The 55,856-nt window shown below is 72.1% G+C and carries 57 protein-coding genes and 1 tRNA gene (2 of these 58 only partly in view); 40 read left to right on the forward strand and 18 right to left on the reverse strand.

Going from position 1 to position 55,856, the window contains the following annotated elements; genetic code table 11:
• Positions 1–1,017, forward strand: partial view of an AfsR/SARP family transcriptional regulator gene (locus tag IE096_RS25865; protein WP_189455686.1) — the 3' portion only. The gene continues 1,905 nt to the left of window position 1, outside the view; only the last 1,017 of its 2,922 coding nucleotides appear in the window; its start codon lies beyond the left edge, outside the window; it ends in the stop codon at positions 1,015–1,017.
• Positions 1,018–1,187: 170 nt separating this feature from the next.
• Here the strand turns inward: IE096_RS25865 and IE096_RS25870 are convergent, their stop codons facing one another.
• Complete coding sequence (locus tag IE096_RS25870; protein ID WP_189455688.1) at positions 1,188–1,475, reverse strand: hypothetical protein; 288 nt, start codon at positions 1,473–1,475, stop codon at positions 1,188–1,190.
• Positions 1,459–1,761, reverse strand: a complete 303-nt coding sequence (locus IE096_RS25875) for a hypothetical protein (RefSeq protein WP_189455690.1) — start codon at positions 1,759–1,761, stop codon at positions 1,459–1,461. The genes IE096_RS25870 and IE096_RS25875 overlap by 17 nt, the downstream gene beginning before the upstream one ends.
• Before the next feature lie 203 nt (positions 1,762–1,964).
• Between IE096_RS25875 and IE096_RS25880 the strand changes: the two genes are divergently transcribed.
• On the forward strand, positions 1,965–2,447 hold the full coding sequence (locus IE096_RS25880) for a DUF5994 family protein (RefSeq protein ID WP_189455692.1): 483 nt from the start codon (positions 1,965–1,967) through the stop codon (positions 2,445–2,447).
• Between the two features lie 181 nt (positions 2,448–2,628).
• Here IE096_RS25880 and IE096_RS25885 read toward each other — a convergent pair whose 3' ends face one another.
• The 4 genes from IE096_RS25885 to IE096_RS25900 form a co-directional block, all read right to left on the reverse strand.
• Complete coding sequence (locus IE096_RS25885) at positions 2,629–3,048, reverse strand: arsenate reductase ArsC (RefSeq protein ID WP_189455694.1); 420 nt, start codon at positions 3,046–3,048, stop codon at positions 2,629–2,631.
• On the reverse strand, positions 3,041–4,144 hold the full coding sequence (gene arsB / locus IE096_RS25890; RefSeq protein ID WP_268248351.1) for an ACR3 family arsenite efflux transporter: 1,104 nt from the start codon (positions 4,142–4,144) through the stop codon (positions 3,041–3,043). The genes IE096_RS25885 and arsB overlap by 8 nt, the downstream gene beginning before the upstream one ends.
• Positions 4,141–4,536, reverse strand: a complete 396-nt coding sequence (locus IE096_RS25895) for an ArsR/SmtB family transcription factor (RefSeq protein ID WP_189455696.1) — start codon at positions 4,534–4,536, stop codon at positions 4,141–4,143. Before IE096_RS25895 ends, arsB begins: the two co-directional genes overlap by 4 nt.
• A 335-nt stretch (positions 4,537–4,871) precedes the next feature.
• Positions 4,872–4,942 (reverse strand) — tRNA-Gly (locus IE096_RS25900).
• A 256-nt stretch (positions 4,943–5,198) separates the two neighbouring features.
• Between IE096_RS25900 and IE096_RS31615 the strand changes: the two genes are divergently transcribed.
• The 3 genes from IE096_RS31615 (at position 5,199) to IE096_RS25910 (ending at position 6,579) form a co-directional block, all read left to right on the forward strand.
• Positions 5,199–5,363, forward strand: a complete 165-nt coding sequence (locus IE096_RS31615) for a hypothetical protein (RefSeq protein WP_229820615.1) — start codon at positions 5,199–5,201, stop codon at positions 5,361–5,363.
• 98 nt (positions 5,364–5,461) lie between these two features.
• Positions 5,462–6,037, forward strand: coding sequence for a dCTP deaminase (gene dcd / locus IE096_RS25905; RefSeq protein WP_189455697.1), 576 nt, complete (start codon positions 5,462–5,464; stop codon positions 6,035–6,037).
• A 44-nt stretch (positions 6,038–6,081) separates the two neighbouring features.
• The gene (locus tag IE096_RS25910) at positions 6,082–6,579 is read left to right on the forward strand and encodes a phosphoribosyltransferase (protein ID WP_087927366.1); all 498 of its coding nucleotides are present in this window, start codon (positions 6,082–6,084) and stop codon (positions 6,577–6,579) included.
• Between the two features lie 157 nt (positions 6,580–6,736).
• On the opposite strand, the gene IE096_RS25915 is transcribed toward IE096_RS25910, so the two are convergent.
• The 3 genes from IE096_RS25915 to IE096_RS25925 form a co-directional block, all read right to left on the reverse strand.
• The gene (locus tag IE096_RS25915) at positions 6,737–7,663 is read right to left on the reverse strand and encodes a Yip1 family protein (RefSeq protein ID WP_373298204.1); all 927 of its coding nucleotides are present in this window, start codon (positions 7,661–7,663) and stop codon (positions 6,737–6,739) included.
• 124 nt (positions 7,664–7,787) lie between these two features.
• Positions 7,788–8,300 carry a MarR family winged helix-turn-helix transcriptional regulator gene (locus tag IE096_RS25920; RefSeq protein WP_189455699.1) on the reverse strand — a complete coding sequence of 171 codons (513 nt, stop codon included), beginning with the start codon at positions 8,298–8,300 and terminating at the stop codon, positions 7,788–7,790.
• A 116-nt stretch (positions 8,301–8,416) separates the two neighbouring features.
• The gene (locus IE096_RS25925; RefSeq protein WP_189455701.1) at positions 8,417–10,690 is read right to left on the reverse strand and encodes a (Fe-S)-binding protein; all 2,274 of its coding nucleotides are present in this window, start codon (positions 10,688–10,690) and stop codon (positions 8,417–8,419) included.
• A 289-nt stretch (positions 10,691–10,979) separates the two neighbouring features.
• On the opposite strand from IE096_RS25925, the gene dnaK reads away from it, so the two are divergent.
• The 4 genes from dnaK to IE096_RS25945 are packed head-to-tail and all read left to right on the forward strand — an operon-like array spanning position 10,980 to position 15,160.
• Positions 10,980–12,836, forward strand: coding sequence for a molecular chaperone DnaK (gene dnaK, locus IE096_RS25930; RefSeq protein WP_189455703.1), 1,857 nt, complete (start codon positions 10,980–10,982; stop codon positions 12,834–12,836).
• Entirely contained in the window at positions 12,833–13,486 is a 654-nt protein-coding gene (gene grpE, locus IE096_RS25935) for a nucleotide exchange factor GrpE (protein ID WP_189455705.1), read from the forward strand. Before dnaK ends, grpE begins: the two co-directional genes overlap by 4 nt.
• Before the next feature lie 33 nt (positions 13,487–13,519).
• Entirely contained in the window at positions 13,520–14,698 is a 1,179-nt protein-coding gene (gene dnaJ / locus IE096_RS25940) for a molecular chaperone DnaJ (RefSeq protein WP_189455706.1), read from the forward strand.
• Between the two features lie 3 nt (positions 14,699–14,701).
• Positions 14,702–15,160 carry a heat shock protein transcriptional repressor HspR gene (locus IE096_RS25945; RefSeq protein ID WP_126914928.1) on the forward strand — a complete coding sequence of 153 codons (459 nt, stop codon included), beginning with the start codon at positions 14,702–14,704 and terminating at the stop codon, positions 15,158–15,160.
• A 56-nt stretch (positions 15,161–15,216) separates the two neighbouring features.
• On the opposite strand, the gene IE096_RS25950 is transcribed toward IE096_RS25945, so the two are convergent.
• Positions 15,217–15,648: an ATP-binding protein gene (locus IE096_RS25950; protein WP_189455708.1), complete on the reverse strand. Its 432-nt coding sequence runs from the start codon at positions 15,646–15,648 to the stop codon at positions 15,217–15,219.
• A gap of 238 nt (positions 15,649–15,886) precedes the next feature.
• Between IE096_RS25950 and IE096_RS25955 the strand changes: the two genes are divergently transcribed.
• Complete coding sequence (locus tag IE096_RS25955; RefSeq protein ID WP_189455710.1) at positions 15,887–16,738, forward strand: helix-turn-helix domain-containing protein; 852 nt, start codon at positions 15,887–15,889, stop codon at positions 16,736–16,738.
• A gap of 10 nt (positions 16,739–16,748) precedes the next feature.
• Positions 16,749–16,943, forward strand: coding sequence for a DUF397 domain-containing protein (locus IE096_RS25960; protein ID WP_189455712.1), 195 nt, complete (start codon positions 16,749–16,751; stop codon positions 16,941–16,943).
• Here the strand turns inward: IE096_RS25960 and IE096_RS25965 are convergent.
• Positions 16,940–17,461, reverse strand: a complete 522-nt coding sequence (locus tag IE096_RS25965; protein ID WP_189455714.1) for a putative immunity protein — start codon at positions 17,459–17,461, stop codon at positions 16,940–16,942. The two genes, IE096_RS25960 and IE096_RS25965, sit on opposite strands and share 4 nt — an antisense overlap.
• Positions 17,462–17,521: 60 nt before the next feature.
• Positions 17,522–17,926: a pyridoxamine 5'-phosphate oxidase family protein gene (locus tag IE096_RS25970; RefSeq protein WP_189455716.1), complete on the reverse strand. Its 405-nt coding sequence runs from the start codon at positions 17,924–17,926 to the stop codon at positions 17,522–17,524.
• A gap of 174 nt (positions 17,927–18,100) precedes the next feature.
• Between IE096_RS25970 and clpB the strand changes: the two genes are divergently transcribed.
• Together clpB and IE096_RS25980 are read left to right on the forward strand one after the other, a co-directional pair.
• Complete coding sequence (clpB, locus tag IE096_RS25975; RefSeq protein WP_189455718.1) at positions 18,101–20,761, forward strand: ATP-dependent chaperone ClpB; 2,661 nt, start codon at positions 18,101–18,103, stop codon at positions 20,759–20,761.
• A 78-nt stretch (positions 20,762–20,839) separates the two neighbouring features.
• On the forward strand, positions 20,840–21,373 hold the full coding sequence (locus IE096_RS25980; protein ID WP_189455720.1) for a YbjN domain-containing protein: 534 nt from the start codon (positions 20,840–20,842) through the stop codon (positions 21,371–21,373).
• A gap of 32 nt (positions 21,374–21,405) precedes the next feature.
• Here the strand turns inward: IE096_RS25980 and IE096_RS25985 are convergent, their stop codons facing one another.
• Positions 21,406–22,632: a hypothetical protein gene (locus IE096_RS25985; RefSeq protein WP_229820616.1), complete on the reverse strand. Its 1,227-nt coding sequence runs from the start codon at positions 22,630–22,632 to the stop codon at positions 21,406–21,408.
• 252 nt (positions 22,633–22,884) lie between these two features.
• Here IE096_RS25985 and IE096_RS25990 point away from each other — a divergent pair, with 252 nt between their 5' ends.
• The 3 genes from IE096_RS25990 to IE096_RS26000 all read left to right on the forward strand — a co-directional run bounded on the left by IE096_RS25990 (position 22,885) and on the right by IE096_RS26000 (position 26,652).
• Positions 22,885–24,117, forward strand: coding sequence for an aminotransferase class I/II-fold pyridoxal phosphate-dependent enzyme (locus tag IE096_RS25990; protein WP_189455722.1), 1,233 nt, complete (start codon positions 22,885–22,887; stop codon positions 24,115–24,117).
• A gap of 368 nt (positions 24,118–24,485) precedes the next feature.
• The gene (locus IE096_RS25995) at positions 24,486–25,004 is read left to right on the forward strand and encodes a DUF2617 family protein (protein ID WP_189455724.1); all 519 of its coding nucleotides are present in this window, start codon (positions 24,486–24,488) and stop codon (positions 25,002–25,004) included.
• Between the two features lie 85 nt (positions 25,005–25,089).
• On the forward strand, positions 25,090–26,652 hold the full coding sequence (locus IE096_RS26000; RefSeq protein ID WP_189455726.1) for a polyamine aminopropyltransferase: 1,563 nt from the start codon (positions 25,090–25,092) through the stop codon (positions 26,650–26,652).
• On the opposite strand, the gene IE096_RS26005 is transcribed toward IE096_RS26000, so the two are convergent.
• Complete coding sequence (locus IE096_RS26005) at positions 26,640–27,551, reverse strand: AraC family transcriptional regulator (protein WP_189455728.1); 912 nt, start codon at positions 27,549–27,551, stop codon at positions 26,640–26,642. The two genes, IE096_RS26000 and IE096_RS26005, sit on opposite strands and share 13 nt — an antisense overlap.
• 131 nt (positions 27,552–27,682) lie before the next feature.
• Between IE096_RS26005 and IE096_RS26010 the strand changes: the two genes are divergently transcribed.
• The 11 genes from IE096_RS26010 to IE096_RS26060 all read left to right on the forward strand — a co-directional run bounded on the left by IE096_RS26010 (position 27,683) and on the right by IE096_RS26060 (position 38,369).
• Complete coding sequence (locus IE096_RS26010; RefSeq protein ID WP_189455730.1) at positions 27,683–28,333, forward strand: NAD(P)-dependent oxidoreductase; 651 nt, start codon at positions 27,683–27,685, stop codon at positions 28,331–28,333.
• 89 nt (positions 28,334–28,422) lie between these two features.
• Entirely contained in the window at positions 28,423–29,199 is a 777-nt protein-coding gene (locus tag IE096_RS26015; protein ID WP_189455732.1) for an SRPBCC domain-containing protein, read from the forward strand.
• Positions 29,200–29,344: 145 nt separating this feature from the next.
• Positions 29,345–30,142, forward strand: coding sequence for an aldose epimerase family protein (locus IE096_RS26020; protein WP_189455734.1), 798 nt, complete (start codon positions 29,345–29,347; stop codon positions 30,140–30,142).
• 10 nt (positions 30,143–30,152) lie between these two features.
• Positions 30,153–30,701, forward strand: a complete 549-nt coding sequence (gene pyrE, locus IE096_RS26025; protein WP_189455736.1) for an orotate phosphoribosyltransferase — start codon at positions 30,153–30,155, stop codon at positions 30,699–30,701.
• Between the two features lie 196 nt (positions 30,702–30,897).
• Positions 30,898–31,920 (forward strand): class II fructose-bisphosphate aldolase, encoded by a 1,023-nt coding sequence (gene fbaA / locus IE096_RS26030; RefSeq protein WP_189455738.1) that lies wholly within the window; start codon positions 30,898–30,900, stop codon positions 31,918–31,920.
• Between the two features lie 132 nt (positions 31,921–32,052).
• On the forward strand, positions 32,053–33,606 hold the full coding sequence (locus IE096_RS26035) for an MFS transporter (RefSeq protein ID WP_189455740.1): 1,554 nt from the start codon (positions 32,053–32,055) through the stop codon (positions 33,604–33,606).
• A 78-nt stretch (positions 33,607–33,684) separates the two neighbouring features.
• Positions 33,685–34,098, forward strand: coding sequence for a DUF3151 domain-containing protein (locus IE096_RS26040; protein WP_189455742.1), 414 nt, complete (start codon positions 33,685–33,687; stop codon positions 34,096–34,098).
• A gap of 166 nt (positions 34,099–34,264) precedes the next feature.
• Positions 34,265–35,086, forward strand: a complete 822-nt coding sequence (locus IE096_RS26045) for a tryptophan 2,3-dioxygenase family protein (RefSeq protein ID WP_189455744.1) — start codon at positions 34,265–34,267, stop codon at positions 35,084–35,086.
• Positions 35,079–36,317, forward strand: a complete 1,239-nt coding sequence (gene kynU / locus IE096_RS26050) for a kynureninase (RefSeq protein WP_189455746.1) — start codon at positions 35,079–35,081, stop codon at positions 36,315–36,317. The genes IE096_RS26045 and kynU overlap by 8 nt, the downstream gene beginning before the upstream one ends.
• Before the next feature lie 73 nt (positions 36,318–36,390).
• Positions 36,391–37,704, forward strand: a complete 1,314-nt coding sequence (locus IE096_RS26055) for a sensor histidine kinase (RefSeq protein WP_373298205.1) — start codon at positions 36,391–36,393, stop codon at positions 37,702–37,704.
• The gene (locus IE096_RS26060) at positions 37,701–38,369 is read left to right on the forward strand and encodes a response regulator (RefSeq protein ID WP_189455748.1); all 669 of its coding nucleotides are present in this window, start codon (positions 37,701–37,703) and stop codon (positions 38,367–38,369) included. The genes IE096_RS26055 and IE096_RS26060 overlap by 4 nt, the downstream gene beginning before the upstream one ends.
• Before the next feature lie 13 nt (positions 38,370–38,382).
• Here IE096_RS26060 and IE096_RS26065 read toward each other — a convergent pair whose 3' ends face one another.
• Entirely contained in the window at positions 38,383–39,333 is a 951-nt protein-coding gene (locus tag IE096_RS26065) for a diacylglycerol kinase (protein WP_189455750.1), read from the reverse strand.
• Positions 39,334–39,510: 177 nt separating this feature from the next.
• Here IE096_RS26065 and IE096_RS26070 point away from each other — a divergent pair, with 177 nt between their 5' ends.
• The 7 genes from IE096_RS26070 (at position 39,511) to IE096_RS26100 (ending at position 43,442) form a co-directional block, all read left to right on the forward strand.
• Positions 39,511–40,797, forward strand: a complete 1,287-nt coding sequence (locus IE096_RS26070; protein ID WP_189455752.1) for an adenylosuccinate synthase — start codon at positions 39,511–39,513, stop codon at positions 40,795–40,797.
• Between the two features lie 102 nt (positions 40,798–40,899).
• Complete coding sequence (locus IE096_RS26075; RefSeq protein ID WP_189455754.1) at positions 40,900–41,760, forward strand: helix-turn-helix domain-containing protein; 861 nt, start codon at positions 40,900–40,902, stop codon at positions 41,758–41,760.
• The gene (locus tag IE096_RS26080; RefSeq protein ID WP_189455756.1) at positions 41,738–41,977 is read left to right on the forward strand and encodes a DUF397 domain-containing protein; all 240 of its coding nucleotides are present in this window, start codon (positions 41,738–41,740) and stop codon (positions 41,975–41,977) included. Before IE096_RS26075 ends, IE096_RS26080 begins: the two co-directional genes overlap by 23 nt.
• A gap of 186 nt (positions 41,978–42,163) precedes the next feature.
• Positions 42,164–42,589 (forward strand): hypothetical protein, encoded by a 426-nt coding sequence (locus tag IE096_RS31620; RefSeq protein ID WP_229820617.1) that lies wholly within the window; start codon positions 42,164–42,166, stop codon positions 42,587–42,589.
• Positions 42,586–42,900 (forward strand): hypothetical protein, encoded by a 315-nt coding sequence (locus tag IE096_RS26090; protein ID WP_189455758.1) that lies wholly within the window; start codon positions 42,586–42,588, stop codon positions 42,898–42,900. The genes IE096_RS31620 and IE096_RS26090 overlap by 4 nt, the downstream gene beginning before the upstream one ends.
• Positions 42,901–42,984: 84 nt before the next feature.
• The gene (locus IE096_RS26095) at positions 42,985–43,227 is read left to right on the forward strand and encodes a type II toxin-antitoxin system HicB family antitoxin (RefSeq protein ID WP_189455760.1); all 243 of its coding nucleotides are present in this window, start codon (positions 42,985–42,987) and stop codon (positions 43,225–43,227) included.
• Complete coding sequence (locus IE096_RS26100; protein ID WP_189455762.1) at positions 43,227–43,442, forward strand: type II toxin-antitoxin system HicA family toxin; 216 nt, start codon at positions 43,227–43,229, stop codon at positions 43,440–43,442. The genes IE096_RS26095 and IE096_RS26100 overlap by 1 nt, the downstream gene beginning before the upstream one ends.
• 103 nt (positions 43,443–43,545) lie before the next feature.
• Here the strand turns inward: IE096_RS26100 and IE096_RS26105 are convergent, their stop codons facing one another.
• Entirely contained in the window at positions 43,546–45,303 is a 1,758-nt protein-coding gene (locus IE096_RS26105; RefSeq protein ID WP_444544785.1) for a serine/threonine-protein kinase, read from the reverse strand.
• 135 nt (positions 45,304–45,438) lie between these two features.
• On the reverse strand, positions 45,439–45,642 hold the full coding sequence (locus tag IE096_RS26110; protein ID WP_189455764.1) for a cold-shock protein: 204 nt from the start codon (positions 45,640–45,642) through the stop codon (positions 45,439–45,441).
• Between the two features lie 322 nt (positions 45,643–45,964).
• Between IE096_RS26110 and IE096_RS26115 the strand changes: the two genes are divergently transcribed.
• From IE096_RS26115 to IE096_RS26130, 4 genes are all read left to right on the forward strand, one after another.
• Complete coding sequence (locus IE096_RS26115) at positions 45,965–47,320, forward strand: aspartate aminotransferase family protein (protein ID WP_189455766.1); 1,356 nt, start codon at positions 45,965–45,967, stop codon at positions 47,318–47,320.
• A gap of 193 nt (positions 47,321–47,513) precedes the next feature.
• Positions 47,514–48,182, forward strand: coding sequence for a GntR family transcriptional regulator (locus tag IE096_RS26120; RefSeq protein ID WP_189455768.1), 669 nt, complete (start codon positions 47,514–47,516; stop codon positions 48,180–48,182).
• 141 nt (positions 48,183–48,323) lie between these two features.
• The gene (locus IE096_RS26125; protein WP_189455850.1) at positions 48,324–50,795 is read left to right on the forward strand and encodes a dolichyl-phosphate beta-glucosyltransferase; all 2,472 of its coding nucleotides are present in this window, start codon (positions 48,324–48,326) and stop codon (positions 50,793–50,795) included.
• Between the two features lie 165 nt (positions 50,796–50,960).
• Entirely contained in the window at positions 50,961–51,611 is a 651-nt protein-coding gene (locus tag IE096_RS26130) for a putative DNA-mimic protein (RefSeq protein ID WP_189455770.1), read from the forward strand.
• Between the two features lie 79 nt (positions 51,612–51,690).
• Here IE096_RS26130 and IE096_RS26135 read toward each other — a convergent pair whose 3' ends face one another.
• Positions 51,691–52,416: an SLATT domain-containing protein gene (locus IE096_RS26135; protein WP_189455853.1), complete on the reverse strand. Its 726-nt coding sequence runs from the start codon at positions 52,414–52,416 to the stop codon at positions 51,691–51,693.
• A 318-nt stretch (positions 52,417–52,734) separates the two neighbouring features.
• On the opposite strand from IE096_RS26135, the gene purD reads away from it, so the two are divergent.
• The gene (purD, locus tag IE096_RS26140) at positions 52,735–53,982 is read left to right on the forward strand and encodes a phosphoribosylamine--glycine ligase (protein WP_189455772.1); all 1,248 of its coding nucleotides are present in this window, start codon (positions 52,735–52,737) and stop codon (positions 53,980–53,982) included.
• Between the two features lie 312 nt (positions 53,983–54,294).
• Positions 54,295–55,856: the 5' portion of a hypothetical protein gene (locus tag IE096_RS26145; protein ID WP_189455855.1), read on the forward strand. The gene runs 109 nt beyond the window's last position; the window shows 1,562 of its 1,671 coding nt (coding positions 1–1,562); its start codon is at positions 54,295–54,297; its stop codon lies beyond the right edge, outside the window.

Raw genomic sequence — 55,856 nt, forward strand, 5'->3', positions numbered from 1 at the left:
GGCGACCCCGGTATCGACCCCTGCGACGTCGCCGCCGTGCTCCAGCGGTACGCCGAGGGGACGCCCACCGCCGGACCGGAGCTCGGGGCCGCCGCCGAGCTGCTGCTCGACAGCACCCTCCGGCACGACTGCGGCCACGCCACCCGCCGGCTCGGCCGGGCCGCCCTCGCCCTCCTCGGCGCCGCCCTCGCCGACGGCGACCCGGCCGTCGAGGCGCGCGTCCGCCTCGCCCTCGGCCGGCTGCTCCTGGAGATGGGCACCGCCACCACCCCCGCCCTCGCCGAACTGATCGCCGCCCGCGACCTGTGCGTCCGCCACGCCCTGCCGCCCGTCGTCCACGCCCACGCGCACAGCGCGCTGGGCGCCTGCTTCGCCCGGGCCGGCCGGCACGAGGACGCCGCCGACGCCTTCCGGGCCGCCGCCACCCTCCACGACGCCCTCGGCTCGACCGCCGCCGTCGTCCCCGAACTCCTGGGCCTCGCCCGGTCCCTGGCCACCGGGGGCCGCGCCGACGCCGCCGGGAACGCCGCCGCCACGGCCCGCGCCCTGTGCCGCACCCTGAACGACAGCGGCCTGGAGGCCCTCGCCCTGAGCACCCTCGGCACCCTCGCCGAGGAGCGCGGCGACCTCGACGGGGCCGCCGGCCACTTCCGCGGCGCCCTCGCCCTGCTGCGTCCCGAGGAGCTCCGCCGCACCGGCCGCACCCTGATGAGCCTCACCCGCGTCCTGCGCGCCGCCGGCCGCGCCGCCGAGGCTGCGGACGCCGCCGCCCGTGCCGTGGACGCCTTCACGGCCGACGGCGACCAGTACGGCGCGGGCCTCGCCCTCGCCGAACTCGGCCACGCCACCGCCCGCCTCCCCGACCCCGACACCGCCCGGCTGCACTGGTCGGAGGCGCACGCGGTGCTCGCCCGCATCGGCGCCCCGGAGGCCCGCACCCTGCGCGAGCTCAGCGGCGACCTCGACCGCTCGGTGCGCACGGAGCCCTGGCCGTCGTGGACCCCGGTGCGGGGGTGAGCGGAAAACGACGAACCCCCAGGCCGACGGCCTGGGGGTTCGGTACAGAGCGGGCGACGGGAATCGAACTCGCGCCCCGAGCTGGGGAATCACGGGCGCTCGCAACGCTCTCATGCGTCTGACCTGCGGCGATGGAAGGTTTGTGCGGTCGCAGGACAGCGGCGCCCGCGTCAGTGGCGTTCCTCCTCTTCCCGCTCCTCCGCCTCCTCCTCTTCCATGAAGCAGATGCCGTCATGGGTGAGCGAGACGGTGGCGGGTGTGCTGTGCGAGGTCCAGTCGACAGCGATCAGGCCCGCGTCCGCCAGGTAGGCGCAGGCGGCCGAAAGGTCCTCGTCGGGCATGGGCAGCCGGTCCCGGAGCGCTGCCCCGCTGACCTCCGGACGATTGAGTTCGACGGCCGCGTACAGAGCTTCAAGGACCGCTCTGCGATAGGCCCTGCGTTCACCCAGTGTCGTCATGACGTCGCTCTCCGGGCCGCGGTGGACGCGCTTCGCCCGCCTCGGCGCGGTCGCCGGCCGGCGACCGGCTGGCCGCCAGCCAGGACCGCGCGGGCTCCGCCGGGTGTGCGGTGTCGACGGTGAGGTGAAGCCGGGTTCCTCCGTCCTGGCCGGCGGGGTAGCTGCGCTGCTCGGTTGAGGAGAAGCAGCGACGGAGCACCTCCGCGACACGACGGCAGACCTCCGGCGTCGCGCCGACGATACGGACCTCGGCGTGGGCCACGGAGGACGGCTGCTCGTTGTTCATGGCGTACCTCCCGCGGCGCAGTGCCGCTTTCGGCATGCCCCCTTTGCATCGTATGCCCGGGCACGTGTGCTCTGCGCGGCCGACTCGGTCTCCCCACAGGAGGCTCCGGACAGGATGCCCCACGCGCGTGGCCCGCGGCGTAGCGTGGAGAGCGGCGGACTCGGTATCCGCCGCTCCGTGGACCCGCGACGGGCGGAACGATCATGGCTGACTCCGGTACACCCCCTGCCTCCGGGCTGCCGCCGGGCACGCTCAACGAGGACGTCAAGCCGGGGACCGCGCTCCTCCGGTTGGAGACGACGCGATCCCGCGAGGGCATCCTCGACGGAGCGTGGTGGCCGCGGTCGCGTGACATCGCGACCGAGCTGCCCGCTCTGGTGAGCGCTCTCACCGAGCACCTCGGCCCGATCACCCGCGTCGGGCTGGATGCCACGGCCTGGGACGAGCTTCCGACCCGGCTGGTCGTCGACGACCGAGTGGTGCACCTCGACTCCTTCCCGGTCGGTGACGACACCGTGCTGATCACCCGGGGCGAACAGGACCACTTCTCGCTGCTGGTGGTGCCACCGCACGCGACCCCGCAGGCGGCGCGCGCCGCGATGTCCCAGGCCGTCCGGGCCGGCAACGTCACGCAGGCGGCACGGATTCTCATCAACACCGGAACCGGTCGGAAATCCTCGACCTGACGTCATGCCATGCGAACCCCCGAGTCGCCGGCCGGCCCTCGGAGAAGGCTGCGATGAGCTACCAGCACTCCGACGGCGAGCGGCAGCAGGAGGTCGCCGCGGGCATCGACGCCAGGGCCCGCGCCCGCCCCCCCCGCGCGTCCGCAGCCAGTGGCCGTTCGGAGCACGGTGGTGGGTACGGTCATGCGCCGGCGTCGAGGCCGAGTTCGGTGAGGAGCTCGCGGACGCGTCGCTCGATCTCGTCGCGGATGGGGCGCACGGCCTCGACGCCCTGCCCGGCGGGGTCGTCGAGCTTCCAGTCGAGGTAGAGCTTGCCGGGGAAGACGGGGCAGGCGTCGCCGCAGCCCATGGTGATGACGACGTCGGACGCCTGGACCGCGTCGGTGGTCAGCAGCTTCGGAGTCCGGGCGGAGATGTCGATGCCGACCTCGCGCATCGCCTCGACCACGGCCGGGTTGACCGTCTCGGCGGGCGCGGAGCCTGCGGAGCGGACTTCGACGTGCCCTCGGCCGAGGTGGGTGAGGAAGGCGGCGCCCATCTGGGAGCGTCCGGCGTTGTGGACGCACACGAAGAGCACCGAGGGCTTGGCGGAGTCAGACACGGGCGGAACCTTCCGGGGCGGTGGCCGGGTGGCCGGTGGGGGACGGCGGGAAGTAGCGGCGGGCGGCGAGTGCGACGTACACCAGGCCGATCAGGACGGGTACCTCGATCAGCGGGCCGACGACCCCGGCGAGGGCCTGGCCGGAGGAGGCGCCGAAGGTGGCGATGGCGACCGCGATGGCGAGCTCGAAGTTGTTGCCCGCAGCGGTGAACGCCAGGGTCGTGGCGCGCGGGTGGTCCAGGCCGGCCGCGCGGCCCAGTGCCATCGATCCGGCCCACATGACGGCGAAGTAGACCAGCAGGGGCAGCGCGATCCGGGCGACGTCGAGAGGCCGGGAAGTGATGGCGTCGCCCTGAAGGGCGAAGAGCACGACGATGGTGAACAGCAGCCCGTGGAGAGCGAACGGCCCGATGCGGGGGATCAGCTTCGTCTCGTACCAGGTGCGGCCCTTGGTCTTCTCGCCGAGGCGGCGGGTGAGGTAGCCGGCGGCGAGCGGGATGCCGAGGAAGACCAGCACACTGCGGCCGATCTCCCCCACCGAGATGTGCAGGCCGGTGGTCTGAAGACCGACCCAGCCGGGCAGGACGGAGAGGTAGAACCAGCCCAGGGCGGAGAACGCGAGGACCTGGAAGACCGAGTTGAGGGCGACGAGGACGGCGGCGGCTTCGCGGTCGCCGCCGGCGAGGTCGTTCCAGATGATGACCATGGCGATGCAGCGGGCCAGCCCGACGATGACCAGGCCGGTGCGGTACTCGGGCAGGTCCGGCAGGAACAGCCACGCCAGCGCGAACATCACCGCAGGGCCCAGCACCCAGTTCAACAGCAGCGATGGCACGAGAAGGCGGCGGTCGCGGGTGACGGCATCGAGACGGTCGTAGCGGACCTTGGCCAGAACCGGGTACATCATCACCAGCAGGCCGAGCGCGATCGGCAGCGAGACCCCGGTGACGGTCACCTTCGCCAGCGCATCGCCCAGGCCGGGCACGAGACGGCCCAGGCCGAGGCCGACGCCCATCGCCAGGAGGATCCAGACGGCGAGGTAGCGGTCGAGGAAGGACAGCCGGGCCGCCACCGGGGCGGTGGTCGTGCGGGTCACGATGGGGCCTCTGCCGGCTCGGGCAGGGGCCGGCCGGCGGGGCGGGTGAGGATGCCGGCGAGGCGGTCGGTCATCTCCGGCAGCAGCCGGTAGTACACCCACGTCCCGCGCCGTTCGGAGGCGATGAGCCCGGCCTCGCGCAGGAGCTTGAGGTGGTGGGAGATCGTCGGCTGGGACAGGTCGAACGCGGGGGTGAGGTCGCATACGCAGACCTCCCCACCGGCCCGGGAGGCGATCATCGACAGTAGCCGTAGCCGCGCCGGGTCGCCCAGGGCCTTGAAGACCTTCGCCAGCTCCACCGCCTGATCCTCGGCGAGCGGCGCGGTCAGCAGGCCGGGGCAGCAGCCGCCGGGGCCGTCCTGCCCGGGCGTCACGGATCCTTGATTCGACATGTTTCTATGTTGACGTCTATCGATTCAAGTCGCAAGCTTGTATCGAAGTCGATCGATACAGCACAGCGAGGCTGGCCAGGACGCTCGCCTGGACCGCCTCGGCGTCTCGGAGAGGCAGGGGATGCCTGCCGCACCGGTGATCAGCCCTCCGGCGACGAGCAGGCGTCGGCTGTCGCCGGCTGTCGGTGTGGTGCCTGACCTGGAAAGGGTGGTGCCGGTGCGGCGAAGGAGCCCTGCCGTGTCGTCAACTGGGCTTGGGAAAGGCGAATTGGCGTTCGGCGAGAAGTCTGGACAACGACGAACCCCCAGGCCGACGGCCTGGGGGTTCGGTACAGAGCGGGCGACGAGAATCGAACTCGCGCTCTGAGCTTGGGAAGCTCATGTTCTACCATTAAACTACGCCCGCGCGAAGGCCCCTCAGGGCCTCGCATCGTCGCACACTCTACCCCATCGAAGGTCTCCGGCGCACTCGCCCGGGGGCCTTCCTGTCGTGTGAGGGCGCTGTGGGGGCGATGGGGACACCGGCGTGGCGGGCGGGAGTTGGGGCGTACCGTGGGGGGATCGGCAAACGGCGAGGGGTGTCGGGGTGCCGCGTTCCGGCCGGTCCGAAACATCCCCTAATGTGGCTTTTGTCGTTCACGTACCTGGGGAAAGGGAGCTCTATGGAGCGCACCGTCGTCCGTTGTGCCGAGGGGCACGTGTTCAGCACCGCTTCGTTCCCGATGCAGAATCTCGGACCCGGCCGGCTGGGCCCCGGACGGCTGCTGCGCTGCCCCCGCTGCGCGCGGCTGCGGCACTCCGTCCCCGTGGCGCCCGAGAAGAACTGACGCCCGGCGCGGTCTTCGATCATCGGCCCCTGCCCCGGCCCGTCCGGGGCCGGGGCCGCGTTGTCAGGTTGTCCGGCTTCTTTGCGTATCCTCGACACGTGCTTCTCTCAGACAAGGACATCCGGGCCGAGATCGACGCCGGCCGTGTGCGGATCGACCCGTTCGACGAATCGATGGTGCAGCCGTCGAGCATCGATGTGCGGCTTGACCGCTACTTCCGGGTGTTCGAGAACCACCGGTACCCGCACATCGACCCCGCGGTCGAGCAGGCGGACCTCACGCGTGAGGTGGTACCGGAGGGCGACGAGGCGTTCATCCTGCATCCGGGCGAGTTCGTGCTGGCCTCGACGTACGAGGTGATCACGCTTCCCAACGACGTCGCCTCGCGGCTGGAGGGCAAGTCCAGCCTCGGCCGTCTCGGTCTGCTGACGCACTCGACGGCCGGCTTCATCGACCCGGGCTTCTCCGGGCACGTGACGCTGGAGCTGTCGAACATGGCCACGCTCCCGATCAAGCTGTGGCCGGGGATGAAGATCGGCCAGCTGTGCATGTTCCGGCTGACGTCACCCGTCGAGCATCCTTACGGGTCCGCGAAGCACGGTTCCCGCTACCAGGGACAGCGCGGGCCCACGCCCTCGCGGTCCTTCCAGAATTTCCACCGCACGCAGGTCTGACCGTCCACAGCCACGACGGTCCAGGGAACAAGGCGAAGAGCAACGTGAGCGAGATCCGCGAGAACCTGACCTACCCGATCTTCGGGCAGGCCATCCGTGAGCTGGCACAGACCATCGCGGACGACGGCTACGAGCCGGACATCATCCTGTCCATCGCCCGTGGCGGCGTCTTCGTCGCCGGCGGTCTGGCCTACGCCCTGGACTGCAAGAACATCCACCTGGTGAACGTCGAGTTCTACACCGGTGTGGGCACCACCCTCGAGATGCCCGTCATGCTCTCGCCCGTCCCGAACGCGATCGACTTCTCGAACAAGAAGGTCCTCATCGCGGACGACGTCGCCGACACCGGCAAGACGCTCAAGCTCGTCCACGACTTCTGCCTGGAGCACGTCGCCGAGGTGCGCAGCGCGGTCATCTACGAGAAGAGCCACTCGCTCGTGAAGTGCGAGTACGTCTGGAAGAAGACGGACGAGTGGATCAACTTCCCGTGGTCGGTCGAGCCGCCGGTGGTGCGCCGCGAGGGCCAGGTCCTCGACGCGTAAGGCGTAGCGGTACGTACGGCAAAGGGCCCGCCGAATCGGCGGGCCCTTTCACGTACGTACGTGCCCCGTCAGGGGCGCGGGGCTGTGTCGTCGTGCGGCTGCCGCCGCGTGGGCGCGACCAGCCACTGCCGGCCCGCAGACAAAACCCGGCGGAACGCTAAAGCGTGCCGAGCTTGATCAGCGACAGCAGCGCCACCAGCTGGATCGCCGACGCGCCCAGCGCCCGCGGCCACGGGAGGTCGTGCGACTTGCTCACCATGGACGTCAGCAGCGCGCCGCCCGCCAGCCAGGTGGCCCAGCCGAGCAGCTGGACGAGGGTGCTGTCGCCGCCGAGGAACATCGCGAAGAGCAGCCGGGGCGCGTCCGTGATCGACATGATCAGCATCGACAGGCCGACGGTCGGCTGCCATATGCCGTCGCCGCCCAGCTGCCGGGCGAGGGTGTGGGTGACCGCGCCGAGGATCAGCCCGGCGACGACCATGATCACGCCGGTGATCAGCACGGCGGGCAGCACGTCGGCGAACGAGGCGTGCAGCACGTCCGCGCGGGCCTTGTCGAAGCCGAAGACGGCGAGCAGGCCGTAGACGAACGTGACGATCAGGGCCGGCGCCCACACCTGGTGGTCCCGCATCTGCCAGAAGGTGGCCGTCGGGCGCAGCACGATGCCGGTCAGCAGGTCCTTCCAGTGCAGCCGGGGACCGGGCGGCGTCGGGGGCGGGCCGGCGGGCCCGTCGCCGTAGCCTCCGCCGTAACCGTCGCCCGCGCCGTAGGCGTCCGGCGCCTCGCCGACGCTGAACTGCTGGGTGCGGCCCGCGTCCTGCCCGTAGTACGGGTCCTGGGGGTAGCCCTGCGGGGCCTGCGGCTGCTGGTACGGCTGCTGCTGCGGCTGTCCGCTCCCGCCGAAGTACTCCGGCTCCTCGTAGCCGCCCTGCCCCTGCCACTGCCGCTGGTCCCCGTAGCCGCCGCCGGGCGCGCCGGAGTGTCCGGGCGCGCCCTGGCCACCGCCGTACGGAGCCTGCTGTCCTTGCCACGCGGGCCCGGGGCCCTGCGCGTCCCGTCCGCGTCCCATCCTGAATCCAGCCACGCCTTCGAACGTACCCGCTCCGGAGAGCGACCGGAGCCGCCCATGGGTGAACGGACCGGGCTTTGCGGCCGAGCTGTGACATCCCCTAGGGGAAAACCCAGGGGAGGCCCAGGGGGAACGTCCTCTACCGCTTGGGCAGCCAGCGGTCGGGCGAGAGCAGCTCGTCGGCGCCCACGTTGCTGATCATGCGGCGAAGGACGGTGAGGGCGGCGACGTACTCCTCGTCCGTGATGCCGGCGTGGATCTCCGCGCGCACCCGGCGCACGACCTCGAAGATGCGCTCCTTGGCCTCGCGGCCGGCGTCGGTCATCACGTAGCGGTCGTCGGTGCCCTCGGTCAGCCAGCCCCGGGCGACGAGGGCGTACAGGGCCTGGTCGATCTCCTCGGGCCGGTGGTCGAGGTTGACGGTGAGCGCCACGCGCAGCTCCTGCCGCGTCAGCCCGCCCTCGACGAGGGCGGTGCGGTTGAGCACCCACCACTGCGGCTGCGTCACGTCCTGCGTGGCCAGGGCGGCCCGGATGTGGGTGATGACGGCCTTGTGGGCGGCGTACGTCCAGTAGCCGACGGGCTGTCCCGCGAGGTTGCCGTCGTCGGACTTGGGGGTGGTGAGCTGGGTGTTCTGCGGCGTCGTCGTCATGTCTTCGACAGTAGGACCTCAAGCATGGTTGAGATCAAGTGTGTTCGCTGCCACTGACGAAGGCCGGGCCCCGCGATCGCTCGCGGGGCCCGGCCTCGTACACGGTGCGGAAGCGGTTACTTCACCGGCTCCGGGTCCGGCTCCGGCGCGTCGGCCGGCTCGCCGTCGCCCTCCGGGGCGGCCGGGGTCTTCACGGACTCCAGCAGCAGCTGGGAGACGTCGACGACCTGGATGGACTCCTTGGCCTTGCCGTCGTTCTTCTTGCCGTTGACCGAGTCGGTCAGCATGACGAGGCAGAAGGGGCAGGCCGTGGAGACGATGTCCGGGTTGAGGGACAGCGCCTCGTCCACGCGCTCGTTGTTGATGCGCTTGCCGATGCGCTCCTCCATCCACATGCGCGCGCCGCCGGCGCCGCAGCAGAAGCCGCGCTCCTTGTGACGGTGCATCTCCTCGTTGCGCAGGCCCGGCACCTTGGCGATGATCTCGCGCGGCGGGGTGTAGACCTTGTTGTGGCGGCCCAGGTAGCAGGGGTCGTGATAGGTGATCAGGCCCTCGACCGGGGTGACGGGGATCAGCTTGCCCTCGTCGATGAGGTGCTGCAGCAGCTGCGTGTGGTGGATGACCTCGTACTCGCCGCCCAGCTGCGGGTACTCGTTCGCGATGGTGTTGAAGCAGTGGGGGCAGGTCGCGACGATCTTCTTCTTCGCCTTCGGCTTCTTGGTGGACTCGTCCTCGGAGTCCTCACCGAACGCCATGTTCAGCATCTCGACGTTCTGCTGGCCGAGCTGCTGGAAGAGGAACTCGTTGCCCAGACGGCGGGCCGAGTCACCGGTGCAGTTCTCCTCGCCGCCCATGATGGCGAACTTCACGCCCGCCATGTGCAGCAGCTCCGCGAAGGCCTTGGTGGTCTTCTTGGCGCGGTCCTCCAGGGCGCCGGCGCAGCCGACCCAGTAGAGGTAGTCGACCTCGGTGAGGTCCTCGATGTCCTTGCCGACGACCGGGACCTCGAAGTCGACCTCCTTGGTCCACTGCAGCCGCTGCTTCTTGGCCAGGCCCCAGGGGTTGCCCTTCTTCTCCAGGTTCTTGAGCATCGTGCCCGCCTCGGACGGGAAGGAGCTCTCGATCATCACCTGGTAGCGGCGCATGTCGACGATGTGGTCGACGTGCTCGATGTCGACGGGGCACTGCTCGACGCACGCGCCGCACGTGGTGCAGGACCACAGCACGTCCGGGTCGATGACGCCGTTCTCCGCGAGGGTGCCGATCAGCGGGCGCTCGGCCTCGGCCAGGGCGGCCGCCGGGACGTCCTTCAGCTGCTCGGCGGTGCCCTTCTCCTCGCCCTCGGCGTCCTTACCGCCACCGGCCAGCAGGTACGGCGCCTTGGCGTGCGCGTGGTCGCGCAGCGCCATGATCAGGAGCTTGGGGGAGAGGGGCTTGCCGGTGTTCCAGGCGGGGCACTGCGACTGGCAGCGGCCGCACTCGGTGCAGGTGGAGAAGTCGAGGATGCCCTTCCAGGAGAACTCCTCGACCTTCGAGACGCCGAAGACGGCGTCCTCCGCCGGGTCCTCGAAGTCGATCGGCTCGCCGCGGCTGGTCATCGGCTGGAGCGCGCCCAGCGCCACGTCACCGTCGGCCTCGCGCTTGAACCAGATGTTGGGGAAGGCCAGGAAGCGGTGCCAGGCGACACCCATGTCCGTCTTCAGCGCGACCGTGATCATCCAGATGAAGGACGTCGCGATCTTCAGCCCGGCGAAGAAGTAGGTGAGGTTCTGGAGGGTGGAGACGTCCATCCCCTCCAGCCACGAGACGACCGGGTAGGAGAGGAAGAACGACGCCTCGTAGCCGTCGACGTGGTGCTGGGCGCCCTCAAGGGCGTGCAGCATGTAGATGCAGACGCCGACGATGAGGATGACGGACTCGACGAAGTACGCCTGGCCGGTGTTGGAGCCGGCGAAGCGGGACTTGCGGCCCGCGCCGCCCGGCCGGTTCAGCTGCCGGATGACGATGAGCGCCAGGATGCCGAGCACGGTCATCGTGCCGATGAACTCGACGAAGACGTTGTAGGGCGCCCAGTCGCCGATGACCGGCAGGAGCCAGTCGGCCTTGAAGAGCTGCCCGATGGCGTTGACGATGGTCAGCAGCAGCGAGAAGAAGCCCACCGCCACGAACCAGTGCGCGACGCCGACGACGCCCCACTTGTTCATCCGGGTGTGGCCGAGGAACTCCTTGGCCACCGTGACCGTGCGCTGTACCGGTTCGTCGGTGCGGGTGCCCGCCGGTACGGGCTGGCCGAGCCGTACGAAGCGGTAGATCTGGAAGAGGGCACGGCCGAACAGCGCTACGCCGACCGCGATGAGGACCAGCGACACGATGATCGCGGCGAGTTGCATGGGAGGGCTCCTCGGACCTGCGGGATAGAGCGGGGATGGAGGATTGGAGCGGGATTACCAATCGGTAACTTATCCAGTCCGTTCGAGACTACTCACTCTCGCGCGCGCGATATACCCGCATCGCCGGTGATCTGCGTCGCGCAGGCGACCCTTCGCAGCGCCCTAGCACCCCTGGGTGACTGTAAGCCCGACATAAAAGCTGAGCGGGGTTGACTCAGGTCTGTTGACAGGTTTGCCTCCCTGTTGCACCCTTGAGTCTGTTCCACTCAAGTCAGCTGGAGGAATCGACATGGCACGTGCGGTCGGCATCGACCTGGGTACGACGAACTCCGTCGTCAGTGTTCTCGAGGGCGGTGAGCCCACCGTCATCACCAACGCCGAGGGCGCCAGGACCACGCCGTCCGTCGTCGCCTTCGCGAAGAACGGTGAGGTGCTGGTCGGCGAGGTCGCCAAGCGCCAGGCCGTCACCAACGTCGACCGGACGATCCGCTCCGTCAAGCGCCACATGGGCACTGACTGGAAGATCGAGATCGACGGCAAGACCTTCAACCCGCAGCAGATGAGCGCCTTCATCCTGCAGAAGCTGAAGCGCGACGCCGAGGCCTACCTGGGCGAGAAGGTCACCGACGCGGTCATCACTGTTCCGGCGTACTTCAACGACTCCGAGCGTCAGGCCACCAAGGAGGCCGGCGAGATCGCGGGCCTGAACGTCCTGCGCATCGTCAACGAGCCCACCGCGGCCGCCCTGGCCTACGGCCTCGACAAGGACGACCAGACCATCCTGGTCTTCGACCTCGGTGGCGGCACCTTCGACGTCTCGCTGCTGGAGATCGGCGACGGCGTCGTCGAGGTCAAGGCCACCAACGGCGACAACCACCTCGGTGGTGACGACTGGGACCAGCGCGTCGTCGACTACCTGGTCAAGCAGTTCGCCAACGGCCACGGCGTCGACCTGTCCAAGGACAAGATGGCCCTCCAGCGCCTCCGCGAGGCCGCTGAGAAGGCGAAGATCGAGCTGTCCTCGTCCACCGAGACCTCGATCAACCTGCCCTACATCACGGCCTCCGCCGAGGGCCCGCTCCACCTGGACGAGAAGCTCACCCGCGCCCAGTTCCAGCAGCTGACCGCGGACCTGCTGGAGCGCTGCAAGACCCCGTTCCACAACGTCATCAAGGACGCGGGCATCGCCCTGTCCGAGATCGACCACGTGGTCCTGGTCGGCGGTTCCACCCGTATGCCCGCCGTCGCCGAGCTCGTCAAGGAGCTGACCGGCGGCCAGGAGGCCAACAAGGGCGTCAACCCGGACGAGGTCGTCGCCATCGGCGCCGCCCTGCAGGCCGGTGTGCTCAAGGGTGAGGTCAAGGACGTCCTGCTCCTCGACGTGACCCCGCTGTCCCTCGGTATCGAGACCAAGGGCGGCATCATGACCAAGCTGATCGAGCGCAACACCACGATCCCGACCAAGCGCTCCGAGATCTTCACGACGGCCGAGGACAACCAGCCGTCCGTGCAGATCCAGGTCTACCAGGGCGAGCGCGAGATCGCGGCGTACAACAAGAAGCTCGGCATGTTCGAGCTGACGGGCCTGCCGCCGGCCCCGCGCGGCGTCCCGCAGATCGAGGTCGCCTTCGACATCGACGCCAACGGCATCATGCACGTGACCGCCAAGGACCTGGGCACGGGCAAGGAGCAGAAGATGACCGTCACCGGCGGCTCCTCGCTGCCGAAGGACGAGGTCAACCGCATGCGCGAAGAGGCCGAGAAGTACGCGGAGGAGGACCACAAGCGCCGCGAGGCCGCCGAGTCCCGTAACCAGGGCGAGCAGCTCGTCTACCAGACGGAGAAGTTCCTCAAGGACAACGAGGACAAGGTTCCCGCCGAGGTGAAGACCGAGGTCGAGACCGCCGTCGCCGAGCTGAAGGAGAAGCTCAAGGGCGAGGACACGGCCGAGATCCGCACCGCCGCCGAGAAGGTCGCCGCGGTCAGCCAGAAGCTGGGCCAGGCCATGTACGCCGACGCCCAGGGCGCGGCCGGTGCCGCGGGCGCCGCGGGTGCCGCCGGCGGTCAGCAGGCCAAGGCCGAGGACGACGTCGTCGACGCCGAGATCGTCGACGACGAGAAGCCGAAGGGCGGTGCGTCGGCGTGACGGAGGAGACCCCGGGCTTCGAGGAGAACGAGAAGCCTGAAGGCACCTCCGACGCCACGACCCCCGACGACGCGGCGAAGGCTGCCGGGTCCGCCGACAAGGCGGCCCCGGCCGGCCCGGCCGCCGGCGAGGAACTCGTCGAGGTTGGCCTCCAGGCACAGCTGGACCAGGCGCAGGCCGCGCTGGGCGAGCGGACCGCGGACCTCCAGCGGCTCCAGGCCGAGTACCAGAACTACCGTCGCCGGGTGGAGCGGGACCGGGTCGCGGTCAAGGAGGTCGCCGTGGCGAACCTCCTGTCCGAGCTCCTCCCCACCCTCGACGACATCGGTCGCGCCCGCGACCACGGTGAGCTGGTCGGCGGCTTCAAGTCCGTCGCCGAGTCGCTGGAGACGGTCGTCGCCAAGATGGGCCTCCAGCAGTTCGGCAAGGAGGGCGAGCCCTTCGACCCGCTGGTGCACGAGGCGCTGATGCACAGCTACGCGCCCGACGTCACCGAGACCACGTGCGTGCAGATCCTGCAGCCGGGGTATCGGATCGGCGAGCGGACCATCCGCCCCGCGCGCGTCGCGGTGGCCGAGCCGCAGCCGGGCGCCGGCCCCAAGGCCGAAGAGTCGTCCGACGAGGAGAGCGGTGGCCCGGAAGAGGGCTGACGCGATGAGTGACGGGAAGGAGGGGCGCCGGGGATGAGCCTCAGCAGGGACTTGCTGGAAAAGGACCTCTACAAGGTCCTCGGCGTCTCCAAGGACGCCACCGAGGCGGAGATCAAGAAGGCGTACCGGAAGCTCGCCCGCGAGTTCCATCCGGACGCCAACAAGGGCGACGCCTCGGCCGAGGAGCGCTTCAAGGAGATCTCCGAGGCGAATGACGTCCTTGCCGACCCCAAGCGTCGCAAGGAGTACGACGAGGCCCGCGCCCTGTTCGGCAACGGAGGCTTCCGTGCCGGGCCGGGTGGCGGCGGCTCGTTCAACTTCGACCTGGGCGACCTCTTCGGGGGCGCCCAGGGCGGCGCCGGAGCCGGCGGCTTCGGCGGTGGCGGGCTCGGCGACGTCTTCGGCGGCCTCTTCAACCGGGGCGGTGGCGGCAGCGCCCGCACCCAGCCCCGGCGCGGCCAGGACATCGAGTCCGAGGTCTCGCTCAACTTCACCGAGGCGGTCGAAGGCGCCACCGTCCCGCTGCGGATGTCCTCCTCGGCGGCGTGCAAGGCGTGCTCCGGCACGGGCGACAAAAACGGTACGCCCAGGGTCTGCCCGACGTGTGTCGGCACCGGCCAGGTGTCGCGCGGCTCGGGCGGCGGCTTCTCGCTGACCGACCCCTGCCCGGACTGCAAGGGCCGCGGGCTCATCCCCGAGAACCCCTGCGACGTCTGCCACGGCAGCGGCCGGGCCAAGTCCTCCCGCACCATGCAGGTCCGCATCCCCGCCGGGGTCTCCGACGGCCAGCGGATCCGCCTGCGCGGCAAGGGCGCCCCGGGCGAGCGCGGCGGCCCCAACGGCGACCTCTATGTGGTCGTCCACGTCGGCACCCACCCGGTCTTCGGGCGCAAGGGCGACAACCTCACCGTCACCGTGCCCGTCACCTTCACGGAGGCGGCCCTCGGCGGCGAGGTCCGGGTCCCCACCCTCGGCGGCCCGCCCGTCACCCTCAAGCTGCCCGCCGGCACGCCCAACGGCCGGACGATGCGCGCCCGTGGCAAGGGCGCGGTCCGCAAGGACGGCACCCGCGGCGACCTCCTGGTCACCGTCGACGTCGCCGTCCCCACCCAACTGAGCGACAAGGCCCGGGAAGCCCTGGAGACCTACCGCGAGGCCACAGCGGACGATGACCCGCGCGAGGAGCTCTTCCAGGCCGCGAAGGGAGCGTGACCCATGGAAGGAATCGGCCGCCGACGCCATCCGTACGAGCTCACTGATGAGTCGCCGGTCTATGTCATCTCCGTGGCGGCCCAGCTGTCGGGTCTCCACCCGCAGACCCTGCGGCAGTACGACCGCCTCGGCCTGGTCTCCCCCGACCGCACGGCCGGGCGCGGCCGCCGCTACTCGGCGCGCGACATCGAACTCCTGCGCCAGGTACAGCAGCTGAGCCAGGACGAGGGCATCAACCTCGCGGGCATCAAGCGCATCATCGAGCTGGAGAACCAGGTCGCTGCGCTGAGCGCCCGCGTCGCCGAGCTCCAGTCCGTCGTGGACGGCGCGGCCGCGGCGATGCAGCAGCGGGAGGCGCAGGTCCACGCGTCGTACCGCCGGGATCTGGTCCCGTACCAGGACGTCCAGCAGACGAGCGCGCTCGTCGTCTGGCGCCCGAAGCGGGAGCAGAAGAAACACTGAGCCGTGTGTTCACGGCGGGGCCGCCATCCGGAGACGGGTGGCGGCCCCGTGCCGTTTCAGGCCCACGCGGCGGGCACGCGCCGGCTGATCTCGCACCAGACGGTCTTGGACTCCTCGCCGTACAGATCGCGGTGCAGCGGGGTGTAACCCCACCGGTCGGCGAGCGTCTGAAGGACGCGGAGGCCACGCCCGTCACTGTCGAACGGCCGCGTCGTCGTGCGGATCGTCGGTGTCCGGGCACCGTTGTCCCGCACGGCCAGCCGGAGGCTCTCCCACTGCGACCAGGCGAGCGTCAGCTCGGCGGTGCCGGCGGTGTGGACGATGGAGTTCGTCAGCATCTCGCCCGCCAACAGCTCGGCGCGACCGGTCAGTTCACGGATGCCGTGCGCGGTGAGCGCGGCCCGGATGGACGCGCGGGCGACCTGTACGGCGCGGGCGTCGTGGGGGATGAGGAGCCGGTACTCGAAGGGTGCGGATTGCGGCAGCATGTCGCCTCCTGCGGTGGGGTGTTGGCGGCCGAGCCGCCGGTGTCGATGCCGCGTTTGCCCATGCGGGCATGGCGGTGCGCTTCCGGGGGCGGCCGGTTTTGCCGCTGCGTGAGCGGCGCGCGACTCAACGTAGGGGGCTAGGTATCCCCCATGCAATCGATTCGGTGAGGTTCGCCCCATCGGGGCACGGCGTGGCATCGTGGCGTCCGCACGTGCTGACCGCAGGGAGACTGGCCTCATGCCGCCCAGGAACAACCCCACCGCGCGACAGGCGCGGCTCGGTGCCGAGTTGCGCAAGATGCGCGAGCGCGCGGGTCTTACAGCTCGCGAGGCCGCTGCGCGGCTGGGCGTAACGCCGATGCGGATGAGCCATATCGAGATCGGCCGCCTAGGTGTCGGCGAGGAGCGTCTGCGTAAGCTGGCGGCTCAGTATGAGTGTGCGGATCAGGCTCTGATCGATGCCCTCGTCGGTATGACGGGGCGACAAGGTCGTGGCTGGTGGGAGAAGTTCCGGGGATCGGCTTCCCTCGTTTCCCTGGACCTCGCTGAGTTGGAGTGGCATGCGCGCAGCTTGAGGTCACTGCAAGTGGTCCATATCCCTGGGCTCTTGCAAAGCGAGGGACACGTACGGGCCCTGTACAACAACACGCTGCCCGAGCTGTCGGCCGGGCAGATCGACGCCATGGTGGAGTTCCGGACGCGCCGCAGGCGGGTCTTCGATCGTGACGATCCCCCGAAGCTGGACGCAGTAATTCACGAAGCAGCGCTGCGCATCAGGGTGGGTGACCGCAAGCTGGCGCACGAGCAGCTCCACCTGCTGCTTGAGCTGTCCGAACGGCCCGAGGTGACCGTGCGAGTGATTCCCTTCGAGCGGGACGGCTTTACGGAGGCGTCGTTTCCGATGCTGTACGCGGAAGGGCAGGTTCGGCAGCTGGATACGGCTCAGTTCGATACCGTGCACGGCAGCGTCTTCGTGCACGATGAGAAGGACCTCGTCGGCTACCGAGCCGTCCTCGACGCGGTGAAGAGAGCTTCGCTGCCCTCGGCCGAGTCGCGGGACTTCATCCTCCGCATTGCTCGTGATTTGTAAAGGTCCTGAAATGCAGCAAGTTTCCTGGCAGAAGAGCTCCTACTCGGCATCCACGACGAACAACGAATGCGTCGAGGTCGGCGCCGCCGCAAACGAAACCGTCGCCCTCCGCGAGAGCGACGCACCCGGCACGGTCATAGTGACCGCACCCGGCGCGTTCGCGGCACTCATACGCACCGTAAAAGCGGCGGCGCTCCGCGCCTAGCGCGCGTGGCGAAGAGCCGCATCGAGCGCGTGGCGGAACGCGTCCAGGCGGCTGCGGCCGGGGCTGAAGACCGGCATCTGCCGCACGATCGAGCGAACCGCATCCGGCGCGTGCTCGATCGCCCAGCGGATCTCCTCGTCACCGGCGGCGGCGCCGGCCACGCGCTCACGCGCGAGCGCGCCGTACATCGCGGACGCGAGGGCGTGTTTCGCCTGGTGGGGTGAGGCGAGGGCGTGGATGTAGGGGGCCGCCGCCGCGTAGCCCGCGGCGCGGGCCGCGGCCGTGGCGGCCGGGTCGCCGGCGTCCCGCGCTGCGGCGAGCGCGGCGGTGGCGAGGGCGCGCAGGGGCCCCTTGCGTATCTCTTCGCGCGCGTAGGCGCGGATGCCTTCGAGGGCCTCGCGGGGGCGGGTGTCGGAGGGAGCCGTCGCCTCGAACAGCGGCAGCGCCCGCTCGGCGCAGTCGGCGGCCCAGAGTCCCAGAAGCCGGCGGCCCTCGTCGCTGATGGTCACCTCGGTCACCCGCACATCCTGCCGCAGCGCGTTCCTCCATGAGAGGGGCCCACACGTGGAGGGGAACCCCTACCCCCGGCCCATCGCCCGCGTGACCGCGATCTCGATGACCACCCGGTCGGGATTCTCGCGCGGCACCCGCTCGTACCGCTCGGCATAACGCCGCACCGCGTCGGCGACGGCATCCACCTCGGTGCGCACGACCGCGCGCCCCTCCAGCGTGGCCCAGCGCTTGCCCTGGTGCTGGGCCACGGCGACGCGGGCACCCTCGGGGCCGGCCGCCTGGACGTTGGCGACCTTGCGGCTGCTCTTGTCGCAGATGACGCGGGCGATCCGCGTGTCCGGGTCGTACGTGACGCCGACGGGCACGACGTGCGGGGAGCCGTCGGGCCGCAGCGTGGTCAGCGTGCAGACGTGCCGCTCGCGCCAGAAGGCGAGGTAGGCGGGGTCGGGGTGGTGGAGGTCCTGGGCCATGGGGGGAGCGTAGTCCGAGGGCCGGCCCCGCCATGTAGCGGTGGCGGTGGGGGGTTCGGGCGGGTTCACTCGCAAGAGGGGACCCTCTCCCATTTTGGGGTTGAGTGGAATAGACTCAACTTATCGCACGTTCTCTCAGGCAAGACCCGCGAGTACAAGGAGGAGCCCGTCGCCGTGGATGCCGAGCTGACGAACAAGAGCCGGGAGGCGCTGAGCGCCGCTAGTGACCGTGCCGTGTCGGCCGGGCATGCCGACATGACGCCGGCGCACCTCCTGCTGGCGCTGCTGGCCGGCCGGGAGAACGAGAACGTGATGGATCTGCTGGCCGCCGTCGACGCGGACGCGGCCGCGCTGCGCGGCGGGGCGGAGCGGCTGCTGGCGGGGCTGCCGAGCGTCCAGGGGTCGACGGTGGCGCCGCCGCAGCCGGACCGTGAGCTGATGGCCGTCCTCGCGGACGCCACCGAGCGCGCCCGTGACCTGGGCGACGAGTACATCTCGACCGAGCACCTGCTGATGGGCCTGGCCGCGCGCGGTGGCCGTGCGGGTGAGCTGCTGGCGGACCAGGGCGCGTCGGCCAAGAAGCTGCTGGAGGCGTTCGAGGCGGCCCGGGGCGGGCGCCGGGTGACGACGCCGGATCCCGAGGGCACGTACAAGGCGCTGGAGAAGTTCGGTACGGACTTCACGGCCGCCGCCCGTGACGGCAAGCTCGACCCCGTCATCGGCCGGGATCATGAGATCCGGCGCGTGGTGCAGGTGCTGTCGCGGCGGACGAAGAACAACCCCGTGCTCATCGGTGAGCCCGGCGTCGGCAAGACGGCCGTCGTCGAGGGGCTCGCGCAGCGGATAGTGAAGGGTGACGTTCCGGAGTCGCTGAAGAACAAGCGGCTGGTCGCGCTCGACCTGGGCGCGATGGTCGCGGGCGCGAAGTACCGGGGTGAGTTCGAGGAACGGCTGAAGACCGTTCTGGCGGAGATCAAGGCCAGTGACGGCCAGATCATCACCTTCATCGACGAGCTCCACACCGTCGTGGGCGCCGGCGCGGGCGGGGATTCCGCCATGGACGCGGGCAACATGCTCAAGCCCATGCTGGCGCGCGGCGAGCTCCGCATGGTGGGTGCCACCACCCTCGACGAGTACCGGGAGCGGATCGAGAAGGATCCCGCGCTGGAGCGCCGCTTCCAGCAGGTGCTGGTGGCCGAGCCGTCCGTCGAGGACACCATCGCGATCCTGCGCGGCCTCAAGGGCCGCTACGAGGCGCACCACAAGGTGCAGATCGCCGACTCCGCGCTGGTGGCCGCCGCCACCCTCTCCGACCGGTACATCACCTCCCGCTTCCTGCCGGACAAGGCCATCGACCTCGTCGACGAGGCCGCGTCCCGGCTGCGCATGGAGATCGACTCCTCGCCGGTGGAGATCGACGAGCTCCAGCGCGCCGTCGACCGGCTGAAGATGGAGGAGCTGGCGCTGCGGAACGAGTCCGACGAGGCGAGCAAGGAGCGCCTGGCCAAGCTCCGCCGCGATCTGGCCGACAAGGAGGAGGAGCTGCGCGGCCTGACCGCCCGCTGGGAGAAGGAGAAGCAGTCCCTCAATCGCGTCGGTGAGCTCAAGGAGCGCCTGGACGACCTGCGGGTGCAGGCCGAGCGCGCCCAGCGCGACGGCGATTTCGACACCGCTTCCAAGCTGCTCTACGGGGAGATCCCCGCTGTGGAGCGGGAGCTGGAGGAGGCCGCGAAGGCGGAGGTGGAGGCCGAGCAGGAGGCCGCCGCCAAGGACCTCATGGTCAAGGAGGACGTCGGCCCGGACGACATCGCCGACGTCGTCGCCTCCTGGACCGGCATCCCCGCCGGCCGGCTGCTGGAGGGCGAGACGCAGAAGCTGCTGCGCATGGAGGAGGAGCTGGGCAAGCGGCTGATCGGCCAGGCCGAGGCCGTGCGAGCCGTCTCCGACGCCGTGCGCCGCTCGCGCGCCGGGATCGCCGACCCCGATCGCCCGACCGGCTCGTTCCTCTTCCTCGGCCCCACCGGTGTCGGCAAGACCGAGCTGGCCAAGGCGCTCGCCGACTTCCTCTTCGACGACGAGCGGGCGATGGTCCGCATCGACATGAGCGAGTACGGCGAGAAGCACTCCGTCGCCCGCCTGGTCGGCGCGCCCCCCGGCTACGTCGGCTACGAGGAGGGCGGCCAGCTCACCGAGGCCGTGCGCCGCCGCCCGTACACGGTGGTGCTGCTGGACGAGGTGGAGAAGGCCCACCACGAGGTCTTCGACATCCTCCTGCAGGTCCTCGACGACGGCCGGCTCACCGACGGCCAGGGCCGAACGGTGGATTTCCGCAACACCATCCTCATCCTCACCTCCAACCTCGGCTCGGCCTTCCTGATGGACCCGCTGCTGAAGGAGGAGCAGAAGAAGGAGAAGGTGCTGGAGACCGTCCGCGCCTCCTTCCGCCCCGAATTCCTCAACCGTCTCGACGACACCGTCGTCTTCCACCCGCTGGGCACCGAGCAGCTGGAGCGGATCGCCCGCATCCAGATCGGCCACCTCCAGCGCCGCCTCGCCGACCGCCGCCTCACCCTGGACGTCAGCGACGACGCCCTGCGCTGGCTCGCCTGGCTCGGCCACACCCCCGGCGCCGAGGGCGCGGACCGGCCCGACCTGGCCTACGGCGCCCGCCCGCTGCGCCGGCTGGTGCAGACGGCCATCGGCGACCGGCTCGCCCGGGCGATCCTCGCCGGGGACGTACGGGACGGCGACACCGTCCGCGTCGACGTGGCGGACGGGGCCGAGGAGCTCACCGTTTCGCCCGTTCGGGAAGAGGCGGTCGCGAAAACGCCGTGACATACGGCGGGGCGGGGCTACCAGGCCCCGCCCACGATGGGGGAGGATGGCGGGAGACCGTACGAAGGGAAGCAAACGGTGAGCATCGACCCGTCCTCGATTCCGAATTTCGGGGGCCAGCCCGAACCGCAGCCTGAGGCGGGCCCGACAGGCCCCGTCATCCCCGACCAGGACCTGGTCAAGCAGCTCCTGGAGCAGATGGAGCTGAAGTACGTCGTGGACGACGAGGGTGACCTCGCCGCGCCGTGGGAGCAGTTCCGCACGTACTTCATGTTCCGTGGTGAGGAGGAGCAGCAGGTCTTCTCCGTGCGCACGTTCTACGACCGTCCGCACGACATCGAGGACAAGCCCAAGCTGCTCGAGGCCATTGACGACTGGAACCGCCGCACGCTGTGGCCCAAGGTCTACACCCACACCCACGACGACGGCACCGTCCGTCTGATCGGTGAGGCGCAGATGCTGATCGGCGTCGGCGTGGCGCTGGAGCACTTCGTCTCCAGCACGGTCAGCTGGGTGCGTGCCTCGATCGAGTTCGACAAGTGGCTCGCCGAGCAGCTGGGCCTGGAGGCCGACATCGAGGACGGCGACGACAAGCCGGACGACGAGGCCTGAGCCTCCCCGCTGTCACCCGCCGCACCGCGCGGCTACATCGGGACCCTGGCCACGGTCAGGAGATAGGTCCCGTAGAGGAACGAGAGCCCGGCCAGCGCACCGGTCGTCACGACGACGGTGCGGGGCCGGGCTCTCGCCATCGCCACGGCGGCCGGCAGCAGCAGCGGAAAGGCCGGCAGCAGGAACCTCGGCTTGGACGCGTAGTAGCTGGAGCCGCCGACGGCGATGACGGCCAGCACCAGCGCGTACGCCAGCAGCGCGGCGGGCGGCCGGTCCAGCGCCAGGAAGACGAGGGCGACGAGGGCGACGGCGAGGGTCGCCAGGGTGACGTAGTACGCCATGGAGTCCCGGCCGGTGAACAGGTGCCGGGTGAAGAGGAAGGCGTCGCGCCCGAAGTCGAAGCGCGAGCCCCACAGCCGCTGCACCTTGAAGTAGCCCAGCGGCCCGCCCCCGGAGCGGAAGCCGGCCCAGACGACGTAGCCCGCCCAGCCCAGCGGCGCCATGGCCGTGCCCGCCCAGATCCGCCAGTCCCGGCGGGCGCCCGGGTCGCGCCGCAGGGCGACGACGGCGGCGACGGCGATCGCCGCGGACACGGCGATCGCGTTGGGCCGGGAGAGCCCGGCGAGCAGGGCCAGCGCCCCCGCCCACAGCCAGCGGCGGGTGTACAGGGCGTAGAGCGACCAGGCGGCCAGCGCGGTCATCAGGGACTCGGTGTACGCCATGGTCTGCACGATCGCGTGCGGCAGCAGCCCCCACAGCAGTACCAGCACGGTCCCCACGCGGCGGCCGTGCAGCCGCTCGCCGACCGCGTAGACGCCCCAGGCGGCGGCCCCGGCGGCCGCCCAGGCCACCAGCAGCCCGGCCGTGACGACGGTGACCGGCAGCACGGTCACGACGCCCCGGACCAGCCCCGGGTAGAGGGGGAAGAAGGCGAGGTCGTTGTAGAAGACGCCCTTGCTGGTGGGGGAGGGGACGACCAGGCCGTAGCCGTGGCGGGCGATGCCCGCGTACCAGATGCCGTCCCACAGGTGGCCGAGCAGGGTGCGCGGGTGCTTGCCGATCCACCAGGCCCACGCGGCCATCGCCGTCATCCCGGTCAGCCGGACGGCGGCGTAGAGCCCGAGCGCGGGCAGGGCCCGGCGCAGCGCCGCGCGGATCCGGTCGGTACGGCCGGGACGGCGGCGGCCCTGGCGGGCGCGGCGCGGTTCGGGGGCCCGGACGGGCGCTGCGTCGCGGTGGACGGCGGGGCCGGCGGACACGGGGTACCTCCGGTGCGGGACGGGACGGTCGAGGCATACCGACCATGCGGCGCGGTCCTCGCGCGCGCGACCGGGAAACGCCCGTAAGCGGTGTGCCTACCACCCGCTCGGGCGCACCCCGGAGTGTCGGCGTGCCGAGGGGCCGCCCGGTGTGCTGGGCCTGTGGCGAGTGCTGGGCCGCGTCGCGCGCCCCGCCTATCGTGATCTCGATCGTCCGGACCGGAATGACCCGATGGGACAACGGGAGTGGGGATGAACGTGAACGCCAGGGAGACGGGCTGGAGCCCGGCGGAGCGGGTGCGGGGCATGGGGGAGTCGGTCTTCACGGAGATGACCGAGCTGGCGCGGCGGACCGGCGCGGTCAACCTCGGCCAGGGCGTGCCGGAGCTGGACGGCCCCCGTCCGCTGCTGGAGGAGGTCGCGGCGGCGGTGCTGGCGGGCGCCAACCAGTACCCGCCGGCCTACGGCTTCCCCGCGCTGCGCGAGGCGGTCGCCGCGCACCAGCGGCGGCGGTACGGGCTGGAGTACGCGCCGCAGGGCGAGGTGCTGGTGACCACCGGGGCCACGGAGGCGATCGCGGCGGCGCTGATGGCGCTGTGCGACCCGGGCGACGAGGTGCTCGCCTTCGACCCCTGCTACGACGCCTATCCAGCGGTGGCCCGCTTCGCCGGGGCGCGGCTGGTGCCCGTTCCGCTGGCTGAGGAGAACGCCGGGGGGACCGGCGGGGGGACCGGCGGGGAGAGCGGCGGGGGTACGCCGGGCTTCGCGCTGGACCTGGACGCGCTGCGGGCCGCCGTCACCGGCCGTACCCGCGTGCTGATCCTCAACTCCCCGCACAACCCCACGGGGAAGGTGTTCACGGCGGCGGAGCTGGCGGCGATCGCGGAGTTCTGCCGGGAGCGCGATCTGACGGTGGTGACGGACGAGGTCTACGAGCACCTGGTCTACGACGACGCGACGCACCGGACGATCGCCGCCCTGCCGGGGATGCGGGAGCGGACCCTGACCATCTCCTCGGCCGGCAAGACCTTCAACGTCACGGGGTGGAAGGTCGGCTGGGTGTGCGGTCCGGCCCGGCTGGTGGCGGCGGTGGCGGCGGCGAAACAATTCCTCACCTATGCGTCCGGCACGCCCTACCAGGAGGCGCTCGCGCGGGCATTGGGGGGCGTGGAGGAGTGGGCGGGGGAGCTCCGGCGGACTCTGCGCCGTAACCGGGATCTGCTGAGCGAGGGGCTCACCCGGGCCGGTCTGCGCCCCTATCGTGCGGAGGCGGGCTATTTCCTCCAGGCGGACATCCGCGCGTGGGGGCACGCGGACGGCGTGCGATTCTGCCGTGAACTGCCGCTGCGCGCCGGGGTGGTGGCCATTCCCACCTCCGCCTTCCTGCTCGCTCCGGACGCCCCCTCCCATCTGGTGCGTTTCTCCTTCTGCCGCCGGGAGAAGTCCGTGGTCGAGGCGGTGGAGAAGCTGATCGCGGCCGCCTGATCGGGAGATTTGCAAGGGGCTCATGCCCAGCCGCATATGCGTCCGGCGGATTTTCCGTATCCGCCGGACGCCGGTGTATTGAACTTATGTGCGCCGGTCTGTTGAACATTTGAACTGCATGGCCCTCGGGTGGATGGAAAGTTGCAGATCATGGGTAAAACGGCTGTGGGCGCCGCTCATTCGTGATTCCCTCGATCAGAGCCACGTTGAGACAATCCCCGGAAATCCCCGGCACACCGGAATGGCCCCTGCCGGAACCGGTCCGCGGGACCTCAGATGTGGGCATGAGCCGGCGCACTCGATCAGGAATGTGGTCCTCCTCGGGGCGGGCCGGCCCACCCTCCACTGCTCGCTCGCGGAGCCGACCCATGCTCACCACCCTCAAGACCACCTACACCGATACCCGCGCCGCCGATCTCGCCTGGTGTCTGGGGAAGGACCCCCTGCCCGCGCTGGCGGTGCTCGACCTCCAACTGGACGGAGCGGACGTGCAGTTGCGCCTGCTCGGCGCCTCGCACCAGGTCATACTCGAAGAGGAGGACGGAGTCTGCTCGGAGACGGTCGCCTGCATACCCGGCAGCCAGACCCCGCTGCCCCTGGGCGTCGCCAAGCGCGTGGGCGCCTGGGAGTACGAGTTCGCGGCGCGCGTGGAGACCCTCTCGCGATGTTCCTTCGCGGGGCGCGCCCAGGAGCTCCTGGCGCTGGTCGCCGAACACCCGCAGGGGCTGGCCGGAACGTTTCCCGGCGATCCCCACGCCTTCACCGCCCTGCTCGCCCAGCGCCGCGACGGCCAGGTCAGCTGGCGCACCTGGCACGCGTATCCCCAGGAAGGGCGGCTGGTGGCCACCCGGACCCGCGTGGGCGTCCGGATGGCCGCGCCCTTGTGAGAGCCGCTGGGGAGTCGCCCAAGCGCGTGAATTTAAACCCGTGTGGGTGACAAGGGGGTCCTGGTTCGTGACGTAGCGTTACCGCATGGTCCTCCACCGCCCGGTACCGGCGCGGCTGCCCGTACCGGCCGGGCTCGGCCGTCTCGCCGTGCTGACCACGGTCTTCATCTGTGCCGCCTGCGGGCTGGTCTACGAGCTGGAGCTGGTCGCGCTCGCCTCCTACCTGCTCGGCGACTCCGTCACCCAGGCGTCCGTCGTGCTGTCCGTCATGGTCTTCGCCATGGGCGTCGGCTCGCTGCTCGCCAAGCGGCTGCGCGCCCGCGCGGCGCTCGGCTTCGCCGCCGTCGAGGCGGTGCTGGCGCTGACCGGCGGCCTCTCCGCCATGGCGCTCTACGCCTGCTTCGCCTGGTACGGGCAGGCCCGGCTCGCCATGGTGGCCTTCTCGCTCACGATCGGGGTGCTCATCGGCGCCGAGGTGCCGCTGCTGATGACGCTCATCCAGCGCATCCGCCGGCAGGACGCGGGCTGCGCGGTCGCCGATCTCTTCGCCGCCGACTATGTGGGCGCCCTGGTCGGCGGGCTCGCCTTCCCCTTCCTCCTGCTGCCCGCGCTGGGCCAGCTGACGGGGGCGCTGGTCACCGGCGCGGTCAACGCCGTGGCGGGCGGGGCGCTGGTGCTCTGGCTCTTCCGGGGCGATCTGTCGCCGAGGGCCCGCTGGGCGCTGCTCACCGCCAATGGCCTGGTGCTGGTGGTGCTGGCGGTGTGCTCGGTGCTCACGGGCCCCTTCGAGCGGGCCGCCCGGCGGGCCGTCTACGGCACGGACGTCAGGGTCGCGGTGCGCTCGGAGGTCCAGGAGGTGGTGCTGGCCGGCGGGGACGGCGGCGGGCGGCCGCTCTCCCTCTTCCTCGACGGCCGGCTGAGGGTCAGCGGGGATGTCGAGTCCCGCTATCACGAGGCGCTCGTCCACCCCGCCCTGGCCGGGGAGCACCGCCGCGTCCTCGTCCTCGGCGGCGGAGACGGCCTCGCGGTGCGCGAGGTGCTGCGCTATCCGGACGTCCGTTCCGTGACCGTCGTCGAGCTCGACCCCGAGGTGCTGCGGCTGGCCCGGACCGACCCCGGCCTGGCCGGCCTCAACCGCCGCGCGTACCGCGATCGACGGGTACGGGTGGTGACCGCCGACGCCTTCGACTGGCTGCGCGACGGCCGGGGGGCCGCCGCCGGCCCGTACGACGTGGTCATCTCCGACCTGCCCGACCCCGGGCTCACGCCCAGCACCAAGCTCTACTCCCAGGAGTTCTACGGGCTGGTGGCGCGCGTCCTCGCTCCGGGCGGCCGAATAGCCGTGCACGGGGGAGACCTCGACGCCCGGCCGCACGTCTTCTGGACGGTCGAGGCGACGCTGCGTTCCGTGGGGCTGTGCACGGCGCCCTATCGCGCGGCGGTCACCCAGGAGCGCGGGGCGCCCGAGCGGGACTGGGGGTTGGTGCTGGCCGCGCGGGAGCCCGTACGGCTGGCGCTGGCCGTGCCCCGGCCGCCCCTGCCGTCCCTCACCCCGGAGACGCTGCGCGCCGAGGGCCTGGCGGCCGAGCGCCGCAAGGAGGCGGGCGCGCTGCCGTCCACGCTGATGCACCCGCGCTACGCGGGCTGACCGCGCAGGGCCGCCCGGAAGGCGCCGGGGGTGTCCCCCGCGCGCTGCTGGAAGAACTTGGAGAAGTTGGCGGCGTCGGCGAAGCCGAGCCGTTCGGCGATCCGCGCGGCGGGCAGGTCGCTGTGCGCCAGCAGCCGTTTGGCCTCCAGCATCACCCGGCGGTCGACGAACTCCTTCGCCCCGACCCCGGCCGCCGCCAGCGTGGCCCGGGACAGGGTGCGGGGCGCGTAGCCCAGGTCCCGGGCGTAGTCGGCCACCCGATGACGGCCGGCGAAGTCGCGCTCCACGGCAGCGCGGAACCGCATGAAGGCGTCCCCGGGGGCGGGCAGGCCGCTCGCGGGAGCCGAGGCGTGCGTCAGCCGCAGCACCAGCACCGAGAACAGATGGCGCAGCACCTCCGTGCGGATGGCGGGGGCCAGCCGCTCGCCGGTGCGGTAGTCCGTCGCCAGGTGCCGCACGGCGCAGAAGACGGCCTCCCCGTCCTCGCCGCCCGGCCGCCACAGCACCGGCCCGAACGGGTCGTCCGCCGCGTCGGAGACGGCCGTGCCCGGGAGCATGAAGCCCGGCTGGACGAGGATGACGGTGCCCTCGATCGCGTCGACGTCCCCGAACTGCTGGACCTGCCCGGGACGGACCCACAGCACCGAACCCGCGTCGAGGGTGTGGGTGCGGAAGTCGACGGTGTGGGCGGCGGAGCCGGCGTCGACGGCGACGAGCTGGTGGAAGTCCAGTCGCTGCGGCGTGGACAGCAGCCCCTCGGGCGCCCGCTCGCGCAGCTCGGCCACGGTCATCACTTCCAGACCGGGCGGGGCGCCGGGCGGGGGCTCGTAGGCGAGCTCCAGGATGCCGCCGTCGCTCCCGACGGACGCGCATGGGTCAGTGTGTCGCTTTTTCACCATGGGGAGACGCGAGCCTACCTGGCCGGGTGGGGCGGCCGCTCCTAGCGTGGTCATTGCGCACCACGCGTACTTCACCACCCACCCCTACACGTCACCACACGTCCTTGAACCGTGCGACAGGAGACACCCCCATGGCGAAGATCGCCCTCTTCGGAGCCACCGGCACCATCGGCAGCCGCGTCCTGCGCGAGGCGCTGGACCGGGGCCACCAGGTCACGGCCGTCGTCCGCGACCCCGCCAAGCTCACCGAGCAGCACCCGAACCTCACCGTCACCACCGGTGACGTCCTCGACCCGGCCTCGGTCGCCGCCGTGGCCAAGGGCCAGGACGTCGTCGTCAGCGCCGTCGGCGGCGGTGACGGCCCCGGCCACCTCGCGACCATCAAGCCCGCGGCGGAGTCCCTGGTCGCCGGCCTGCGCACGCTCGGCGACGCGGCCCCCCGGCTGATCGCCGTCGGTGGCGCGGGCTCGCTGCGCACCCCGGACGGCAAGCAGGTCTGGGACGCGGAGGGGCTGCCGGAGTTCCTGCTGCAGATCATGCACGCCCACGGCGACGCGCTGGACTTCTACCGCACGGTCTCCGACGTCCGCTGGACCAATGTCTCCCCGGCCGGCCTGATCGAGCCCGGCGAGCGCACGGGCACCTACCGCACCGCGCTCGACGACCTCGTCGTGAACGCGGAGGGCAAGAGCCGGATCTCCACCGAGGACTACGCGGTGGCGCTCATCGACGAGATCGAGACGCCCAAGCACGTGGGAGAGCGTTTCACTGTCGGAGACTGACCGTCTTCTGACGGAAAGTTCGATCGGATTCGACTCGGATTCGACCGGGGCGGCCCTGGTGCGGGGCCCGGTGGGTAGGCTCGCTAGCTATGGAGCATGAGGTGTTCGTTCCGTTTCCCGTCGGTGCGGTGCGGCGGGTCCTCTCCGACCCCGCGCGCGTCGCCCGCTGCGTCCCCGGCCTCCAGCAGGACGCCTCGTCCGGTGCCGCCCTCACCGGGCGGCTCCGGCTGCGCATCGGCGGATCCACGATCACCTACCGGGGTGAGATGCGGCTGACCGAGCGGGACGGTTCGTACGAGCTCTCCGGCGAGGGCACCGAGGCCCGGGGCTCCGGCACGGTCACGCTCACGCTGAGCGCCCAGCCGGAGGAGACGCCCGGCGGCACCCGGCTGAGCTGCACGGGAACGGTCGGCGGCGCGGGCCGGCTCGCGGAGTTCGACGCGAAGACGGCGGAGTCCGTGGCGCGGCGGCTGCTCGACCGGTTCGGGGCGGCGCTGGCGGAGGAGTTGCGGGAGGAAGAGGCGGCGTCTCCGGCGCCGGACGGCGACGAGGCCGAGGTCTCGGTCGAGGCCGAGACCATGGTCGGCGTCGATCTCGACGAGGATGGGCCGCTCGGCGGGCCGGGTGGCTTCGAGGACGACGTCCTCGACGACGAGCCGCCGGCGGAGGCGGCGCACGCGCGCCGCACGATGATCGGCCGCAGTGCGGAGGAAGTCGACCACGCGCCGCCGCGCGGGCGCTACGCGCCGGTGCCGGCGCCGGAGGCGGCCACCGGCACGGCCGTACTGCGCTGGGCCGCGCCGGCGGCGGCGATCGCCCTGGCGGGTGCGGTCGTGGTGACCCGGGCGTTCCGCCGCAGGCGCTGACGCGCGGGGTACGCCCGGTGCGGGGCTGAGCGCCGTTTCCCGGTGCGGCCCGGTGGCCGGTTTGTGCCCACCCGTTCCGCCCCAGCGGAACGATTGCCCACAAACCGGCAGGTCGGCGTGGGCCGCAGGCCCTAGGGTCGGTGGCGTGAGCCAAAACGTAACGTTGGCGGCCGGGGCCGCCGAAGTGGTCGTGGATCCGGGCAATGGCTGCCGCCTCGCCGGCCTCAGGATCGGCGGAGTCGAACTGCTCCGCCAGGGACCGCGCTACGGCGCCTTCCCCATGGTCCCGTGGTGCGGCCGCATCGCACTCGGCCGCTTCCGCAACGGCGGCGAGATCCACCAGATGCCCGTCAACTCCCCTCCCCACGCCATCCACGGCACCGGCCGCGACACCGCCTGGCGCACCGCCCGCGCCGACGACCGGTCCGCCGCGTTCACCTACGACCTCGCCGACCCCTGGCCCTACAGCGGCCGGGTCACCCAGCTGGTGGAGCTGACGGAGGAATCCCTCACCCTCACCATGGGCGTCGAGACCTATGGCGACTCCTTCCCGGCGCAGGCCGGCTGGCACCCCTGGTTCCTGCGGAACCTCGGCGTCGGCAAGGACGTGGAGATCGGCTTCCAGCCGTCCTGGCAGGAGGAGCGCGGCGACGACCACCTCCCCACCGGACAGCGCATCGAGCCCCGGCCCGGCCCCTGGGACGACTGCTTCGGGATGCCCGACGGCGTCGACGTCACCCTCACCTGGCCCGGCGCCCTGGAACTGAAGGTCACCAGCCGCGCCGAGTGGGTCGTCGTCTACGACGAGCAGACCGAGGCGGTGTGCGTGGAGCCGCAGTCCGGCCCGCCCAACGGGCTGAACACCCACCCCCGCCTCGTCACGCCGATCGACCCCCTGGAGATCGCCACGACCTGGACCTGGCGTTCCCTGGGCCTGGCCTAAGCTCATGGACATGAGCGAAGCGCGCGAGGCACTGCTGGGCCAGATCAAGGACAAGGCCGTGATCCACGGCAAGGTCACCCTTTCCTCCGGCATGGAGGCCGACTACTACATCGACCTGCGCCGGGTCACCCTGGACGGCACGGCCGCGCCGCTGGTCGGGCAGGTCATGCTCGACACGACGGCCGAGTTCGACTTCGACGCCGTGGGCGGCCTGACCATGGGTGCCGACCCGGTGGCGACGGCGATGCTGCACGCCGCCGCCGCGCGCGGCAGGACGCTGGACGCCTTCGTCGTCCGGAAGGCCGCCAAGGCCCACGGCCTCCAGCGCCGCATCGAGGGCGCCGACATCAAGGGCCGCCGGGTCCTGGTGGTCGAGGACACCTCCACCACCGGTGGCTCGCCGCTGGCGGCCGTCGAGGCCGTGCGCGAGGCCGGTGCCGAGGTCGTCGCGGTCGCCACGATCGTCGACCGGGCGACCGGTGCCGCCGAGAAGATCAGCGAGACCGCGGGCGTTCCCTATGTCTACGCCTACGCGATCGACGAGCTCGGCCTGGCCTGATCTATTAGCCTGACCTGCTCTTTCTCAGGATGCGCGGCCGAAGGGCGCGGTGTTTCACGTGAAACACCGCGCCCTTCGGCCAATCACCATGTGGAGCAATTTCACGAGTCTGGGAAGATGGGTCCGACGATGACCGTCGCCCCCTAGGTCAGGGCCCGTAGAACGCCCGTACCCGCACATCACAAGGAGCGGACAGATGCCCATCGCAACCCCCGAGGTCTACAACGAGATGCTCGACCGGGCGAAGGCAGGCAAGTTCGCCTACCCGGCCATCAATGTGACCTCGACGCAGACTCTGCACGCCGCTCTGCGCGGCTTCGCCGAGGCGGAGAGCGACGGCATCATCCAGATCTCCACCGGTGGTGCGGAATTCCTGGGCGGCCAGTACAGCAAGGACATGGTCTCGGGCGCCGTCGCCCTGGCCGAGTTCGCGCACGTCGTCGCCAAGAAGTACCCGGTGAACATCGCGCTGCACACCGACCACTGCCCGAAGGACAAGCTGGACGGCTATGTCCGCCCGCTGCTCGCGATCTCCCAGGAGCGCGTCGCCGCCGGTCAGAACCCGCTCTTCCAGTCCCACATGTGGGACGGCTCCGCCGAGAAGCTCGACGAGAACCTGGCCATCGCCAAGGAGCTGCTCGCCGAGGCCGTGAAGGCGAAGATCATCCTCGAGGTCGAGATCACCCCGACCGGTGGCGAGGAGGACGGCGTCTCCCACGAGATCAACGACGACCTCTACACCACCGTCGCGGACGTGGAGCGCACCGCCGAGGCCCTGGGCCTGGGCGAGAAGGGCCGCTACCTGCTGGCCGCCTCCTTCGGCAACGTCCACGGCGTCTACAAGCCGGGCAACGTCGTCCTCCGCCCGGAGCTGCTCCGTGAGCTCCAGGACGGCATCGCCGCCAAGCACGGCAAGGCCGACCCGTTCGACTTCGTCTTCCACGGCGGCTCCGGCTCCACCGAGGAGGAGATCCGCACCGCGCTGGAGAACGGCGTCGTGAAGATGAACCTCGACACCGACACCCAGTACGCCTTCACCCGCCCGGTGGCGGCCCACATGTTCCAGAACTACGACGGCGTCCTGAAGGTCGACGGCGAGGTCGGCGACAAGAAGACCTACGACCCGCGCACCTGGGGCAAGCTCGCCGAGGCGAGCATGGCCGCGCGCGTCACCAAGGCCTGCGCCGACCTGCGCTCCACCGGCACCAAGCTGAAGTAACCCACCACGGGTGAAGTAACCCACCGCGGGTTTCGAGGGGCCCGGCACGGCCCGTACGTACGGACCGTGCCGGGCCCTTTCGCATGGCCGCTTCGCGTGGCCGTGGCGGCCAAGGCGCGAGATGATCCGGGCATGAGCGACTCCGCGCGGGACCCCCGGCGGGTGTCCCCCCAGCCGGAGGAGCCGGAGGCCGGCCCGGGCGCCGGCCCGCCCGGCACCGCCGCCGTACGCCTCGGCACCCCCACCGGACGGTGGGTCGTGCTGACGGCCGTCCTCGGCTCGGGCATGGCGCTGCTCGACAGCACCGTCGTCAACGTCGCGCTGCCCCACATCGGCCGGGACCTGGGCGCCGGCCTCGCCGCCCTCCAGTGGACCGTCAACGCCTACATGCTCACCCTCGCCGGGCTGATCCTCCTCGGCGGCTCCCTGGGCGACCGCTACGGCCGCCGCCGGGTGTTCGTGATCGGCGTGGTGTGGTTCGCCCTGGCCTCGCTGCTGTGCGGCATCGCGCCCGACGCCGGGGTGCTCATCGCCGCCCGGGCCCTCCAGGGCGTCGGCGGCGCGCTGCTCACGCCCGGCTCGCTCGCGCTGCTCCAGGCCGTCTTCCACCCCGACGACCGGGCGGCCGCCGTGGGCGCCTGGTCGGGGCTGGGCGGGGTCGCCGCGGCCGTCGGGCCGTTCGTCGGCGGCTGGCTGGTGGACGGGCCCGGCTGGCGCTGGGTGTTCCTGATCAACCTCCCGCCCGCCGCCCTGTGCGTCCTCGTCGCCCGGCGGCACGTCCCCGAGACCCGGGACCCCACGGCCCACGGCCGCTTCGACGCCGCCGGCGCCGCGCTGGGCGCCCTCACCCTGGCCGCCGTGACGTACGCGCTGATCGCCGCGCCCGACAAGGGCCTCTCGGCCTGGGTGATCGTCCCCGCGGTCGCGGGCGTCCTGCTCGGCGCGGCCTTCATCCGCACCGAGCGACGACGGCCCGATCCGATGCTGCCGCTCGGGATCTTCCGCGTCCGGCTGTTCTCGGCCGTCAACGTCGTCACGTTCTTCGTCTACGCGGCCTTCAGCGGTTTCTTCTTCCTCTCCGTCCTCCAGCTCCAGGTCGTCGTGGGCTGGTCCGCCCTGGTGGCCGGCACGGCCCTGCTGCCCACGACCGTGCTGATGCTGCTGCTGTCCTCCCGCTCCGGCCGGATCGCCCAGCGCGTCGGGCCGCGCGTCCCGCTCACGGTCGGGCCGCTGCTGTGCGCGGCGGGCATGCTGCTGATGACGCGCGTCGGGCGCGGCGCCTCCTACTGGCGGGAGGTGCTGCCCCCGCTCGTCGTCCTGGGCCTGGGCATGGTCACGCTGGTCGCGCCGCTCACCGCCACCGTCCTGGCCTCCGTCGACGTGGCCCGGGCCGGGCTGGCCAGCGGCATCAACAACGCCGCCGCCCGCGCCGCCGGTCTGATCGCCGTGGCCGCGCTGCCCCTGGCGGCGGGCATGGGGCCGGACGCCTACCGGGACCCGGCGGCGTTCTCCGGCGCGTTCGACCTGGCGATGGTCTACTGCGCCGGAGCCCTGGTCGTCGGCGCCGGACTGGCCTGGTGGACGATCCGCGAGCCGAAGCCGGCGTCCTGCCACCCGGAGTGCGCCTTCCACTGCGGGGTGTCAGCGCCGCCCCTGGACCCGGGGGACGCGGGGCAGGGCCCGTAGGCGCGTAGGCGTAAGCCCGCAGGCACGTAAGGCCGACGAGGCTCCGGCACGGCGCGCGGCTGCGGCAGACTGGGCCCCATGGCCATTCACGAGAACCTCCTCGGGGGACCGCCCCCGACCCATCTGCCCGACGACCCCGAGCCGCGCGAGCTCCTCGCCTCCGGCGCGGCCCCCGCCGAGGTCGCCGCCAAGTACCCGGCGTCCTCGCTGGCCTGGGCGCAGCTCGCCGACGACGCGTTCGAGGCCGGCCGGACCGTCGAGTCCTACGCCTACGCCCGCACCGGCTACCACCGCGGCCTCGACGCGCTGCGCCGCAGCGGCTGGAAGGGCCACGGCCCGGTGCCCTTCGAGCACGAGCCCAACCGCGGCTTCCTGCGCGCCCTCCACGCCCTCGCCCGCGCCGCGCAGGCGATCGGCGAGCAGGAGGAGTACGAGCGCTGCAGCACGTTCCTGCGCGACAGCTCCCCGCTGGCCGCCGACACCCTGGGCTGACGTCCCGGACGTCCCCGGCGCCCCGTCGCCAAGCGGACGGACACCGCCCACGACCCTTGCCGTGGGCGGTGTCCGCGACGCAAGATGCGAACAGGGGACCGGGGCTCCGATGCCGACGGGAAGGGGCGGACCGCTACCCGGGAGCACTCTGCGAGGAGAGTCCGCGATGACGCACGCCCCCATGGCCCCCACCGTCGAGTTCGAGGGCACGACCCCGTACGAGGACTACGTCCGCGCCGAGGTCCTCACGAACCTTCAGAAGCCCCTCTCCGACGACCCCGGCGAGATGGTCTTCCTCGTGACCACCCAGGTCATGGAGCTGTGGTTCACGGTCGTCGTCCACGAGTGGGAGACCGCCGCGCGCGCCCTGCGCGAGGACGAACTGCCCGTCGCGCTGGCCGCGCTCAAGCGGTCCACGTACGAACTGGCGGCGCTCAACTCCTCCTGGGAACCGCTCGCCCACCTGACGCCCGCGCAGTTCAACTCCTACCGCGCCGCCTTGGGCGAGGCGTCCGGCTTCCAGTCGGCGACCTACCGCCGCCTGGAGTTCCTGCTCGGCGAGAAGTCCCCCGCGATGCTCGTCCCCTACCGGGGCGCGCCGCGCGTCCACGCCGAGCTGGAGAAGGCCCTCCACGCGCCCGGTCTCTACGACGAGGCGCTGGCCTGGCTGGCCCGGCGTGGCCACGCGATACCCGCCGCCGTCCTCCACCGCGACCTCACCACGCGCTACGCGGGCGACCCGGCCGTCGAGGACGTCTGGCACCGCGTCTACGCGGGCGACCAGAACACCGACGAGTGCCGGCTCGGCGAGGCCCTCACGGAGGTCGCGGAGCTGGTGTGGCGCTGGCGCAACGACCATCTCGTCGCCACGAGACGCGCGATGGGCGCCAAGGTGGGCTCGGGCGGCTCGGCCGGCGTCGCCTGGCTGGAGAAGCGCGCGGGGAAGCACGTCTTCCCCGAACTGTGGACGGCGCGCAGCCGTGTCTGACCCCGGGGGCACCGGAGGATCAGGCGGAGGGCTACGCGCCGAGGCGGCCGCCCTCGACGCCGCCGACGCGCTGCGCGCCAAGCGCGCGGAGTTCGTCCTGGACGACGACACCGTCTACCTCGACGGCAACTCCCTCGGCGCCCTCCCGCGCGCCGTCCCCGCCCGCCTGGCCGACGTCGTCGGGCGCGAATGGGGGCGGCTGCGCGTCCGGTCGTGGAGCGAGTCCGGCTGGTGGACCGCGCCCGAGCGGGTCGGCGACCGGATCGGACGGCTCGTCGGGGCCGCGCCCGGCCAGACCGTCGTGGGCGACTCCACCAGCGTCAACGTCTTCAAGGCCGTCGTCGCGGCCGTCCGCATGGGTTCGGGAACGGGGGGCCGGGCCCGGGACGAGATCCTCGTCGACGCCGCGACGTTCCCCACGGACGGCTACATCGCCGCCTCCGCCGCCCGGCTGACCGGCTGCCGGATCCGGGCCGTCCCCGTCGGCGACCTCGCCGCCGCGGCCGGCCCCCGCACCGCCGTCGCCGTCGTCAACCACGTCGACTACCGCACCGGCCGCCTCCACGACCTGCCCGCCCTCACGGCCGCCGTGCACGCCACCGGGGCGCGGATCGTCTGGGACCTGTGCCACAGCGCGGGCGCGCTGCCCATCGGCCTGGACGCCCACGGCGTGGACCTCGCCGTCGGCTGCACGTACAAGTACCTCAACGGCGGCCCCGGCGCGCCCGCCTTCCTCTACGTCCGGCGCGACCTCCAGCCCCGCTTCGACTCCCCGCTGCCCGGCTGGAACTCCCACGCCGACCCCTTCGGCATGGCCCCCGACCACACCCCCGCCGGCGGCGCGCCGCGCGGCCGCGTCGGCACGCCGGACATCCTCTCCCTGCTCGCGCTGGAGGCCGCGCTGGACGTGTGGGAGGACGTCGACCTCGCCGCCGTGCGCGCCAAGAGCCTCGCCCTCACCGACTTCTTCCTCCGCTGCGCGGAGGCGTACGTACCGGCCGGCCGGGCCACGTCCGTCACGCCGGCCGCCCACGCGGAACGGGGGAGCCAGGTGGCCCTGAAGGTCGCCCGGGCCGAGACCGCCGCGCGGACGGCGGCGGAGCTCGTCCGGCGCGGTGTGGTGGGCGACCACCGCCCCCCGGACCTGCTGCGCTTCGGCTTCACCCCGCTGTACACGACGTTCGGGGAGGTGGAGCGGGCGGCGCGGGTGCTGGGGGACGTCCTCGCGTAGTACTTGAGACGGACCCCCGGAGATCCGCTGGGAAGCGGACGACGCGCCCGCTCGCGTTGCCTACGGTTGATGTGTGACCAAGACGCATGAGACGAACGGCCTGCGCGGTGAGATGCGCATCCTCGAGAGCGTGACCGAAGAGATCCGCAGGGACCTGTTCACCGACGCCTTCGCCTTCCGGCCGCTGCCGCCGCTGGGCGACGGCCACGCGCTGGTCCGCCGGGCCCCCTGGGGCCTGGGCCGCTATACGCGCTGGCTGCCGCACGCGCTGGTCACCGCCTTCACGGCGCTGGTCGCGCTGGGCACCCTCGCCGAGCGGCCGAGCATGTCCGGCCTGGTCCTCACGCTGTTCGTGGCCGTCCCGCTGGTGACCACGCTGCTGCGGCCCGTCGGCGCCTGGTGGCTGTCGATCGGCGCGGTCTTCATCACCGCCGTGATCCTCGGCGGTGGGCTGTGGACCCCCGGCGGCCTCGTCTCCCACCTCGCCGTCATGGTGCTCGTCACCCTCCGCACCCGCCCCCGGCTGGCCGCCGAGATGTGGCTGATCACCGTGGCCTTCCAGGTGTTCGTGTCCGTCGCCCACGGCACCGGCCTGCACGACGATGCCTTCGAGATATCCATGTTCTTCGGCGTGGTGCTCTTCGTGACCGCCGCCGTCCGCGCCATGCGCGAGTCCAAGCAGCGGGTCGCCGAGCAGGTCGCCGTCACGCAGGTGGAACGGTCGCGCCGGACCGTGCTGGAGGAGCGCACCACCATCGCCCGCGAGCTCCACGACGTCGTCGCCCACCACATGTCCGTGGTCGCCATCCAGGCCGAGGCCGCGCCCTACCGCGTCCAGGACACCCCGCCCGAGCTGGCCGCCGCCTTCGCCACGATCCGGGAGAACGCCGTGGCCGCCCTCACCGAGCTGCGCCGCGTCCTCGGCGTCGTACGGTCCGAGAACCCGGACGCCTTCGCCGCCCCCGAGGCCCCGCAGCCCACCCTCGCCGACCTCGACGCGCTGCTGGCCAACGTCCGCTCCGCCGGGCTCACCGCCGAGCGGATCACCACGGGCTCGGTCCGGCCGCTGCCGCAGGGCGTGGAGCTGTCCGCGTACCGCATCGTCCAGGAGGCGCTCAGCAACGTCCTGCGCCACGCGCCCGGCGCCACGGCGCGCGTCGAGCTCTCCTACGTCCTCGGCGGGCTCGGCCTGCGGATCGTCAACGGCCGCCCCGACCGTCTCGCCAAGCCCTCCCCGGGCGCCGGCCACGGCGTGCTCGGCATGCGCGAGCGCGTCGCGATGCTCGGCGGCGAGATGACGGCGGAGCCCACGGAGGACGGCGGCTACGAGGTCGTCGCCTTCCTCCCCGTCGCACCGGCCGCCGCACCGGGCGAGGTCGCCGCATGACCATTCGCGTGCTGATCGTCGACGATCAGATGATGGTCCGCGAGGGCTTCTCCGTCCTGCTGGGCGCCCAGCCCGACATCGAGGTGGTCGGTGAGGCAGTGGACGGCCTCGACGCCCTCCGCAAGGTCGCCGAGCTGCGGCCGGACGTGGTGCTCATGGACATCCGCATGCCCGGCATGAACGGCCTGGAGGCGACCCGCGAGATCGTCGCCGCCGACGCGGGCGCGAAGGTGCTCGTGCTCACCACCTTCGACCTGGACGAATACGTCTACCAGGCGCTGCGTTCCGGGGCGAGCGGCTTCCTGCTCAAGGACGCCTCCGCCCGCCAGCTCGCGGACGGCGTGCGCGTCGTCGCCGACGGCGAGGCGCTGCTGGCGCCGACGGTCACCAAGCGGCTGATCCAGGAGTTCTCCCGCCTGGGCACGGCCAGGACGCCCACGCCGGAGCGCGTCGGCGACCTCACGGAGCGGGAGACGGAGGTGCTGGTGCTGGTCGCCCAGGGGCGCTCCAACGCGGAGATCGCGGAGCATCTGGTGGTGGCGGAGTCGACGGTGAAGACCCACGTCAGCCGCATCCTGGTCAAGCTCGGCCTCCGGGACCGGACGCAGGCGGCGGTCTTCGCGTACGAGGCGGGGCTGGTCCGGCCCGGGGGGCCGGGGGCGTAGCCCCCGGGAAACGTCACTCGCGCGGCAGCGTCAGCCCCCACGCGTCCCCGACCGCCGTCCACGTCCGCGTCCGTACCGGGCCCCGGACGCGGTTGTCGGCGCGGTAGCGGAAGTCCGGGCCGGAGACGGTGACCGTGCGGGCCAGGACGCGGAGCGGGGCGTCCGCCGGGCCGCCCGTGTGGACGACGACCTCGGCCAGGCCGCCCGCCGCCGTCACCGCGACCCGCGCGACCGGCCGGTCCAGATCGGCCAGCAGCTCCCCGTCCGCCTCCACCCGCAGCCGCGTCGCCGACGGCAGCGGATGCCGCCCGGACGGCCCGGACAGCAGTGTCAGGGCCGTGCGGGCGGTCCGGGCGGCCGGCGTCCACCATGCGTGGTGACCACCGGGACCGCTGGGACCGCCGTGGCCACCGGAACCGCCCGGGCCGCCCTCCGGCCCGCCACCCGGCGCCGGCACCGCCGCCGCGGCCTGCGCCGGGCTCCCGGCCCCCCGGGGCGGCCCCGGAGCCCGCCGCACGGCCCCCGCCGGCGCCCACAGGCCGCCCAGCACCACGCCGTCGCTCTCGTCGGCCAGCAGCCCCAGCCGCCGCTCCGCGCCGTCCAGCACCGCCCTGGCGGCCGCGACGGTCCCCAGCGGGACGCCGAGCACCCGGGCCACCGACACCGCCGGGAGCGCCCCCACGGGCACCCACGCCAGCGGCGCGTCGGCCAGCTCGCGGCGGCGGTGCAGCAGGCCCACGACGCGCAGCAGGGCCCGGTCGTCGCCGATCACGACGATCCGCCGCCGTCCGCGCCGGGCGACCGCGCGCGCCACCTCCTCCGGCCCGCCCGGGAGACAGATTTTGGCCACCGCTCCGGCGCACAGCACATCCCTCGCGATCCGCGTGGACTCGCCGTCCACGCGCCTGGCGACCGGGTCGATGACGACGAGCAGCTGCGCTCCGCTCGGGTCTGGAGCCGACACCTTCGTCCTTCCTCAGGTAATCTCTCGGTGCAAGAGCCCCTGTCGCTGTTGCGCCAGGGGCTTCGTCTATCCGGGGCACCGGTTCGACGGCTCTAGCGGTGGTGAGCGCCCGTATCACTCGGGCGGCAGGCCACCTGTGCACGTTGGACATGCCCCGCCCGGAAGGGGTGTACGCCTGTGCCCGCACTTGTGCTGCTCGGTGCTCAGTGGGGTGACGAGGGCAAGGGAAAGGCCACCGACCTGCTCGGTGGATCCGTCGACTATGTGGTGCGCTACCAAGGTGGCAACAACGCCGGCCACACGGTCGTCGTGGGTGACCAGAAATACGCGCTGCACCTTCTCCCTTCCGGAATCCTCTCGCCGGGGTGCACCCCGGTCATCGGCAACGGTGTCGTCGTCGACCCGGCGGTCCTGCTCTCCGAGCTGAGCGGGCTGAACGAGCGTGGCGTCGACACGTCGAAGCTGCTGATCAGCGGTAACGCGCACCTGATCACGCCCTACAACGTCACCCTCGACAAGGTGGGCGAGCGCTTCCTCGGCAAGCGCAAGATCGGCACCACCGGCCGGGGCATCGGCCCGACCTACGCCGACAAGATCAACCGCGTGGGCATCCGGGTTCAGGACCTCTACGACGAGTCGATCCTGACCCAGAAGGTCGAGGCGGCCCTGGAGCTGAAGAACCAGCTCCTGGCGAAGCTCTACAACCGTCGCGCCATCGGCTCCGCGGAGATCGTCGACGGGCTGCTGGCCTACGCCGACCAGATCAAGCCGTTCGTCGCCGACACCACGCTGATCCTGAACAACGCCATCGACGAGGGCAAGGTCGTCCTCTTCGAGGGCGGCCAGGGCACGCTGCTCGACGTCGACCACGGCACGTACCCCTTCGTCACCTCCTCGAACCCGACCTCGGGTGGCGCCTGCACCGGCGCGGGCGTGGGCCCGACGAAGATCAACCGCGTGATCGGCATCCTGAAGGCGTACACCACGCGCGTCGGCGCCGGCCCGTTCCCGACCGAGCTGTTCGACAAGGACGGCGAGGCGCTGCGCACGATCGGCGGCGAGCGCGGTGTCACCACCGGCCGTGACCGTCGCTGCGGCTGGTTCGACGCGGTCATCGCCCGCTACGCCACGCGCGTCAACGGCCTGACGGACTTCTTCCTCACCAAGCTCGACGTGCTGACCGGCTGGGAGCAGATCCCGGTCTGCGTCGCGTACGAGATCGACGGCAAGCGCGTCGAGGAGCTGCCCTACAGCCAGACCGACTTCCACCACGCGAAGCCGATCTACGAGATGCTGCCGGGCTGGACCGAGGACATCTCCAAGGCCAAGACGTTCTCCGACCTGCCGAAGAACGCCCAGGCGTACGTCAAGGCGCTGGAGGAGATGTCGGGCGCGCCGATCTCCGCGATCGGCGTCGGCCCGGGCCGCGACGAGACGATCGAGATCAACTCGTTCCTGTCGTAAGCGGCGCGATTGCGTGACGGCGCCCCGGCGGTCATCGACCGCCGGGGCGCCGTCGTTTGTGCCACAGTGTGCGGTCCACACTGTGGTGCGAGGGGGAGCGTGATGTCGGTCAGGAAGCCCCCGACCGAGCGGCAGCGGCGGTTGGGTACCGAACTCAGCAAGATGCGCGAGCGCGCCGGGCTGTCTCTGACCGAGGCCGCCGCGCTGCACGGCACCGACCGGACCACCGTCAGCAATGTCGAGTCCGGGCGGTTCGGTGTGAGCACTGACCGTGTGCGCTTGTGGGCTGTCAACTACGCGTGCCGGGACAGCGCGTACATCGATGCGCTCGTCGAGATGGCGAAGGAACGACGCTTCGCGGGCATGGGCTGGTGGGACAGGTACCGCGGCCTGGTCCCTGTAACGCTTCTGGACCTTGCTGAGCTCGAACACCATGCGGTCGCGATCCGCTCGGCGCAGATCACGCACATGCCCGGCCTTCTCCAGCACGAGGACTATGTACGGGCCGTGTTCCAGGAAACCGTCCCGCCCCTGACTCGTGACGACTTCGAGCGCAAGCTCGACTTTCGGCTCAGGCGCAGCGGTGTGCTCGACAGGGCACAGCCGCCCTGGTGCACGTTCATCATTCACGAAGCGGCCCTGCGCATCCGGTTCGGCAGTCGCCGGGTGGCCCGGGCTCAGCTGCACCACCTGCTGGAGCAGACGGAGCGGGAGAACGTGGTGGTCCACGTCCTGCCGTTCGCCATCGGCGGGTTTCCTGCTGCGGCGAGCTCAACGCGTTATGTACACGGGCCGGTTGCGCAGCTGGACACAGTGCAGACGGACACTCCCGTGGGGTCGCGCTTTCTGCATGCGGAAACCCACCTTGCGAACTACCGTGCGGTGCTGGACCGTATGGAGCAACGCGCCCTTAGCCTGAGCCGCTCACGGGACCTCATCCATGAGGTGGCGCAGCAGCTGTAAAGGCGTGAGACCAGTGGACATACAGTGGCGCAAGTCCTCGTTCTCGGAGCAGCCTGACGGAGACTGCGTGGAACTGGCCCTGAATGGCGGGTGCGCGCTGTTGCGCGAGAGCGACGACCCGAGTGCGGTCCTCAAGGTGGCGCGCCATGAGCTGCGTGCGTTCCTGGCTTGTGTCAGAGCTGGCGGGCTGGTGAGCGAGATCGCCCTGTCTGACTGAACGGTCAATTCCTCCGACCGGCGATCGCTCGTTCGGATGGTCTGCGCCTTACGCGTTGTATGCGGGAGTGTGGCGTGGCTACCGTCGTATCACTGTGGCTCAGCGCTGAGTTGAGCAAGCTGCCAAAGTGCCCCGGCGGTGTTCGCGGCACCCCGGGGCCGGCCAACGCCGTCTAGGAGCGTCAGCATGCCCTACCGTATCGGGCTCGTTCTGCAACGAACACTCTCCCTCGTCCTGAACCTGCTGTTCCCGGCCACGGGAGCGCGCCGCCGCGCTGCCGCGGCGCCGTCACCGTACGAGCCGTACGACTCGTGCCGCAGCGGTACCGGAACCGCCAACCCCACTGCCCCGCGCCCCCGAACCGCATCCGGCCTCCGCCTCCTCATCCAGGCCCTCACACCGCCGTCGCTGCCCGGGGCGCCGGACCGGTGTGCCGCCCGCGCCGACCTCACCCCCTTCTTCCGCCCCCACCGCCTCACCCATGAGCAGCGCCGGCGCCGTACCGCCCTCGCGCTGGCCCTCGACGGCATCGACGTCGGGCCCTGGGCCATCCACGGCCACCGCATCGGCACCCCCGCCGTCGCGCTCGCTCCCCAGGCGGTGGCCGCATGATGATCACCCCGAACCCCGTCCCGCTGCCCCCACTTCCGCCGCTGCCTCCGCGCCACGGGCTGCGGGTCAGCCGGGTCCCCGGCAAGCCCGTCCGCCGTGAGGCCGACGGCGGCATCGCCGTGCCCCTGTGGCTGGAACACCACGGCCGGTTCCACGCCGATCTCGTCCTCCGGCTCTCCGCCGCCGAGGCGGAACACCTGCACGCGCAGCTCTGCCGCGCCCTCGACGGCGCCCCCGTGACGACGTCCGCCGACCGCACGCCGGACTGCCGGAAGGACGCCCCGGGCAGCGGGGGAACGCACCAGCCGTAGGCGTCCTGCCCACCCGGCCCCGCGCTCCGGCGCCGCCCATAGACTCGACTGCGGATACGAGCCCCACCTCAACGGGAGACCGCAATGCCCGAACAGCGCGTCACGTTCCACATCCTTTACACGCCGGACGAAGGCGGTTACAACGCTCTGGAGCCGGTCACCGGCACGACGAGCTGGGGCAGCGACCTCGCCGAGGCAAAGGCGATGATCAGTGAGGCTCTTGAGCTGTACTTCGCCGAGGTTTCTCGCGAGGACGCGGAAGAAATCGCCGCCCGGCAGGCCGGTTCCTGGTCCGGCGATGTCGATGTGACGGTGAGCGCCGCCTGATGCCGCCGCTCCCACAGATCTCATCCGAGCGGCTTATCAAGGCCCTGGAACAACTTGGCTTCACACGCCGGGCCGGCAAGGGCTCGCACACCGTCATGCGGCGTGGCAGCGTGGTGTGCGTCGTGCCGCATCGCAGCCCGGTCCCCAAGGGCACGCTCGCGAATGTGTTGCGACAGGCGGGCGTCACGCCGGAGCAACTCACGGAGGCCATGTGACGAGACACCTGGCTCCGCTCCGGGCGTGACTACTGGGCGCCCGTAGCGGACGGGCGCCTGCAGCCGTGGGCGGCGCGGCGCGCGGGGCCAGGCGCGCCGCCCCTCAGCCCGTCCTGCTGTAGACCAGCGAAGCGTCCTTGTTCCCGGAGTCCGTGAAGGAGCGCCGCATCCGTCCGTCCGGGAGCAGGGTCAGGTCGGACGAGGAGCCGGGCTGGCAGGCGGACGCGGGGTTGGCCTGGGTGACGGCCGACGGGCCCAGGCGCATGGAGCCTCCGCCGCCGCCGGTCCGCGTCGCGTGCCACCCGCAGGTGTAGGTCGTGCCGTCGGCGAGGGTGCCGCTGCCCTGGATGGTGACGTCGCCCGACTCCGAGACGGTGATCGTCCGGTAGTTGGGGCCCGCGCCGCTGTCGAAGGTGGTCTGCCAGGTGCCGGAGTAGCCCGTGGGCGCCGCGGCCCGGGTGGGGTCCTGGGTGGTCGGGCCGACGCTGGGCGGCGTGGGATTCGGCGGCGGGGGAGTGGTCCGCGCGGAGGGGGAGTCGGGCGTCGCGGGGCCGGGCGCCGGCTGTCCGGAGGTCGAGGTGCTGGGACCCGCGTTCGTCGTCCCGGTGTCCCGGTTGAGCAGGTAGACCATCCCGCCGCCCGCCAGCAGCCCGGCGGCCACGACCAGGGCCACGAGGTAGGGCGTCTTCGAATGCGACGGCGCCGCCGCGGGCCCGACGTGCACGGTCGGAGGATGGTGGTACGGGCCGTACGAGCCCGGCGGCGTCCCCGCCGCACCCGCCGCGTACGGCGGCAGCGGCTGGTGGTGCGCGCCGGCGGGCGCGGTGAGCGTGGTCGGGTCCGGCTGCCCCGCGCCAGGGGGCGGCCCGACCCGGGTGGGCGGCTCGGCCGCCGGGGGTATGGGGTCGGCGACCGTGGCCGGATGCCCCGTGGCGGGACGTGCCGGCTCCTCGACCTCCAGGAGGCTGATCGCGTGCCGGCCGAGCTGGGCGACGAGGCCGCCGGGCAGCCAGGGCTCGGTGGACCGCAGGTCCTCCAGCTGGTCCTGGACCCCGGTGCGGGCCAGGACCTCCGCGGGCGTCGGCCGGTCGCCGGGCGCCTTGGCGAGGCACGCCTCGATCAGCGGCCGCAGCCCGTCCGGCACCTCGGCGAGGTCCGGCTCCTCGTGGACGATCCGGAACATCACGGCGTGCACCGCGCTGTCGGCCGCCCCGAAGGGCATCCGGCCGCCGGCCGCGTACGCCAGGACCGAGCCGAGGCAGAAGACGTCGCTCGCGGGCGTGACCGCGTCGCCGCGCACCTGCTCGGGCGCCATGAAGCCGGGCGAGCCGACGGTCGCGCCGGTACGGGTGAGCCCGGCGCCGGTGACGGTCTCCAGGGCCCGGGCGATGCCGAAGTCGATGACGCGCGGCCCGTCCAGGGTGATCAGCACATTGGACGGCTTGAGGTCGCGGTGGACGATCCCGGCGGCGTGGACCGACTGGAGGGCCCGGGCGAGCCCCGCGCCCAGGATCCGGACGGACCGCTCCGGCAGCGGCCCGAAGTCCCGGTCGACGACCCGGCCCAGCGAGGGCCCGGCGATATAGCCGGTGGCCACCCAGGGCACGGCCGCCTCGGTCTCCGCGTCGAGCACCGGCGCGGTCCACTCGCCGCCGACGCGCCGTGCCGAGCGCACTTCCTGTGCGAACCGGCGACGGAACTCCTCCTGACCCGCCAGCTCCGGGCGGACCACTTTCACCGCCACCGTGCGGCCCCGGTCGGAACGGGCGAGATAGACCCGGCCCATTCCGCCCTCGCCCAGCCGGCCCAGCAGCCGGTACGAGCCGAGTGTGCGCGGATCCTCCGGCGACAGACCTTCGATGCCGTCCATGCCGGCACTCCTTCCCCCATGTTCCACGGCGGAGAATAGCGGCACGGCAATGGGCCGGGTATCCGCACGGCGAAAACACGGATACCCGGCCCGTTCCGGGGGCGTGCGACGGGGCCGGGCGCGCCGTCAGGCGGGGAGGATGTTCTCCGCCTGCGGGCCCTTCTGGCCCTGGCTGATCTCGAAGGTGACCTTCTGCCCCTGCTGGAGCTCCCGATAGCCCTGGGTCGCGATGTTGGAGTAGTGGGCGAAGACGTCGGCGCCGCCGCCGTCCTGCTGGATGAAACCGAACCCCTTTTCCGAGTTGAACCACTTCACGGTGCCGGTAGCCAAGCTGATCGATCTCCTTAATGGGGGCGCACGGCGGAATTCCGTACTCCAGGAAAACGCAAGAGCGCCCGAGGTCACGGACCTTCAGGCGCACATGACAAATGGGGTCAATACAGCGACCGCGAAAGACCGTAGCAGGAGAAATGCACCGAACGGGGATTTCCCGCACGGCGATTCGCACGGGCGTCGGTGGCCCGGCACGCCACTCGGCACTGTGTCCACGGGGACGCCCGGCGGCCGACACAGTGCCGGTACCGGGGCCCGGCCCGGCTCCCTAGGCTCGGCCCGACAGCGCCGGCCGAGCAACCGATCAGAGGTCACGCAGTTGAGCACACAGCCCGTTCCCACCGACGCCGCGGCGGTCAAGGCCGCCGACCGCGCCCACGTCTTCCACTCCTGGTCCGCCCAGGGCCTCATCGACCCGTTCGTCGTCGCGGGCGCCGAGGGCTCGTACTTCTGGGACCACGACGGCAACCGCCACCTCGACTTCTCCTCCCAGCTCGTCAACACCAACATCGGCCACCAGCACCCCAAGGTCGTCGCCGCGATCCAGGAGCAGGCGGCCCGGCTGTGCACGATCGCGCCGGGCTTCGCCGTGGACGTACGGTCCGAGGCCGCGCGGCTGATCGCCGGACGGACCCCCGGCGACCTCGACAAGATCTTCTTCACCAACGGCGGCGCGGAAGCGGTCGAGAACGCCGTCCGGATGGCCCGGCTGCACACCGGCCGCCCCAAGGTGCTCAGCGCCTACCGCTCGTACCACGGCGCCACGGCCGCCGCGATCAACCTGACCGGCGACCCGCGCCGTTGGCCCTCCGACACGGCCTCGGCCGGCGTCGTGCGCTTCTGGGGCCCGTTCCGCTACCGCTCGCCGTTCCACGCGGAGACCGATGAGCAGGAGTGCGAGCGCGCGCTGCGGCACCTGGAGGACACCATCGTCTTCGAGGGCCCGGGCACGATCGCCGCGGTCATCCTGGAGACCGTGCCCGGCACCGCCGGGATCATGGTCCCGCCGCCCGGCTACCTCCCGGGCGTCCGGGAGCTGTGCGACCGGTACGGCATCGTCCTGATCCTCGACGAGGTCATGGCCGGCTTCGGGCGGACGGGCCGCTGGTTCGCCGCCGACCACTTCGGGGTCGTCCCCGACCTGCTGACCTTCGCCAAGGGCGTCAACTCCGGCTACGTCCCGCTCGGCGGCGTCGCCATCTCGGCGGAGATCGCCGCCACGTTCGAGGAGCGGCCCTACCCGGGCGGGCTCACCTACTCCGGCCACCCGCTGGCCTGCGCCTCCGCCGTGGCGACGATCAACGCGATGGCCGAGGAGGGGATCGTCGAGAACGCGGCGCGCATCGGCGAGGACGTCCTCGGCCCCGGCCTGCGCGAGCTCGCCGGGCGCCACCCGTCCATCGGCGACGTCCGGGGCCTCGGCGTCTTCTGGGCCGTCGAGCTCGTCCGCGACCGCCGCACCCGCGAGCCGCTGGTGCCGTACGCGGCGACGGGCGGGGCGAACGCGCCGATGGCGGCCGTCACGGCGGCGATCAAGGAGGCGGGCGTCTGGCCGTTCGTGAACATGAACCGCGTACACGTGGTGCCGCCGTGCACGATCACGGAGGCGGAGGCCAAGGCGGGCCTGGCCGCCCTGGACCACGCCCTCACGGTCGCGGACCGCTACGTGGCCTGAGCCCCGGCAGCCCCCGGCGGCCCCCCGGCGGGCCCGTACCGCCGGTACCCACTCCCACAGCGCGCGCACAGCATCAGGTACCGTTCACCGTCCCGTGCGCACGGTCATACCGCCCGACGTCGGCCCTCGCCTATGGTTGCGAGGGCCGTTCGCATGCCAGGCGTGCGGCCACGGAAAGGGAGACGAAGGACCAATGCCAGGCAGCGAGGCTGTCAAGCGCACGACGCTGCGCTCACAGATCGCCGAAGCCCTGCGCGACGAGGTCATCGCGGGGCGGCTCCCGTCGGGTCGGCAGTTCACCGTCAAGGAGATCGCCGAGCAGTACGGGGTCTCGGCCACGCCCGTGCGCGAGGCGCTGCTCGACCTCTGCTCGCAAGGGCTGCTCGACGTCGAGCTCCACAAGGGCTACCGGGTGCGCGAGTTCTCGCACGCCGACTTCCGCGACATGATCGAGGCCCGCACGCTCGTCGTCGAGGGCATGTTCCGGCGCTCCGCCGAGCAGGCGCTGGCCGCGGCCAGCCCGGAGGCGCTGGCCTCCGTGCGCCGACGGGCCGACGAGGCCGCGCGGGCGGCCCTCGCGGGCGACCTCGACATCCTCATCGGCTACGACCTCCGCTTCTGGCGGGAGATGGCCGGACTCGTGGCGAACCCCTATATATCCGACTTCCTGGACCGGCTCCGGGTGCAGAGCTGGATCTTCACCGTCCCCCTGCTGCGCCGCCTCGGCGACCTCCGGGGCCGGCTGTGGCACCGCCACTCCGAGCTCGCGGAGGCCATAGCCTGCCGCGACGTCGAACGCGCCCAGCGGATCGTCGTCGCGTACAACCGGCACACGCTGGAACTGATCGACGCCCTGACGTAACCGCCATAAGGCCGGTATGTCCGATGGGTCCATTGAATCCCTTGGATCCGGTAATTCCGTTCGATGACTGATCGATGCAGTACGCATAGAGTCAAGATCCGCCAACAGTCGTCGACAAACGGAATGTGATTCGAAATGAAGATGACGCCGGTCGCGTCCACCACGGCCGACGGGGAGGACCGCGGTGCCATCGGGCTGTCGGTGATCGTCCCGGCGTACAACGAGGAGGACCGGCTCGCGCCCACCCTCAAGGCGATCCGCGCCCACCTCCAGGACGGCCCGGCCGCGTGGGAGTTGATCGTCGTCGACGACGGGTCGACCGACGGCACGGCGGTCCTCGTCGAGGCCGCCGCCGACGAGGACCCCCGCATCCGTCTGCTGCGCACCCCCGCCAACCGGGGCAAGGGCCACGCCGTACGCACCGGCGTCCTCGCCTCGCGCGGCCGACGCGTCCTGGTCACCGATGCCGACCTGGCCACACCCATCGAGGAACTGGCGCTCCTGGAGCGCCGGATGGACGAGGGCGTCCCCGCCGCCGTCGGCTCCCGCGCCCTGCCCGGCTCCCGGATAGCCGTCCGGCAGCACGCGCTGCGCGAGGTCATGGGCCGGCTCGGCGGCGGGCTGATCCGCGCCGCCGCCGTCCCCGGCATCCGCGACACCCAGTGCGGCTTCAAGCTCTTCGACGGGGACAAGGCCCGCACCGCCTTCGCCGGCTCCCGGCTGGACGGCTGGGCCTTCGACGTCGAGATACTGCGGTTCTTCCAGCAGCAGGGCTGGGAGGTCGCCGAGGTGCCCGTGCGCTGGGCCCACCAGCCCGGCTCCAAGGTCCGCCCCCTCGCCTACCCCCGCGTCCTGGCCGACCTCGTGCGCGTCCGCTGGCACACCTACCGCCGGACGGCGAGCCCGGCACGGTTCGCGATACCCGCGCTCTTCCTCCTCATCAGCGTCTTCCTCTACGACGGACTGTGGAGCGACCCGGCCGGCCGCTACCTGATCGACTCCAACCACGACCAGCAGCAGTGGGAATGGTTCTTCGCCGCCACCGCCGACAACGTCGTACACCTGCGCAATCCGCTCTCCAGCGACTTCCAGAACTTCCCGCTCGGCGTCAACCTCATGGCGAACACCGCCATGCTGGGCCTGTCCATCCCCCTCACGCCGCTCACCCTGCTGCTCGGCCCCCAGTTCACCTGGGCCGTCGTGCTCACCGGCGGGCTCGCGGCGACGGCCTGGGCCTGGTACTGGCTGCTGGCGAGACGTTTCACCCGCTCCCGCTGGGCCGCCGCGCTGGGCGGCGGCTTCTGCGCCTTCGCGCCGCCGGTGATCTCGCACGGCAACGCCCACCCCAACTTCGCGGTGCTGTTCATGTTCCCGCTGATCATCGACCGGCTGCTGCGGCTGTGCGAGGGCAGGCGGACCACGCGCGACGGCGTCGTCCTCGGTCTCTTCCTCGCCTACCAGGTCTTCCTCGGCGAGGAGGCCCTGCTGCTGGCCGTCACCGGCCTCCTCCTCTTCACCCTCGGCTACGCGGCCGCCTCCCCGCACGTGGCCGCGGCCGTCGCCCGGCCCCTGCTGACCGGCCTCGGCATCGCCGCCCTCGTCTCCGTACCGCTGGTGCTCGGCCCCGTGGCCTGGCAGTTCTACGGCCCGCAGAGCTACCGCAGCGTGCTGCACGGCCAGACCGGCAACCACCCCATGGCGTTCCTGGAGTTCGCCACCCGCTCGCTGGCCGGGGACCAGCCGATCGCCGCCTCGCTCTCCCTCAACCCCACCGAGGAGAACGCCTTCTTCGGCTGGCCGCTCGTCGCCCTCACCGTCGCCCTCGTCGTCCACATGAGGGACCGGCCGGCCGTCCGCGCCCTCGGCTTCACCGCGCTGGCCGCCGCCGTCCTCTCCCTCGGCCAGAACATCCCCCTGCTGGGCACGGACAAGACGCTGCCCGGCCCGTGGCGCCTCCTGGCGGAGGCACCCCTCTACGAATCCGTCATCGAGTCCCGGATGGCGATGGTCTGCGTCCCCGCCGTCGGCATCCTCCTCGCCCTCGCCTGCGACCGGCTCGCCGTCCGGCGCGCGCGCAGCGAACGCGAGAGCTCCCGCCGCGTCATCGGCGTCGCCGCCCTCGCCGCCGCCCTCCTCCCGCTGGTGCCCACCCCCTTCCGCACCGTCGAACGCGCCCCGACGCCCGCCTTCTTCGCGGACGGCACCTGGCGGGAGTACGTCCGCCCGGGGCACGCCCTGGTGCCCGTACCGGTGCCCAGCCCCACGGAGACCGCGGCCCTCGGCTGGCAGATCGACACCGGCCTCGGCTTCCCCTTCCCCGGCGGTTACTTCAACGGCCCCTGGGGACCCAAGCGGGACGGCTTCGCCGGCTCCCCGCCGCGCCCGACCTCCGAACTGCTGCGCAAGGTCCACGAGACCGGCGAGGTGCCCGACATCGGGGAGCAACAGCGCCGGGCGTTCCGCCAGGACCTCGACTTCTGGCACGCCGACGCGCTCGTCCTCGCCGACCAGCGGTTCACCGCCGCGCTGCGGACGGCCGTCACCCGGCTGACGGGCGACGAGCCCCGGCGGACCGGCGACACGTGGGTGTGGGACGTGCGCGCCGACCGTTGACCCCGGGGCCTGAGCCGGCCGCGAGCCGACCGCGAGTCGGCCGGAAGCCGGGCGGATTCGGCGCGTCTCCATCTGTCCGCCCGGTATGACAACCGGCTGAGCGGCACTACTCTGGCCCGACCACCCGACCATCGGACGGGAAGGCGATGACGAGAGTGAGCTCACGTGGCCTGTGACCTGTGGCTGGTGCCCCTAGTCGACGTGCTCTGCCACAGCCCCGACAACCCCTTCGCCGACGAGATCGCCGCCTACGACAAGGCACTCGGCGAGGCGGGGCTGCCCCCGGTGCCCGTCTTCGGCTATATGCCGGGTCTCTCCGGGGACGTGGCGCCCGTCGCGGGCTTCGACTACGACGCCCTGCACTTCCTGCGCCGCGCCCATCTGCTGAACCTCTGTGGCCTCGCCGTCACCCCGGTGGACGAACTCGGCGGCGACTACGAGCAGTTGCTGGAGATGTTCGAGGCCACGGCGCAGCAGTCGCACCTGGTCTGGCACTACGACCACGCGGGCGCGTACGTGCCGGTGGACTTCCCGCATCCGCTGTCCAACGACGAACTCCTCGAAGGCGGCGGGCCGCTGGGATCCAGCCACGGCCTGCTGCGCGAACTCCACTCCGTGGCACCGGTCCTGGGCATCGACCCGGACAACCCGCCGGCCCCACCGGCGGCACCCGACCACCCCACGACCCTCGAGGAACGCGCGGCCCCGGGCCCCCACGACGACAGCCCGTTCGCCCGGGAACGCCACGTATGGCTGGGACTCCACGCGGCGGCGACGCGAAGCCTGGGACAGGGGTCGATGATCGTGTTCAGCTGATTGTCCTCAAACGCCGGACGGGCTGCATTCAGCCCGTCCGGCGTTTGAGGACCGGGGGTCCGGGGGGGCGGAGCCCCTGCTACCGAGGCGACTCGGGCGGTCGCTGCCGCGGCATGTTCGGCCGAGTGTGCGGCGGCATCGGGAACCGCCCCACCGGCCCGGAATCCGTCCGAGGACCCCACGCCACCAACGACTGCGTCAGCAACGGCGCCGGCCCCGCCCGGAACTCCACCATCCAGTCCGCCGTCTCGGCCCGCACGAGCTCCGAGACGTCCTCGGAGAACCTCCGCAGCACGGTCAGACAGCGCTCGGCCGCCTCACTCGCCGTCCCCTCCGTGGGCCCGAGCACCTCCCGCACGCACTCCGACGCCCAGTCGAACTGGAGCACCTCCAGCCGCCGCTGCACCGCCTGGGCCGTGGCCACGCCCCGCATCCACCCGGACGTCAACCCGAAGTACCGGTCGCAGGCCACACAGGCCACCGCGCCCAGCAGCGCCAGGAACGCCCACGCGGAACCCGTGCGCAGCACCTTGGTCAGCTCCAGCAGCGGCAGGGCCGCGCCCACCACCGCGCAGCAGGCCGCCGCCAGGCGCAGCCCGCGCGCCCAGCGGCGTTTCCACGCCCGGTCGGTGAGGTACCAGTCGGCGAGGTTCAGCGCGCCGCCCTCGACCCATCTGTAGAGCTCGTCCAGTCGCTCGGCGGGTTCCCCCCAGTCCCCGAGCGGGAACGTCCGGCCGCGCAGGTCGCCCCGGTGCTGCCCTGCTGGGGGGTTCCCCTGCTCCCTCGGGAGCCCCTCGGGCTGCATCTCAGGCTGGCTCACCCTGCACTCCCTCTCCGCCGTGTGCCGTGATCACAGTGATGTGCAGCCTCCTTCCTACCGCCGAACGGTTGGCGTTGGGCGCAAGATCAGGCCTTTTCCGTCCGTAAGTGGGCCGGCATCAGGTATAGGAGGCCGGGGGTACTCACCCGAAAGAGTGCACGCCGGCCGAGGCGTGGACGCCGAACGGGCGGCGAAACGTGTCGACGGAAGGTTCCTGCCGGAGGGCTACCGCGAGAGGTTCCTACGAGTGCCGTGCCCACCCCGAGTCGTAGTGATCCACAATCGAGGCAATAGGGTGAGGGGGTGAAGGTCCTCGTCATCGGCGGCGGCGCCCGCGAACACGCCCTGTGCCGCTCCCTGTCCCTCGACCCCGACGTCACCGCGCTGCACTGCGCCCCCGGCAACGCCGGGATCGCCGAGGTCGCCGAGACGCACCCCGTGGACGCGCTGGACGGCGCGGCCGTCGCGGAGCTCGCCGCGTCGCTGAGCGCCGACCTCGTGGTCGTCGGCCCGGAGGCGCCGCTGGTCGCGGGCGTCGCGGACGTCCTGCGCGAGCGCGGCTTCCCCGTCTTCGGCCCCTCGGCCGAGGCCGCGCGGCTGGAGGGCTCCAAGGCCTTCGCCAAGGACGTCATGGCCTCGGCGAACGTGCCCACCGCCCGCGCCTACGTCTGCACCACCCCGGAGGAGATCGACGAGGCGCTGGACGCCTTCGGCCCCCCGTACGTGGTCAAGGACGACGGCCTGGCCGCCGGCAAGGGCGTCGTCGTCACCTCGGACCTGGCCGCGGCCCGTGAGCACGCGCTGGCCTGCGACCGCGTGGTGATCGAGGAGTACCTGGACGGCCCCGAGGTCTCCCTCTTCGCGATCACCGACGGCGAGACGGTGCTGCCGCTGACGCCCGCCCAGGACTTCAAGCGGGCGCTGGACGGCGACGAGGGCCCGAACACGGGCGGCATGGGCGCCTACTCCCCGCTGCCGTGGGCCGGCCCCGAGCTGGTCGACGAGGTCATGGAGAGCGTGCTCCAGCCCACCGTGGACGAGCTGCGCCGCCGGGGCACGCCGTTCTCCGGGCTGCTCTACGCGGGGCTGGCGATCACCTCGCGCGGGGTGCGGGTCATCGAGTTCAACGCGCGCTTCGGCGACCCGGAGACCCAGGTCGTCCTGGCCCGGCTGAAGACGCCGCTGGGCGGCGTCCTGCTGAGCGCGGCCACCGGCGACCTGGCCGCCCAGCCGCCGCTGAACTGGAGCGAGGACGCGGCCGTGACCGTCGTCATCGCCTCGCACAACTACCCCGGCACCCCGCGCACGGGTGACCCGATCGAGGGACTGGCGGAGGCCGCCGAGGTCGACAAGGCGTACGTCCTCCACGCGGGCAGCCGGCGGGACGAGGCCGGCCGCGTGGTGAGCGCGGGCGGCCGGGTGCTGTCGGTCACGGCCACGGGCGAGGACCTGGCCGACGCGCGGACCCGCGCCTACGAGGCCGTCTCCCGGATCCGGCTGGACGGCTCCCACCACCGCACGGACATCGCGGAGAAGGCCGCGTCGGCCTGACGACGGCCCGACGACCGGCGGGGAACGGCGCCGGGCCGGCGCCGGACCGGCGGCGGGGGCGGGTGGAGAAAACGGGCGGAAACGACGCGTCCGCCCGTGCCGCCACCGCCCCGACGCCATTCCATCGGGTGAGCGCTTGCCCAAGCGGCTGACGCACGCCCCACCCCCAACTAGGGTGCGGCGCAGGCCGGCTGCCGGGTGGCTGACTCGGCGGCCCGACCGGCCCACCGGCATTGCGATGTCAGAGGCCGGTGCCACAGTGGGGGAGGTAAGCAACGCACCTCGGCAGAGCACTACCGGCAACTGGGGGTGATCGGTCCCGTGGCAGGTCCCGAAGCAGGCGCGTCGACCGCGCGCACCAGAGCCCTCGCCGTGCTGCGGGTACGCGGCGCGGCGCTGGCCGTGGCCCTGTTGCCGGCGGCGGTCGCCGTGGTGCTGGCGGTCGGCTCCGCGACGGGGCACATCGCCGACGGCTCCGCGCCGGCGGCCGCCCTTCCGGCCGTCACCGCCGCCGCCGTGCTGGCGCTGGCGCTGGCCGCCCTGGTGGCCACCGTGGTGGCCCGGGCCCGTCCGGCCCTGAGCCCCACGGTCCCGATCCCCGAGGAGACGGCCCCGGACCTCTACCGCCTGGTGCGCGACCTCGCCGACCGGCTGGGCGTCCCGGTGCCCTCCGCGATAGCCCTCACGCCCGACTGCGACAGCTGGCTGGAGGACCGTACGCACCCGGCGCACGGCCCTCCGCGCGGGTTCGCCCTCGTCCGGGCGCGGGCGGTGGCCGCGCCCGTCCTGGTGATCGGCTCGCCGTTCCTGTGGTGGATGCGGGTCGCCGAGCTGCGCGCCCTGCTGGCGCCGGTCGTCGCGGGCACGGGCCCCGCCGCCCACCCCGACATAGCCGCCGCCCGCCGCTTCGTCCGGGGGCTGGACGCCGCCGTCGCCGTATCGGCGGGCCGGCCGCACCTCGCGTTCGTCGGCTGGGTGGCCCGGCTGCTGCTGCGCTCCTGCCGCGAGCACGCGGCCGAGATGGAACGCGGGGTGGCCGCCGCCGCCTCCGAGCGCGCCCAGGCGGTCGACTACGGCCTGCGCATCGTCGCCCAGGAGCAGGTCGGCCTCGCCTACGCCGGCTGGGACCGGCTGCTCAACCGCGTGGCCCTGCCCGCCTGGCGGATGGGCCGCTGGCCCTCCCGGCTGGACGCGGGCGTGGTCTCCGCGCTCACCGAGCTCTCCCGCCGCGACCGGCTGGCCGAGGGCTTCGCCTCCCGGCTGGGCGAGCGGCCCGCCTGCGACCTCCTGGAGGAGCCCGGCCTGATCGACGAGGCCGCCTCCCTGCTGGCCGCCCGGCTCTTCCACGGCGGCCCGGCGGAGCCCGGCCCCACCTGGCGGCCCGTCGCCTGGAGCCAGTACCCGGAGGAGGTCGTCGACCGCACCTGGCGCCTGGAGGCCGCCCGGCTGCACCGCGTCCTCGACGACATCGCCGCCTGCGGCGGCAGGGGCGCCCCGGAGCCGGCCGTCCGGCCCCGGCCGGACGTGCCGCCCGGCGCGCCCACGGTCGCCCGCGTGCTGGACCGGCTCGGCGGCCCGGGCGGCAGCGGGATCGGCGAGGAGCTGGAGCTGCGGCTGAGCGCCGAGGTGGAGCGGGACGCCGCCCGCGAGGAGGCCGCCGCCCGGCGCGGCGCCTTCGGCACGGTGTCCGGCTCCTGGGCCGGCGGCCTCGCCCCGCTGTTCCCCCTCCAGCCGCCGCGCAGCGGCCGCGAGCTGCTCGCCGACCACGTGACCGCCATGGTGTGCTGCGCCGCCGTGGACACCGCCGGGGCCGCCCCCGGCCTGGACTGGCTGGACGGCCCCGCCCTGCTCGTCGGCGGCACCCGCCGCGCCGG

The sequence above is a fragment of the Streptomyces abikoensis genome (assembly GCF_014648775.1).
GTDB lineage: Bacteria > Actinomycetota > Actinomycetes > Streptomycetales > Streptomycetaceae > Streptomyces > Streptomyces abikoensis.

Coding starts and splice junctions, on each gene's coding strand:
- IE096_RS26045 (WP_189455744.1), top strand. CDS start 34,265: ATGACGCACGCCCCCATGGCCCCCACCGTCGAGTTCGAGGGCACGACC.
- IE096_RS26080 (WP_189455756.1), top strand. CDS start 41,738: ATGAGGTGGCGCAGCAGCTGTAAAGGCGTGAGACCAGTGGACATACAG.
- IE096_RS25970 (WP_189455716.1), bottom strand. CDS start 17,926: ATGGCCCAGGACCTCCACCACCCCGACCCCGCCTACCTCGCCTTCTGG.
- fbaA (WP_189455738.1), top strand. CDS start 30,898: ATGCCCATCGCAACCCCCGAGGTCTACAACGAGATGCTCGACCGGGCG.
- IE096_RS26100 (WP_189455762.1), top strand. CDS start 43,227: ATGCCGCCGCTCCCACAGATCTCATCCGAGCGGCTTATCAAGGCCCTG.
- IE096_RS31620 (WP_229820617.1), top strand. CDS start 42,164: ATGCCCTACCGTATCGGGCTCGTTCTGCAACGAACACTCTCCCTCGTC.
- dnaJ (WP_189455706.1), top strand. CDS start 13,520: ATGAGCCTCAGCAGGGACTTGCTGGAAAAGGACCTCTACAAGGTCCTC.
- IE096_RS25895 (WP_189455696.1), bottom strand. CDS start 4,536: ATGTCGAATCAAGGATCCGTGACGCCCGGGCAGGACGGCCCCGGCGGC.
- IE096_RS26125 (WP_189455850.1), top strand. CDS start 48,324: ATGACGCCGGTCGCGTCCACCACGGCCGACGGGGAGGACCGCGGTGCC.
- IE096_RS31615 (WP_229820615.1), top strand. CDS start 5,199: ATGGAGCGCACCGTCGTCCGTTGTGCCGAGGGGCACGTGTTCAGCACC.
- IE096_RS25960 (WP_189455712.1), top strand. CDS start 16,749: ATGCAGCAAGTTTCCTGGCAGAAGAGCTCCTACTCGGCATCCACGACG.
- IE096_RS25990 (WP_189455722.1), top strand. CDS start 22,885: ATGAACGTGAACGCCAGGGAGACGGGCTGGAGCCCGGCGGAGCGGGTG.
- IE096_RS26075 (WP_189455754.1), top strand. CDS start 40,900: ATGTCGGTCAGGAAGCCCCCGACCGAGCGGCAGCGGCGGTTGGGTACC.
- IE096_RS26035 (WP_189455740.1), top strand. CDS start 32,053: ATGAGCGACTCCGCGCGGGACCCCCGGCGGGTGTCCCCCCAGCCGGAG.
- IE096_RS25875 (WP_189455690.1), bottom strand. CDS start 1,761: ATGAACAACGAGCAGCCGTCCTCCGTGGCCCACGCCGAGGTCCGTATC.
- dnaK (WP_189455703.1), top strand. CDS start 10,980: ATGGCACGTGCGGTCGGCATCGACCTGGGTACGACGAACTCCGTCGTC.
- IE096_RS25945 (WP_126914928.1), top strand. CDS start 14,702: ATGGAAGGAATCGGCCGCCGACGCCATCCGTACGAGCTCACTGATGAG.
- IE096_RS26095 (WP_189455760.1), top strand. CDS start 42,985: ATGCCCGAACAGCGCGTCACGTTCCACATCCTTTACACGCCGGACGAA.
- IE096_RS26060 (WP_189455748.1), top strand. CDS start 37,701: ATGACCATTCGCGTGCTGATCGTCGACGATCAGATGATGGTCCGCGAG.
- IE096_RS26135 (WP_189455853.1), bottom strand. CDS start 52,416: ATGCAGCCCGAGGGGCTCCCGAGGGAGCAGGGGAACCCCCCAGCAGGG.
- IE096_RS26040 (WP_189455742.1), top strand. CDS start 33,685: ATGGCCATTCACGAGAACCTCCTCGGGGGACCGCCCCCGACCCATCTG.
- IE096_RS26120 (WP_189455768.1), top strand. CDS start 47,514: ATGCCAGGCAGCGAGGCTGTCAAGCGCACGACGCTGCGCTCACAGATC.
- IE096_RS25920 (WP_189455699.1), bottom strand. CDS start 8,300: ATGACGACGACGCCGCAGAACACCCAGCTCACCACCCCCAAGTCCGAC.
- IE096_RS25925 (WP_189455701.1), bottom strand. CDS start 10,690: ATGCAACTCGCCGCGATCATCGTGTCGCTGGTCCTCATCGCGGTCGGC.
- IE096_RS26010 (WP_189455730.1), top strand. CDS start 27,683: ATGGCGAAGATCGCCCTCTTCGGAGCCACCGGCACCATCGGCAGCCGC.
- pyrE (WP_189455736.1), top strand. CDS start 30,153: ATGAGCGAAGCGCGCGAGGCACTGCTGGGCCAGATCAAGGACAAGGCC.
- IE096_RS25870 (WP_189455688.1), bottom strand. CDS start 1,475: ATGACGACACTGGGTGAACGCAGGGCCTATCGCAGAGCGGTCCTTGAA.
- IE096_RS25880 (WP_189455692.1), top strand. CDS start 1,965: ATGGCTGACTCCGGTACACCCCCTGCCTCCGGGCTGCCGCCGGGCACG.
- IE096_RS26000 (WP_189455726.1), top strand. CDS start 25,090: ATGGTCCTCCACCGCCCGGTACCGGCGCGGCTGCCCGTACCGGCCGGG.
- IE096_RS26005 (WP_189455728.1), bottom strand. CDS start 27,551: ATGGTGAAAAAGCGACACACTGACCCATGCGCGTCCGTCGGGAGCGAC.
- IE096_RS25950 (WP_189455708.1), bottom strand. CDS start 15,648: ATGCTGCCGCAATCCGCACCCTTCGAGTACCGGCTCCTCATCCCCCAC.
- IE096_RS26090 (WP_189455758.1), top strand. CDS start 42,586: ATGATGATCACCCCGAACCCCGTCCCGCTGCCCCCACTTCCGCCGCTG.
- IE096_RS26015 (WP_189455732.1), top strand. CDS start 28,423: ATGGAGCATGAGGTGTTCGTTCCGTTTCCCGTCGGTGCGGTGCGGCGG.
- IE096_RS25995 (WP_189455724.1), top strand. CDS start 24,486: ATGCTCACCACCCTCAAGACCACCTACACCGATACCCGCGCCGCCGAT.
- IE096_RS25955 (WP_189455710.1), top strand. CDS start 15,887: ATGCCGCCCAGGAACAACCCCACCGCGCGACAGGCGCGGCTCGGTGCC.